40 protein-coding genes and 1 pseudogene (1 of these 41 only partly in view) are annotated in these 44093 nt (G+C 62.9%); 14 read left to right on the forward strand and 27 right to left on the reverse strand.

All coding sequences use genetic code 11. The features are described 5' to 3' along the window. A protein-coding gene (locus A39O_RS0106960) for an alpha/beta fold hydrolase (RefSeq protein WP_020503971.1) crosses the window boundary here: on the forward strand, nucleotides 1-383 show its final stretch. 658 nt of this gene lie to the left of the window's left edge; the window shows 383 of its 1041 coding nt (coding positions 659-1041); its start codon lies off the left edge, out of view; the stop codon is at nucleotides 381-383. A gap of 33 nt (nucleotides 384-416) precedes the next feature. Here the strand turns inward: A39O_RS0106960 and A39O_RS40500 are convergent, their stop codons facing one another. Continuing rightward, entirely contained in the window at nucleotides 417-587 is a 171-nt protein-coding gene (locus A39O_RS40500; protein WP_020503972.1) for a hypothetical protein, read from the reverse strand. 215 nt (nucleotides 588-802) lie between these two features. On the opposite strand from A39O_RS40500, the gene bchI reads away from it, so the two are divergent. The 10 genes from bchI (at nucleotide 803) to A39O_RS40505 (ending at nucleotide 13902) form a co-directional block, all read left to right on the forward strand. Further along, entirely contained in the window at nucleotides 803-1831 is a 1029-nt protein-coding gene (gene bchI / locus A39O_RS0106970) for a magnesium chelatase ATPase subunit I (RefSeq protein WP_020503973.1), read from the forward strand. Next, entirely contained in the window at nucleotides 1831-3738 is a 1908-nt protein-coding gene (locus A39O_RS0106975) for a magnesium chelatase subunit D (RefSeq protein WP_020503974.1), read from the forward strand. The genes bchI and A39O_RS0106975 overlap by 1 nt, the downstream gene beginning before the upstream one ends. A 112-nt stretch (nucleotides 3739-3850) precedes the next feature. Continuing rightward, the gene (gene bchO / locus A39O_RS0106980) at nucleotides 3851-4729 is read left to right on the forward strand and encodes an alpha/beta fold hydrolase BchO (RefSeq protein WP_020503975.1); all 879 of its coding nucleotides are present in this window, start codon (nucleotides 3851-3853) and stop codon (nucleotides 4727-4729) included. Nucleotides 4730-5807: 1078 nt separating this feature from the next. Continuing rightward, nucleotides 5808-6872: a hydrogenase small subunit gene (locus A39O_RS0106990; RefSeq protein ID WP_020503977.1), complete on the forward strand. Its 1065-nt coding sequence runs from the start codon at nucleotides 5808-5810 to the stop codon at nucleotides 6870-6872. 40 nt (nucleotides 6873-6912) lie between these two features. Beyond that, the gene (locus tag A39O_RS0106995) at nucleotides 6913-7563 is read left to right on the forward strand and encodes a respiratory nitrate reductase subunit gamma (protein WP_020503978.1); all 651 of its coding nucleotides are present in this window, start codon (nucleotides 6913-6915) and stop codon (nucleotides 7561-7563) included. Beyond that, nucleotides 7560-8969, forward strand: coding sequence for a (Fe-S)-binding protein (locus A39O_RS32375; RefSeq protein WP_020503979.1), 1410 nt, complete (start codon nucleotides 7560-7562; stop codon nucleotides 8967-8969). Before A39O_RS0106995 ends, A39O_RS32375 begins: the two co-directional genes overlap by 4 nt. Continuing rightward, nucleotides 8966-10696, forward strand: a complete 1731-nt coding sequence (locus tag A39O_RS0107005) for a nickel-dependent hydrogenase large subunit (protein WP_020503980.1) — start codon at nucleotides 8966-8968, stop codon at nucleotides 10694-10696. Before A39O_RS32375 ends, A39O_RS0107005 begins: the two co-directional genes overlap by 4 nt. Before the next feature lie 364 nt (nucleotides 10697-11060). Continuing rightward, a complete protein-coding gene (locus A39O_RS0107010) occupies nucleotides 11061-12590 on the forward strand; it encodes a phytoene desaturase (RefSeq protein ID WP_026199217.1) in 1530 nt (509 codons plus the stop codon). Beyond that, nucleotides 12571-13704 carry a phytoene/squalene synthase family protein gene (locus A39O_RS0107015; RefSeq protein ID WP_020503982.1) on the forward strand — a complete coding sequence of 378 codons (1134 nt, stop codon included), beginning with the start codon at nucleotides 12571-12573 and terminating at the stop codon, nucleotides 13702-13704. Before A39O_RS0107010 ends, A39O_RS0107015 begins: the two co-directional genes overlap by 20 nt. A gap of 30 nt (nucleotides 13705-13734) precedes the next feature. Next, nucleotides 13735-13902, forward strand: a complete 168-nt coding sequence (locus A39O_RS40505; RefSeq protein WP_020503983.1) for a hypothetical protein — start codon at nucleotides 13735-13737, stop codon at nucleotides 13900-13902. A 127-nt stretch (nucleotides 13903-14029) separates the two neighbouring features. Here the strand turns inward: A39O_RS40505 and A39O_RS0107025 are convergent, their stop codons facing one another. The 24 genes from A39O_RS0107025 to A39O_RS0107140 form a co-directional block, all read right to left on the reverse strand. Beyond that, nucleotides 14030-14356, reverse strand: a complete 327-nt coding sequence (locus tag A39O_RS0107025) for a DUF3240 family protein (protein WP_020503984.1) — start codon at nucleotides 14354-14356, stop codon at nucleotides 14030-14032. Beyond that, the gene (locus A39O_RS0107030) at nucleotides 14353-14754 is read right to left on the reverse strand and encodes a hypothetical protein (protein ID WP_020503985.1); all 402 of its coding nucleotides are present in this window, start codon (nucleotides 14752-14754) and stop codon (nucleotides 14353-14355) included. Before A39O_RS0107030 ends, A39O_RS0107025 begins: the two co-directional genes overlap by 4 nt. Nucleotides 14755-14761: 7 nt before the next feature. Then, on the reverse strand, nucleotides 14762-17860 hold the full coding sequence (locus A39O_RS0107035) for an efflux RND transporter permease subunit (protein WP_020503986.1): 3099 nt from the start codon (nucleotides 17858-17860) through the stop codon (nucleotides 14762-14764). Between the two features lie 10 nt (nucleotides 17861-17870). After that, entirely contained in the window at nucleotides 17871-19199 is a 1329-nt protein-coding gene (locus A39O_RS0107040; protein ID WP_245561806.1) for an efflux RND transporter periplasmic adaptor subunit, read from the reverse strand. After that, complete coding sequence (locus A39O_RS0107045) at nucleotides 19196-20416, reverse strand: TolC family protein (RefSeq protein ID WP_020503988.1); 1221 nt, start codon at nucleotides 20414-20416, stop codon at nucleotides 19196-19198. Before A39O_RS0107045 ends, A39O_RS0107040 begins: the two co-directional genes overlap by 4 nt. A gap of 116 nt (nucleotides 20417-20532) precedes the next feature. After that, nucleotides 20533-21855, reverse strand: coding sequence for a sensor histidine kinase (locus A39O_RS0107050; RefSeq protein ID WP_020503989.1), 1323 nt, complete (start codon nucleotides 21853-21855; stop codon nucleotides 20533-20535). A gap of 49 nt (nucleotides 21856-21904) precedes the next feature. Then, nucleotides 21905-22570, reverse strand: a complete 666-nt coding sequence (locus tag A39O_RS0107055; protein ID WP_020503990.1) for a response regulator transcription factor — start codon at nucleotides 22568-22570, stop codon at nucleotides 21905-21907. A gap of 401 nt (nucleotides 22571-22971) precedes the next feature. Continuing rightward, nucleotides 22972-24288, reverse strand: a complete 1317-nt coding sequence (locus A39O_RS0107060) for a RuBisCO large subunit C-terminal-like domain-containing protein (protein WP_020503991.1) — start codon at nucleotides 24286-24288, stop codon at nucleotides 22972-22974. Nucleotides 24289-24320: 32 nt separating this feature from the next. Then, the gene (locus A39O_RS0107065) at nucleotides 24321-24746 is read right to left on the reverse strand and encodes a secondary thiamine-phosphate synthase enzyme YjbQ (RefSeq protein ID WP_020503992.1); all 426 of its coding nucleotides are present in this window, start codon (nucleotides 24744-24746) and stop codon (nucleotides 24321-24323) included. 60 nt (nucleotides 24747-24806) lie between these two features. Then, the gene (gene idi, locus A39O_RS0107070) at nucleotides 24807-25436 is read right to left on the reverse strand and encodes an isopentenyl-diphosphate Delta-isomerase (RefSeq protein WP_245561809.1); all 630 of its coding nucleotides are present in this window, start codon (nucleotides 25434-25436) and stop codon (nucleotides 24807-24809) included. Between the two features lie 42 nt (nucleotides 25437-25478). After that, entirely contained in the window at nucleotides 25479-25658 is a 180-nt protein-coding gene (gene pufA / locus A39O_RS0107075) for a light-harvesting antenna LH1, alpha subunit (protein WP_020503994.1), read from the reverse strand. 46 nt (nucleotides 25659-25704) lie between these two features. Next, entirely contained in the window at nucleotides 25705-25854 is a 150-nt protein-coding gene (gene pufB, locus A39O_RS0107080; protein ID WP_026199219.1) for a light-harvesting antenna LH1, beta subunit, read from the reverse strand. Between the two features lie 240 nt (nucleotides 25855-26094). Further along, on the reverse strand, nucleotides 26095-27267 hold the full coding sequence (pufC, locus tag A39O_RS32380; protein WP_083924557.1) for a photosynthetic reaction center cytochrome PufC: 1173 nt from the start codon (nucleotides 27265-27267) through the stop codon (nucleotides 26095-26097). Continuing rightward, on the reverse strand, nucleotides 27267-28241 hold the full coding sequence (pufM, locus tag A39O_RS0107090; protein ID WP_020503997.1) for a photosynthetic reaction center subunit M: 975 nt from the start codon (nucleotides 28239-28241) through the stop codon (nucleotides 27267-27269). Before pufM ends, pufC begins: the two co-directional genes overlap by 1 nt. Nucleotides 28242-28255: 14 nt before the next feature. Continuing rightward, nucleotides 28256-29080 (reverse strand): photosynthetic reaction center subunit L, encoded by an 825-nt coding sequence (pufL, locus tag A39O_RS0107095; protein ID WP_020503998.1) that lies wholly within the window; start codon nucleotides 29078-29080, stop codon nucleotides 28256-28258. 110 nt (nucleotides 29081-29190) lie between these two features. Continuing rightward, complete coding sequence (gene pufA, locus A39O_RS43365) at nucleotides 29191-29568, reverse strand: light-harvesting antenna LH1, alpha subunit (RefSeq protein ID WP_020503999.1); 378 nt, start codon at nucleotides 29566-29568, stop codon at nucleotides 29191-29193. Nucleotides 29569-29613: 45 nt separating this feature from the next. Further along, nucleotides 29614-29757: a light-harvesting antenna LH1, beta subunit gene (pufB, locus tag A39O_RS0107105; RefSeq protein ID WP_026199220.1), complete on the reverse strand. Its 144-nt coding sequence runs from the start codon at nucleotides 29755-29757 to the stop codon at nucleotides 29614-29616. 142 nt (nucleotides 29758-29899) lie between these two features. Beyond that, nucleotides 29900-30121: a hypothetical protein gene (locus tag A39O_RS32390; RefSeq protein ID WP_020504001.1), complete on the reverse strand. Its 222-nt coding sequence runs from the start codon at nucleotides 30119-30121 to the stop codon at nucleotides 29900-29902. A gap of 116 nt (nucleotides 30122-30237) precedes the next feature. Then, nucleotides 30238-31695 carry a chlorophyllide a reductase subunit Z gene (bchZ, locus tag A39O_RS0107115; protein ID WP_040527373.1) on the reverse strand — a complete coding sequence of 486 codons (1458 nt, stop codon included), beginning with the start codon at nucleotides 31693-31695 and terminating at the stop codon, nucleotides 30238-30240. Nucleotides 31696-31699: 4 nt separating this feature from the next. Continuing rightward, on the reverse strand, nucleotides 31700-33184 hold the full coding sequence (bchY, locus tag A39O_RS0107120; protein WP_020504003.1) for a chlorophyllide a reductase subunit Y: 1485 nt from the start codon (nucleotides 33182-33184) through the stop codon (nucleotides 31700-31702). 32 nt (nucleotides 33185-33216) lie between these two features. Next, nucleotides 33217-34242: a chlorophyllide a reductase iron protein subunit X gene (locus tag A39O_RS0107125; RefSeq protein WP_020504004.1), complete on the reverse strand. Its 1026-nt coding sequence runs from the start codon at nucleotides 34240-34242 to the stop codon at nucleotides 33217-33219. After that, a complete protein-coding gene (gene bchC, locus A39O_RS0107130) occupies nucleotides 34239-35186 on the reverse strand; it encodes a chlorophyll synthesis pathway protein BchC (protein ID WP_020504005.1) in 948 nt (315 codons plus the stop codon). The genes A39O_RS0107125 and bchC overlap by 4 nt, the downstream gene beginning before the upstream one ends. A gap of 112 nt (nucleotides 35187-35298) precedes the next feature. Continuing rightward, entirely contained in the window at nucleotides 35299-35703 is a 405-nt protein-coding gene (locus A39O_RS0107135; RefSeq protein ID WP_157639764.1) for a methyltransferase, read from the reverse strand. Nucleotides 35704-35862: 159 nt separating this feature from the next. Next, nucleotides 35863-36732 (reverse strand): polyprenyl synthetase family protein, encoded by an 870-nt coding sequence (locus A39O_RS0107140; RefSeq protein WP_020504007.1) that lies wholly within the window; start codon nucleotides 36730-36732, stop codon nucleotides 35863-35865. Nucleotides 36733-37054: 322 nt separating this feature from the next. On the opposite strand from A39O_RS0107140, the gene A39O_RS0107145 reads away from it, so the two are divergent. Next, entirely contained in the window at nucleotides 37055-38446 is a 1392-nt protein-coding gene (locus tag A39O_RS0107145) for a BCD family MFS transporter (protein ID WP_020504008.1), read from the forward strand. Nucleotides 38447-38547: 101 nt separating this feature from the next. On the opposite strand, the gene A39O_RS0107150 is transcribed toward A39O_RS0107145, so the two are convergent. Continuing rightward, entirely contained in the window at nucleotides 38548-39459 is a 912-nt protein-coding gene (locus A39O_RS0107150; protein WP_020504009.1) for a carotenoid 1,2-hydratase, read from the reverse strand. 510 nt (nucleotides 39460-39969) lie between these two features. Between A39O_RS0107150 and lacI the strand changes: the two genes are divergently transcribed. Both lacI and aadA1 read left to right on the forward strand, forming a co-directional pair. Beyond that, nucleotides 39970-41052: a DNA-binding transcriptional repressor LacI gene (gene lacI / locus A39O_RS0107160; RefSeq protein WP_000805902.1), complete on the forward strand. Its 1083-nt coding sequence runs from the start codon at nucleotides 39970-39972 to the stop codon at nucleotides 41050-41052. A gap of 1152 nt (nucleotides 41053-42204) precedes the next feature. After that, complete coding sequence (aadA1, locus tag A39O_RS0107165) at nucleotides 42205-42996, forward strand: ANT(3'')-Ia family aminoglycoside nucleotidyltransferase AadA1 (RefSeq protein WP_001206316.1); 792 nt, start codon at nucleotides 42205-42207, stop codon at nucleotides 42994-42996. Between the two features lie 548 nt (nucleotides 42997-43544). Here the strand turns inward: aadA1 and A39O_RS0107170 are convergent. Further along, nucleotides 43545-44093 (reverse strand): annotated as a pseudogene (locus A39O_RS0107170) (carotenoid 1,2-hydratase); the annotation flags it as partial.

Raw genomic sequence — 44093 nt, forward strand, 5'->3', positions numbered from 1 at the left:
TCGAATATTCCTATCACGACCCGGCCCGCATCACTGCGGCGCGGCGCGAACAAGCCGAGATCCATACCCGCATGGCCCACTGGGATCTGGCCTGGGGCGCACTGCTGCACCGCTCACTCTCGACCCCGGTGGACATCAGCGCCCGCCTGGAACAGGTTCGACAACCGGTCCTGGTGATCACCGGGGACCAGGACAAACTGGTGAAGGAGGCGGATACCCGCCGGGTCGCGACGACGCTCCCCAACGCGACCCTGGCGGTATTGCCTGACTGTGGTCATGTGCCTCAAGAGGAATGTCCAGCCGCCTTCATGGGTGCGGTGAGCGCATGGCTGAACGGGTTGGACCAGGCTCCAGCCCCGACTGACGCTGCCGTGATGCGCTGACCCGGACACCGTCATGGTCGCGCGGGGGCCTGCCTAGACCACCGGCCCCCAGAAAGACAGCAAGGCATGGGCCAGGCCGGCGAGGACGCCGAACCCGAGGACTGAACAGATCGCGCAAGCGACGAGAAAAGGCCGGATCGCAATCGCCGTGGAGGTGTTAGCCGCGTCGGTGCCGATCGAATCCGCCCGCTGGGTCTGAGTCATGGTGTGCTCCGGTCGCTGGTGTTGGGAAAGCAACGGGGCGGGCGATCGTGACACCTCGCCCCAACTGTCGTGCTGGACTTACAGTATAGTTGTCAGGACAAACTGACACACGCCCTTTTTTTTAGCACTTTCATGTGTCCCATCCACGGGCGCTTGAGGTTACCATGGGCGGCTATTTCAACCAGCGCACCTGACACATAAGATCGAGACCTCCTATGCCCGTCCCATTCCCGTTTTCCGCCATCGTCGGCCAGGAAGAGATGAAGCTTGCGCTCCTGATCGGGGCGGTTGACTCCCGCATTGGCGGAGTCCTGGTGTTCGGCGACCGCGGTACCGGCAAGTCCACGGCCATCCGCGCGCTGGCCGCCCTGCTGCCGAAAATGCGGGTGGTGGCCGATTGCCGCTATGGCTGCGATCCCGAGGCCGAGGTCGGTGTGCTCTGCGCGGAGTGCCGCGTGCGTCATAACGGCACCCCGTTCAAGACCAAGCAAGTCCCGGTGCCGGTGGTGGATCTGCCGCTGGGTGCCACCGAGGACCGGGTGATCGGCGCGCTCGATCTGGAGATGGCGCTGACACGGGGCGAGAAGGCCTTCGAGCCCGGATTGCTGGCCCGCGCCCATCGCGGCTTTCTCTATATCGACGAGGTGAACCTGCTGGAGGACCATCTGGTGGACGCGCTGCTGGATGTCGCCGCCTCCGGTGAGAATCTGGTAGAGCGCGAGGGTCTCTCGGTCCGTCACCCGGCGCGCTTCGTACTGATCGGCTCCGGTAATCCGGAAGAAGGCGAGCTGCGGCCGCAACTCCTGGACCGCTTCGGCCTCTCGGTCGAGGTACGGACCCCGCAGGACCTGGCGACGCGGGTGCAGGTGGTGCGTCTGCGTGATGAGTTCGAACGCAACCCGGAAGCCTTCACCGAGAAGTGGAAGCGTAAGGACGCCAAGGTGCGCAAACGCATCACCGACGCGCAGGCCCTGCTGCCGGCGATCGAGGTCCCGGACCATACACTGGAGCAGGCCTCGCGCCTGTGCATGGCGCTCGGCACCGACGGTCTGCGCGGCGAATTGACGCTGATCCGTGCCGCGCGTGCCCTGGCGGCGCTGGACGGCGACACCTCCGTAGGCGTTCCCCATCTGCGCAAGCTCGCGGCCCCCGCCCTGCGCCATCGGCTGCGCCGCGATCCCCTGGATGAGTCCGGCTCGACCGCCCGCGTCGATCGGGTGGTTCAGGAGCTGTTCCCGGCATGATGACGCCGGCGTCCGATCGCTCCCCGCAGCCCCCCCGGCCGGGTCCGGTCAGCGGCGGCCCGCCGCCGCCGGCTCGTCCGGACCCCTGGGAAGACGCGGCCCTGATCGCCGCGCTCTTCGCTGTCGATCCGGCCGGTTTGGGCGGTGTCTGCCTGCGCGCCCTCCCCGGTCCGGTGCGCGATCAATGGCTCGCCGACACCCGCGAACTGCTGCCGCCGGAGACGCCGCGCCGCAAGATCCCGCTGCACGTCTCGGATGGCCGCTTGCTGGGGGGCCTGGATCTCACCGCGACCCTGCGCGCCGGCCGACCGGTCGCGGAGCACGGACTGTTCGCCGAGGCCCATGGCGGCGTGCTGGAACTGGCGATGGCCGAGCGGGTGCGCGGCTCACCGGTCTCCTATCTCTGCTCCGCCCTGGACACCGGCGAGGTGGTTTTGGAGCGCGACGGGATTGCCTTGCGCTCCCCGGCGCGAGTCGGCGTGATCGCCCTGGATGAGGGCAGCAACGAGGACGAGCAGGTGGCCGATGCCTTGCTCGATCGACTCGCCTTTCTGATCGACCTCAGCCCGATCGCCGTGCGGGAGATGGGCGACGTGCCTTATTCAGTCGCGGACGTCACCGCGGCGCGGGGACGTTTGGCCGAGGTCAGCATCAGCGCCGACCAGGTGAACGCCATCTGTGAAACGGCCCTGGCGCTGGGCATCCCCTCGTTGCGCACCTCGCTGCACACGATGCGGGCGGCGCGCGTCGCCGCCGCCCTGGATGGGAACCTGGTGGTCACCGATGCGCAGGTGAGCCTCGCCGCCCGGTTGGTGATGGCGCCGCGTGCGACCATGCTGCCGTATACGCAACCGCCCGAATCCGAGCCCGAGCCGCCGCCGCCGGAGCCGCCCCCGCCCGACCAGGAGGGCGAGTCCGAGGCCAATCAGGAACAGCGCCAAGACCCCCTGGCGGATCAGGTCCTGGATGCCACCAAGGCGGCCATCCCCACCGATCTGCTCGACCGGCTGCGGCTGGGCCAACTGCGGCGCGCTAAGGTGCGCAGCACCGGCAAATCCGGGCAGGTCCAGCAGGCCAATATGCGCGGCCGACCGGCCGGGGTGCGCCGCGGCGACCTGCGTCCAGGGGATCGGCTGAACCTGATCGAAACGCTGCGCGCCGCCGCCCCCTGGCAGCGGGTGCGCCGGGCGGAACGGGAGCGCGGTCAGACGCAGACCCAGATGACGGCGACCGGGACACCGGGCGGCGCGACCAGAGCCAGGCCACGGACACTGCCGGTGCCCAACCTGGCCCCGCGCGTCGAGGTGCGTAAGGACGACTTCCGCATCCAGCGCTACAAACATCGTTCCGAAACCACGGCGATCTTCATCGTGGACGCCTCGGGCTCCTCGGCCTTGCATCGCCTGGGTGAGGCCAAGGGCGCGGTGGAACTGCTGCTCGCGGACTGCTATGTGCGCCGCGACCGGGTGGCGCTGGTCGCCTTCCGCGGCAAGACGGCGGAGCTGCTGCTCCCGCCGACGCGTTCGCTGGTGCGGACCAAGCGCTGCCTGGCGGATCTGCCCGGCGGCGGCGGAACCCCGCTGGCGTCCGGGATCGAGGCCGGGCTGGCCCTGGCCGATGCGGTCAAGCGCCGCGGCGGAACGCCGCTGCTGGTGCTGCTCACCGACGGGCGCGGCAACGTCGCCCGCAATGGTCAGGGCGGGCGCGCCCAAGCCGGCGAGGAGGCCCTGACCTGCGCGCGTCTGGTGCGGGCCGCGGGCGTGGCCGCCATGGTGGTCGACACCTCCCCGCACCCACATCCCCAGGCCAAGGCTCTGGCGGAGGCCATGGACGCCACCTATATGCCGCTGCCCCATGCGGATGCCGGGCGCCTGAACGCGGCGGTCAAAGCGAAGGCCGGGTTGTGAGGACCGCCGGCAGATCCAGCGGGTTCGCCGCGGCCGGCAGTCGGCACGAGCACCTGCCGCATTCATGTCCGTTGGCCGTACACTGACATCCGCTTCAGGTTCCTGACTGATCATGCACCGACGACTCGACTGGGACCATGAGGGACGCGACTGGCCGAATCGGGACGCCAGCCGCTTCGTCAGCGCCGGCGGGCTGCGCTGGCACGTGCAGCAACTGGGCCAGGGACCGGTGTTGGTCCTGGTCCACGGCACCGGCGCGGCCACTCACTCCTGGCGCACCCTCGCCCCGCTGCTCGCGCAGGACTTCCAGGTGGTGGCCGCGGATCTGCCGGGTCACGGGTTCACCCAAACGCCGGGCGACGGGGGGTTGTCGCTTCCCGGCATGGCAACCAGCCTCGCGGCCCTGCTCGATACCCTTGGCGTGACGCCCGATCTGGTGCTGGGTCACTCCGCCGGGGCCGCCGTACTCGTCCGACTCTGTCTCGACCAACGCATCGCCCCCGACGCTCTGATCAGTCTCAATGGCGCGCTGCTGCCCCTGCGCGGTCTGGCGGGACAGTGGTTCGCCCCCGCCGCGCGGTTCTTCGCCACCCATCCACTGGCGTCCCGGTACTTCGCCTGGCGCGCCCGGGCACCGGGCGCGGTCAAGCGACTGGTGGCCAGTACCGGTTCCCGTCTGGACGCCCAGGGGATGGAGTTCTACCGGCGGCTGGTGATCAACCCCGGACATGTGGCCGCCGCCATCGGGATGATGGCCAATTGGGATTTGCAGCCGCTGGCGCGGGACCTGCCACGCCTCGCGACGCCCTTGGTGATGCTGGTGGCCGAAGGCGACAGCACGGTCAGTCCGGCCGAAGCCCGCCGCGTCCGCACGCTGCTCCCGACGGTCGAAGTCCAGAGCATTCCCCGACTCGGGCACCTGGCTCATGAGGAAGCGCCGCAGACCGTGGCCTCGTTGATCCGCTCCATCGCTCAGCACTATCGCAAGTAACGGACGTCGGCAGCCGCACCGGTTGACCCTGATGACACTTGATCGGCGAATGAGTGCTGATAAGTCTCATTATCAATCATCAGATTTCGCCATACGACAGGGTGATAGGTAATTATTCGGCAACTGATGCGATTTTTGTTGCAACGCACAAAAAGGCTGTTGACAGCTATATAGCCAACTACTAATATTATGATGCTACTACCGCTCCGAAACCGCTGCTGCGCTGGGGCGGGCGCCTTGGCCGTTGCGGATCGCCGCAGCTACACCCGTTTATCAACTAAAGGCATGCTGTAATGAAGTACTTGGCCAACCTGAAGGAACTGACTCTCTCGGAAATGCTGTCCATCGCCATCGTGTTTACCGTACCGCTGCTGATCGGCTACAGCATCCTGACCTGAGGGCCGCCCCCGTGGGCAACCCGACCGTCGCCTGACGGTCGGTCCGCACTCTCCCCTTTCCTTCCCTACCGGCCCCGACCCGCTCCTTACCGTCTCCCTAGACCCTGCACCCCCGCCGCTTGCGGATCCTGTCCTTTGCCGGCACATCAGCCCGCAGTTCCAGTCAACGCTTACCTGCCGCTTCCGTTCCTTCGTGAATGGTACCGTCCTTTGGTTGTCGCTCTGACACCGCTTGCGCATAGCGTCATCAAGTAATTAAGCGTTTTCCTATTTAATAAAGTGACTATTCGCTTTATTACTTACGTTTAGCTGTTTCCGATCCCTTTTCATTTGCCTCGACTGTATTGGTGAACGCTATTTCGCGCGCTCACTGCGCTTCTGTTGATCCAGGTCAATACGACAATTGATCAGTGGATCTAGGATCCAGACGCAAGAAAAAGAAAAGCATCAGCTTTTGAGGTGAAGATCACTGATCATAAAGGGCTTTCTCATTACTCTACGATAAATAGATCCGCGTAATTGATAATTATCAAGCGACCTGAACAGGTCGATTGCGAATTATCAATCAATGAGCCGGAGCCGCTCATTGATTCGCTGATGGAGCGTATCGGAACCTGCCGCAGGCAGGTCGACGTTCAGGCTCACAATAAACATAACCGAATTATTTCGGAGGACATTCGATGACCAGACAGTCGACCCTGGGCGCTTTACTGCGCAGCCAGGGGGTAAGCCGTCGCGCCTTTCTCAAGTTCTGCACCACCACCGCCTCGGTGATGGCCTTGCCGGCATCGCTGATACCGGTCATGGCCGATGCCTTGGAGCAGGCTCAGCGCCAATCGGTGATCTGGTTGTCCTTTCAAGAGTGCACTGGTTGCACCGAGGCCCTGACCCGTTCGCATGCCCCGACCCTGGAAGGGCTGATCTTCGACTTCATCTCGCTGGACTATCACCACACCCTTCAGGCCGCGTCCGGGCGCGCCGCCGAAGCGGCGCGGGAAGAGGCCATGCGGGAGCACGCGGGCAAGTATCTGCTGTTGGTGGACGGATCCATCCCCACGGTGAAGGCCTATTCGACCATTGCCGGCATCAGCAACCTGGACATGCTCAAGGACTCGGCAGTCAACGCGGCGGCGATTATCGCCGTCGGCACCTGCGCGGCCTACGGCGGTCTGCCCATGGCGGCCCCTAACCCCACCAGCGCCGTGCCGGTTTCCGACCTGATCACGGATAAGCCGATCATTAACATCCCAGGCTGCCCGCCGCTGCCGCTGGCGATCACCGGGGTCATCGCCCACTACCTGACGCTGGGCACCTTGCCCGCACTCGACGCCCTGGACCGGCCGCTCGCCTTCTTCGGCGAAAACATCCACGACCGCTGTTACCGCCGCCCCTTCTACGACCGCGGACTCTTCGCCGAGACCTTCGACGATGCCGGCGCACGCAAGGGCTGGTGTCTCTACAAGCTGGGTTGCAAGGGGCCGGTGGCCTACAACGCCTGCGCCCATGTGAAATGGAATCAGGGGGTGAGCTTCCCGATTCAATCCGGCCACGGCTGCATCGGTTGCTCCGAGCCCGGTTTTTGGGACAGCGCCGGGATCTATGAATCCATCGCCGACGGCCAGTTCGGAACCGGACCGAAGCTCGCCTCGGCCGCCGTGGTGGGTGCCGTGGCCGGTGCCGGTGCCGCCCTGCTCGCCCGCGGCAAGAAGGAAAAGAAGGCGGCTGCCCACGCGGCCAACGAATAACGAAACGGTCCAATCAAAGGATCAAACGGAGGACATCCCTATGACACTGTTAGAGTTTGCACGTGGCCCAGCGATTCATTGGGCGCTGATCATCCTGGTCGCCGGCACCATCTGGCGCCTGCTTGGCGTCTTGGCACTGACGCGCGGGGGGGACCTGTCCCGGCCGCGGGACGCGTTCGGCAACTACAAGGGCTATCGCACCGTGTTCAGTCGCGCCTGGCCCAGCAGCGAGTTCAACGTCGCCACCCGCTACCAGACAATCGTGGCCTACCTCTTCCATTTTGCCACGCTGATCGTCGTCGTCGGCATCACGGCACACATCGAGTTCATCCAGAGCCTCACCGGGGCCTCCTGGCCGGCGCTCCCCAACGCGGTCGGGGTGGCGATCGGCATCGTCGCCCTGGTCTCACTGCTCGCCCTGATCCTGCGGCGCCTCACCAATCCATCCATCTATTGTTCCAATCTGGGTGACTACATCACCTGGATCCTGGTTGCCGCCCCGCTGATCACCGGACTCATGGCCTTTGCGCATCTGGGTCCGCGCTACGAGACCATGCTGGCGATCCACATCCTGAGTGTTGCCCTGATGTTCATCTGGTTCCCCTTCAGCAAGCTGATGCATTCGATCTGGTTTGTGTTCTCCCGCGCCCAGAGCGGTCTCACCTACGCCCACAAGGGAGTCCAGATATGAGCACCTCAGCCGCCGTCGCACCGATTTTTCCGACCTTTGAACAGGTCTGCCAGGGTTTCGCGGGGCAGATCGGGATGCTGCGCCAGATGGCGCCCGAGCCGACGCTGACGGATGCCGTCCGGGTCGAGCGCGCCATCGATACCCTGATCGCGGAGACCAACGCGGGCGAAGCCGTGTGGCTGGAGAGCTGCATCCATTGCGGCCAGTGCACCACCGCCTGCCATTTCTTCCAGGCGACGGGCGAGACCAAATACGCCCCCATGCGCAAGATGGATCTGTATCGGCGCATCTACCAGCGCGAGGTCGGCCCGTTCCGCTGGTGGTACAAGTTGATCACCCGTCCGGTCAAGCTCAAGGAGCTGGAGGACTTGCAGGAGTTGGTCTACGACTCCTGTTCCGAGTGCGGACGCTGCACCATGGTCTGCCCGATGGGCATCGATACTGCCTCGCTGGTCCATCATCTGCGCAGTGCGCTGGTGGCCGCGGAACTGGTGCCCGCGGAACTGGCGGCGCTGACCGCGGAGCAGAAGCATCGGGGGACCATCTTCGGCGCCTCCGCCGACACCCTGATGAACATGATCAACACCATCCGCGACCATTACGGGGTCACTATCCCGCTGGACAAACCCAGCGCCGAGGTCATGGTGCTGAGTTCCGCGGTCGATCTGGTGGCCAACGGCAACGGCCTGCTGGCGACGGCCAGGATCATGAACCACCTGGGGGTGGACTGGACCATGTGCAGCGACGGCTTTGAAAGCGCCAATTTTGGTCTGCTCTCCGGCGACATGGCGCTCTGGCGGCAGCAGTCGGAATCCATCACGACCGCCGCCCAGCGGATCGGCGCCAAGACGCTGGTGATCGCCGAGTGCGGTCACGCCTACCCGGCCCTGCGCTGGAACCCGATGATCAAGGGCGGCAGTCTGCCCTTCGATATGGTCTACATGTCCGAGTTCCTGGGCCGCATGGCCAAGGCGGGTCGACTCAACCTCACGCCGATTGACGGGAAGATCACCTACCACGACCCCTGCAAGACCGGTCGGCGCGGCGGTGCCTTCGATCAACCGCGAGCGGTGCTCCAGGCCATGAACGCCGATTACGTCGAGTTGCCCTCGGGCCGGGAGTACAACTGGTGCTGCGGCGGCGGGGCGGGCATCTTCCTGCTGGAGCGGGCCACCCGCCTGCGGGACGAGTCATTCAAGATCAAGATCAAACAAGTCAATGCCACCGGGGCCGCGACCGTGGTCGTGAGCTGCGCGAGCTGTCGGCTGAATTTCGAGGCCGGCCGCGTCAAGAACCACTGGGACAAGGAGGTCGCGAGTCTGGTTGAACTGGTCGCTGATCATCTGATCGACACCCCGGCCCAGGCCCCGGCCGCCAAGTCATCCCAGCCCGGAGTAACGGCATGAGCGAACGTATCGTCGTCGACCCGATCACCCGCATCGAGGGCCATCTGCGCATCGAGGCACAGATGGAAGGCGGGGTGATCCAGCAGGCGTATTCCTCGGGCACCATGGTGCGCGGCATCGAAACCATCGTGCGCGGCCGCGATCCGCGCGATGCCTGGGCCTTCGTGCAGCGCATTTGCGGCGTCTGCACCCTGGTCCACGGCCTGGCCGGAGTGCGGGCGGCGGAGGACGCGCTCAATTACGAGATTCCGCCCAATGCGCAGCTCATCCGTAATCTGATGATCGGGGCTCAGTATGTCCACGACCATGTCATGCACTTCTACCACCTGCATGCACTGGACTGGGTGGACCTGGTCTCCTCGTTGAGCGCGGACCCCAAGGCGACCTCGGAACTCGCCCAGTCGATCAGCAGCTATCCCAGATCCTCTCCGGGCTATTTCGCGGATGTGCAGAAGCGGCTCAAGGGGTTTGTCGAGGCGGGTCAGCTCGGCATTTTTGCCAACGGCTACTGGGGCCATCCGGCCTACAAGCTGCCGCCCGAAGCGAATCTGATGGCTGTTGCCCATTATCTGGACGCCCTGGCCTGGCAGCGTGATGTGGTCACCCTCCACGCCATTTTCGGCGGTAAGAACCCGCATCCGAACATGGTCGTCGGCGGCATGCCCTGCGCCATCAGCCTGGAGTCCGGCGCCCAGGCCGGTACCGCCCTGGACGTGATCGGACTGGAAATCGTCCGTAACGTCATCACCAAGATGCGTGATTTCGTGGACCAGGTCTATGTGCCGGATACCCTGGCTATCGCCGGCTACTACAAGGACTGGTTCAAAATCGGTGAAGGCGTCGGCAATTTCATGTGCTACGGCGATTTCCCGGCCAAGGGGTTCGGCGATCCAGCCACCTATCTGGTGCCGGGCGGGGTGATCCTGAACCGCGACCTCTCGCACATCGAGCCCGTAGACTTGCATAACGAGGACGAGATCCAGGAGTTCGTCTCCCGCGCCTGGTACGACTATAAGGATGGCAAAGATGTCGGCCTGCATCCCTACAAGGGCGAGACAAGTTTCGCCTTCACGGGGCCGGAGCCGCCATACGATCTTCTCAACGTGGACCAGGAATACTCCTGGCTCAAATCGCCGCGCTGGCGCGGCAAGCCGGTTGAGGTCGGTCCGTTGGCGCGGGTGCTGATGCTCTATACCACCGGGCATGAACAGACCAAGGCGCTGGTGGATTCGACACTGCAGACGCTCGACCTGCCGATCGATGCCCTGTACTCCACCATGGGGCGCACTGCCGCCCGCACCCTGGAGACCAAGGTCATGGTCGACGCCATGGATGGCTGGTACGCGCAACTGCTAGCCAACATCCGGGGCGGCGATACCCGAACCTTCAACGATGCCCTCTGGGATCCCAAGACCTGGCCCCGGAAGGCGCAGGGTGTGGGACACATGGAAGCGCCGCGGGGTGCGCTCGCCCATTGGATGGTGATCGAGGACGGCAAGATCGCCAACTATCAGGCGGTGGTACCCAGCACCTGGAACGCCGGTCCCCGCGACGCGCAGAACCAGCGCGGACCTTACGAGGCGGCCTTGGAAGGCCAGACCCTGCACGATCCCGAGCAACCCATCGAGATCCTGCGTACCATCCACAGCTTCGACCCTTGCATCGCCTGCGCGGTGCATCTGACCGATCCGCAAGGAGAGGAGATCTTGCGCGTCAAGGTGCAGTAGTCCCTGCGGCTGCGGGCGAGTGGTCGGGCCGCAGCGCGGTCACTGCACCGACCACCGTCCGAAGACCAGCCTCCGACCTTCCTGCACACGCGCAACCGCAACGGGATACCAGGTAATCAGGTGCTGACCGACAGCCTGTTCACCTGATGTCATATCTTGCTTACGCAGACCGTCGTCCGATGGCCGGAGCGTCACAGGCGCTGATGTCGCTCTGATCCGTGCTATTTTCCTTTCCGATTCTGACTATTGCGTCGGGCGCACCGCAGTGAGACCAACGACCTATTCCGCTTAAAAAACCTGCGACACGACGTCCTCAACTGCTATACTGTCAAGCATTGTTGACACCACTAAGAGTCCGCCTAAGTTGACAGTCTCACCTCCCCCTGCCGCACCGGGTGCCGGCCACGGGCGCAAGCCCCATGCGGTGATCATCGGCAGCGGTTTCGGCGGGCTGGCCGCGGCCGTTCGATTAGGAGCGCGCGGCTATCGGGTCACCGTCCTGGAGCGCCTGGACGCACCGGGCGGTCGCGCTTATGTCCACCGGCAGGACGGCTTCACCTTCGATGCGGGCCCGACCATCATCACCGCACCCTTCCTGCTCGACGAGCTCTGGGGTCTCTGCGGTAAACGCTTCGCCGACGATGTCGAGCTGCGGCTGATGGAACCCTTCTACCGTATCCGTTTCGACAACGGCGAGCACTTCGACTACAGCGGCGATCCCGAGCGAATCCGCGCTGAGATCGCCCGTTTCGCCCCTGAGGATCTCGCCGGATACGAAGGCTTCCTGAAGAAGAGTGAGGCTATTTTCCGGGTTGGCTTCGAACAACTCGCCCACGTCCCCTTCAGTTCTTTCATGGACATGGTGCGGATCATTCCGCCCATGATGAAACTCCAGAGCTACCGCAGCGTCTACAGCCTGGTGTCCTCCTACATCAAGGACCCACGGATGCGCACCATCCTGTCCTTCCACCCCCTGCTGATCGGCGGCAACCCGTTCACCGTGACCTCGATTTATGCCCTGATCTCCTTCCTGGAGCGGCAGTGGGGCGTTCATTGGGCGATGGGAGGAACCGGCCGTCTGGTGAGCGGGCTGGTGGGCCTGATCGAGGGTCAGGGTAATCGGGTGCGCTGCGGCGCCGAAGTGGCGGAGATTCTGGTCGACCAGGGGACAGCCCGCGGGGTCCGCCTGACGGATGGCGAGAAGATCCAGGCCGACATTGTCGTTTCCAACGCCGATGCGGCCTGGACCTATGCGAACTTACTGCCGGGGATCAAACGCCGTCGCTGGCCCGACTGGCGGCTCAAGCGTACGCAGTACTCCAATGGGCTCTTCGTCTGGTATTTCGGTACCCGCCGTCAATACCCGGACGTTCTCCACCACACCATCCTGATGGGCCCGCGCTACAAGGAACTGGTGCAGGACATTTTCAAGCGCAAGGTACTGGCGAAAGACTTCAGCCTCTATCTGCACCGGCCAACCGCGACTGATCCGGCGCTGGCCCCGGCGGGCTGCGACACCTTCTATGCGCTGGCCCCGGTCCCGCACCTGGATAGCGGAACGGACTGGACGACCCAGGCCGAACCCTACCGGCAGGCGGTCTGCGCCTATCTGGAACAGAGCCTGCTGCCGGGTCTGTCGGAGCATCTGGCGACCTCCCTGGTGACCACTCCGCTCGATTTTCAGCACCGGCTCCTGGCTTACAAGGGCGCCGGTTTCAGCCTCGAACCAGTGCTCTGGCAGAGCGCCTGGTTCCGCCCGCACAATGCCAGCGAGGAGGTCCGCCACCTCTACCTGGTTGGGGCGGGAACCCATCCCGGCGCCGGTGTACCCGGCGTCATATCTTCCGCCCGTGTACTCGATACGGTGGTGCCCGATGCGACAACCTTCGCTTAATCTGCGATTCTCGACCCAAGACGACCTGGTCACATGCCGTGATCTGCTCTGCGGGGGCTCACGCTCCTTCTACGCCGCGTCACTGTTGCTGCCGCGGAGCGTCTATGAACCGGCGACGGCGCTCTACGCCTTCTGCCGCATCGCCGACGATGAAATTGACTTGGCCGACCGCCCGCATGACGCGGTGATTGCGCTCAAGCAACGGCTCGACGCCGTCTATGCCGGCCGCCCCATGCAGATTTCCGCCGACCGCGCCTTGGCCGATGTCGTTGTGCAGTTCGCCATACCCCGTACTCTATTGGATGCTTTAATCGAAGGCTTTGCGTGGGACGCGGAGGGCCGCCGCTACGAGGATATCTCGTCGGTCTACGCCTATTCCGCGCGAGTCGCCGCCACGGTCGGGGCCATGATGACCCTGCTGATGGGCGTGCGCGATCCGAACCTGCTCGCCCGAGCCTGTGACCTCGGCGTCGCCATGCAACTGTCCAATATCGCCCGCGACGTGGGTGAGGATGCGGCCAACGGCAGGCTCTATCTGCCGCGCGAATGGCTGCGCGAGGAAGGCCTGGACCCGGATGCCTGGTTGGCAGCACCCGGCTGGAGCCCCGCCTTGGGACGAGTCGTCGCCCGGCTTCTAGCGGCAGCGGAAACACTCTACGCACGCGCCGATCAAGGCATTTCGGGCCTGCCCTTGCTTTGCCGCGCCGGCATCGGGGCCGCGCGTCACCTCTACGCGGAGATTGGTCACGAGGTCGAGCGGCGCGGGTGGGACTCGGTTTGCCAGCGCGCCGTCGTCTCACCCGGCCGCAAGGCCCGGCTGCTCCCGCGCGTCCTGGCCGCCGCCCTGCCCCGTGCGGTGGTCTCGTTACCGCCACTTGCCGAGACCCAGTTCCTCGTCGAGGCCGTTAAGGCTCAGCCGCTGCCGCAGGCCATCAACGGGACGATGACGCACACCCAGCCCGCCAAGATCGAAAATCGCGTCGTCTGGGTACTGGATCTGTTCGAGCGGATGGAAAAGCGTGATCGTTTACGCAGCATGGAGCGAGCTGCGGGCTACATGAATCGGGTACCACCATTGACTGAGATACCCCGCGGTGCCGTGTCCATCAACTGACAAGATTCAGTCTTGAAAGGGGGTGATTGAATGGAGGAGCGCAATCTGTCCGGATTGATCGAACTGCTGTTCGTTGTCGGGCTGGTTGGCTGGTTCAGTTACTCCCAACTCAGAAGCGTCCGCAAAGACAAGCGGCTCACGGACGGCGAGGACCGCGCGGCCGAGTCGAAAGAGAGGCCGCCGCGGGACGCCGGCTGAGTCATCCTGCGGGGCACAGCGAACGGGGCATGGCCCTTCGGAACGGCTGGCCCTGATCCGGACATCATCGGTGAGCGGTACCGTGCAATTCTTTGTGATTGAGCGATTCAGAAGCGATAGGTCCGCGCTAAGCGAGATGCCCAGCGGCGGCGACCGGAGTTAGCCAGTAATTGAGACCGCTCCCGCGGAAGGATTCTCCGACTTCAGCAAGCACCGCTTCGGCGACGACGGTCGGCAGGTAGGTGAAGAAGATGACCCGGCGACTGCGTCCTGCTACCTGCTCGGCCAAGGTCATGGAATGTTCCGACGACCCGTGGCCCGCGACCAGCGCACTGGTGAAACCGGGCACGTCATCCCGCTCCAGGAGCCACTCGGCGACCGCATCGGCAACCTCTGGCGGCACGATCAAATTGAGTAGCAGCGTCCCACCGGACGCGCTGGCATCCCAGTTCATGGTGGGTCTCCTGCATCCCCGGTGCGCCCGCTAGCGTCGTAACGCACCCTGATGATTTGCGCACCCACAGGCAGCGGGTCGATGCGCGTTGCGAAATCTGCCCGTTGCGGGCTCTTCGCGCTGGGTTGGAAGTTGGTGAGAGGGACCTCAATGGCGGTGAGGATCTGGCCGTCGATGGTCAGGACTTGGACGTGCGCATGCCCGAGGATCCGGCCGCGGCCCTGTACCGGCTTCACCATCTCACCAGAGATCAGGACGCTGTTCCCAAGTCGTTCGTAGCGCACGTTGCTGGGGATCAGACGCTGCGTCTGGTCCAGCTCAAGAACCAGGTCGGAGGCACCCCCGGCGAGGGCCGGCATCAGCCCAAGCAACAGGACAAGAAAGGGTTTCGCATGCATGGAAAAATCACCGACGGTCGGTTCTGGCCGGCCTGCGCCTGCCAAAACGTTGATACAGAATGGGCAGCAGGATCAGCGTTAGTGAGGTCGATGAAACCAGGCCGCCGATGACCACGATGGCCAGGGGGCGCTGGATCTCCGACCCCGGACCGGTCGCGAACAGCAAGGGGAGCAGCCCGAAGGCGGCGATATTCGCGGTCATCAACACCGGGCGCAGACGCCGTCTTGCACCTTCGGTCACTACCTCCATCAGGGGCCGCCCCAGGGACTGGAGCTGATTGAAGTAAGTCACCATCACGACCCCGTTGAGCACTGCAATACCCAAGAGCGCGATGAAGCCCACCGAGGCCGGTACGGACAGGTACTCCCCGGTGAGCGCCAGCGCGACGACACCGCCGATGAGCGCAAAGGGCACGTTCGAGAGTACCAGCAGGGCCTGTTTGACGGAGCGAAAGGTGGAGAAGAGCACCAGGAAGATCAGGACTAGGGCCACGGGGACCACCAGTGCAAGGCGCTTGGCGGCTCGCTGCTGGTTCTCGAACTGGCCACCCCATTGGAGCCAATAGCCGGCAGGCAGTATGACTTTAGCGGTAACCGCGGCTTTCGCCTCCTCTACAAATCCCACCAGGTCGCGCCCGTCCACGTTGGCGATGACCACCGCCATCCGGTTGCCGCGCTCCCGTGACAGGGCCACCGGACCTTCGATGCGCTGGATGTTCACCAGATTGGCCAGCGGCACCGCGCCCCCCTCCGGCAAGGCCAGCTGCAGGCCACTGAAGCGCGCCGGGGACGTGCGCATGGCGTCCGGCCCGCGGATCACAAGCGGGCTACGCTTGCCCTCCCGGTAGACGGTCCCTATCGGTAATCCCTCGATCTGGCCACGCAGAAAGCCGGCCAGGGCGTCCCCGTCGATCCCCAGGCGACCGGCCTCCAATCGGTCTACCACCAGATTCAGGTACTGAGCGCCCGCATTGCGGGGGGTATAGACGTCCTGGGCACCCTTGATTCCGGTGAGCACCCCGACGATCGCCTCGGCGGCCTGGTCCAGTTGGCCCTGATCAGCGCCGAAGATCTTGATCGCCAGGTCCCCGCGCACGCCGGTCAGCATCTCCGAGACGCGCATCTCGATGGGCTGGGTGAAGGCGAAGTCCACCCCCGGAAAGCCCTCGATCACGGCGCGGATGCGTTCGGTGAGGGCGTCCTTGGTGGGGACGGACCACTCGGTCATGGGCTTGAGGACCAGGAAACTGTCGGTCTGGTTGAGCCCCATAGGGTCAAGTCCCAACTCGTCCGAGCCCACCCGGGCGACGATGGCCTTGACCTCCGGGACCTCCCGCAGGATGGCCTGCTGGACCCGCTGATCGATCGCGATAGACTCCGCTAGGTTGATGGACGGCAGCTTTTCCAACTGGACGATCAGGTCACCCTCATCCAGGGTCGGCATGAAGGTCTTGCCGATACGGGTGTACAGTGCCCCGGCTCCGACCAACAGGGCCATGGCTACCACGATGACCGGCCAGGGGTTGCGCAGGCTCCAGCCCAGGAGCGGCATATAGAGCCGGGCCGCCCAGCGCACCAGCCAGGGCTCCCCGTGAGAAACTTTCCCGAGCAGGAAAGAGGCCAGCACCGGGATCACCGTGAGTGACAGGAGCAGGGAGGAGAGCAGCGCGAAAACAATCGTGAGGGCCACCGGCACGAACAGCTTGCCCTCCAACCCCTCAAGGGTCAGCAGGGGCAGGAAGACGATGACGATGATGAGGATGCCGGAGGACACCGGTACTGCGACCTCCCGGGTGGCCCGATAGATCAGATGTAGCCGCGGAAGGCGCCCGCCACCGCCCCCGCCGTGCTCCCGGGGCGCCAACTGGGTGACCACGTTCTCCACCACCACCACCGCCGCGTCCACCAGCATACCGATGGCGATCGCCAGCCCCCCCAGAGACATGAGGTTGGCGGAGAGGCCGAATTGCTGCATCAGGATAAAGGTCGCAAGAGCCGCCAGGGGCAGAATCAGGGCCACGGTCAGGGCTGCCCGCAAGTCACCCAGGAACAGTACCAGGAGCAACAGCACGAGGATGATGGCCTCCGCCAAGGCCCGCGCAACCGTCTCCACGGCCCGGTCAACCAGGACTCCGCGGTTGTAGAAGACTTCGACGCTGACGCCCTCTGGCAAAGCCGGTTTGAGCTCCGCGAGCTTGGCCTGGACCCCTTCGACCACCGCCCGGGCATTGGCCCCGCGCAGGCCCAGGACCAGGCCTTCGACCGTCTCACCACTGCCGTTGCGGGTCACGGCCCCATAGCGGGTGAGGGCTGACAACTGAACGGTGCCGATATCCGCCACCCGCACCGGTTGTTGGGACGTACCGCCCACGACGATGGCGGCCAGGTCATCCAGGGTGCGGATGGCTCCTTCGCTGCGCACCAGCAGGACCTCCTCCCCCTCGTCCAGCCGACCCGCCCCGTCATTGCGGTTGTTAGCGACGATGGCTTCCTGTAAGTCGGCGAGCCGAATGCCATGAGTGGCCATACGGGCGTTGTCCGGCACCACCTCGAAAGTGGTGACGTGACCACCGAGGGCATTGACGTCCGCCACCCCCGGCACCGAGCGCAGGGCCGGCCGAATGGTCCAGTCCAGCAGATCGCGGCGGGCGGCGAGCGACAGCCCCCCGCCCTCGATGCTGAACATGAACATCTCCCCCAGGGGTGTGGTCATGGGGGCGATGCCGCCCGTGATCCCGGCGGGCAGGTCCCCCCAGATGGCATTCAGACGCTCCGCCACCTGCTGGCGCGCCCAGTAGATGTCCGTCCCCTCCGCAAAGTCCACGGTGATATCGGTGAGTGCGTACTTGGCGATGGAGCGCAGCATGGTCTGGCGGGGGATGCCGAGCATCTCCACCTCGATCAGGGCGGTGATGCGTGACTCCACCTCCTCCGGGGTCATGCCCGCCGCCTTTACAATGATCTTCACCTGGGTAGTGGAAACGTCCGGGAAGGCGTCGATAGGGGTGTTCCGGAAGGCGGACCAACCGGCCCCGATGAGGAGCAGTACGGCGAGCAGCATCAGGAGCCGCTGGGTGAGGGCGAACTGGATCAGACGGGCGAGCATAGGGTGATCGTCACTGCGCAGCGCCGAGCCAGGCGGCCTTGAGGGCGATGACGCCGCTCACTGCCACCTGATCCTGCAGACCAAGCGAACCGGCCACGACCGCGTTTTGCTCCTCCTCCGCGAGCACCTGGATCGGCATAGCCACGAAGCCGCCCGGACGTGCCACGAACAGGTAGGCCGCTCCAGCATTGCGCACCACCGCCGCGGCGGGGACCCGCCAACCGGTCTCGGGGGCCACACTGGCCAACTGAACCTCCACAAACTGGCCCGGGCGTAGTTGCTCTGCACCCTCAGTGACCGCGGCCCGCACCAGAACACCCTGATCCTCTGCGTGAACCATGCGCCCGACGGCGATGATGGCGCCTTCGGTACCGAGCCCAGGAAGTAGGACCCGACCACCTTCGGCGAGACCGCCCACCCGGTCCACCGGGACATGGATCTCCAGCCATAGGGGCTTGAGCTGGGCCACCCGGTAGAGCGGGGTGGCGGCGGCCACCGACTGACCGGTGCTCACCAGTTGCTCCAGCACCACCCCGGCGATGGGCGCCAGGATCGGCAGCGTGCTGCTGAGCTTGCGGGTCCGGGCCAGTTGGTCGATGGCCGTCGGCGACAGTCCGGCGAGGCCCAGGAGCTGGCGCCCCTGATCCACCTGAGTGAGGAGTTCCCGCTGTTTGGCTTGGGTCTCCAGCAGGCGGCGCTCGGCGATCACGCCCTCCCTGTGGAGCATTTCATCGCGCTTGAGTTCTGTCTCGACCAGGGCCAGGCGGGTTACACCTTCCAGGAAGCGGCTTTGGGCCTCCACCAATTCCGGGCTGCGCATCTCCGCCAGGATCTGATTGGCGGCGACCTGCTCGCCCTCGGCTACCAGCAGGGCCGAGAGGATCCCCGCCTGGGGGGCAGAGACCACCCGCTGTTGGCGATTGGGCACCGTCACCCGGGCGGGATAGCGCCGGGTCAGGCTCTCGCCCGCCGACGTCGGCGCTGTCAGTACGATGCCGAAGGCCTGCTGCTGGGCTGGTTCCAGGGCGATCAGATTGGTGCCGGTTGCAGCACTGGCTCCGACATCGGGTTCCGCCGCAGCGGCCAGTACGGGGATACCCAGCAGGAGCAACAGGGACAACGAGAGACCGAGCGACCGCTTCTTGTCGGATGGATAAGCGGAGCGAATCCTCAACCCCACTGATCGCCATGCAAGCGCTTGGTGGATGCGGCGCGACTGTTCGCCGTATGCGCCACCCGGCACCTTGGCAAGCGCCTTATCCACTCTACGGACTTCCTCTGCATTCATCTGCGTACTCAACTCCTCGACCCCCAACGATGCCTGGCAGGGGTGGTTCATTCAGGCACCAGCCCCAAGGCCTGATTCAGTCGGGCGGCGGCGCGCCCCTGTTCCAACCGCCGTAACTCCAGGTCCAGGCTCGCCTGGCGGGCACGCTCCTGGGCCTGGAGCAGGGTCGTGAGTTCGGATTCACCCAGGTTGAAAGCGCGCCGCACCAGCTGTACAGCATCCTGGGTCACCGTCTGACGTCGCGTGGCCAGTGCCAGGGCCTCAGTGGCACCCGCGACCTCGATCCGCGCGGTTTCAAGTGCGTGCTCGGCCTCGATCAGGGTGCGGCGCCGGGTTGTCACTTCTTCGGTATAGGCCCGCTCCGCAAGCGCGATGGCCGGGGCCGAGTAGCTGGTCAGACCGAAGGGGACGCTGATCTCCAGCTGCAGAGCGTCCGCGGCCTCGCTCCCGCGTCCGTCACGCACCCGCTTGGCGCCCAGGCTCAACAGCGGATTGCCGCGGCGCTGGCTGTGGACACGCTCGCGCTCGGCCCGAGCCTTGGCCACGGCGCCATCGCTGCTGGCCAGTAACGGATGATCGGCAGGCAAGTCGGCGTGGGCCTCGGTCGGGGTACCGGAGGGTGGCGGCGCCGTTTCGACCAGGGGCTCCGGGACGGTACGTAAGCCGGTCAAGTGAATGTAGCTTTGGATCGCTTGGTTGTAGTCGAGCTGCGCAGCCTGTAAGTCCACTTCCCGGGTCAAGGTGTCCTGCTGGGCCACCAGGAGGTCCATCCGCGCCAACTCGCCGGCCATGGTGCGTTTACCGATGTCCTGTTCCAGACTGCGCGCCGCTGCCAGGGCGGCGGCGGCCTGGCGCAGTCGACCTTGGGCCAAGGCCGTCGTCCAGGCCGCCTCCCGCACCCGCCCGGCCATCTCCCAGCGCAGTAACCGGACCAGGGCATCGGCCTGGTTGCCCATGGCGGTGGCAATCCCTTGACTTGCGCTCCGCTGGCCCGGCATCCACAGGGGCAGATCGACCATGGCCTCCAGTTCATAGGCCCCGTCGTTCCCCGTTAAGGCGTCGGAGACCGACTTGGCCCGCAGCGCCGGGTCCGCTGCCAACAGGCCTCCCGCCTGGCGGCGGATGGCGGCACTTTCCCCGCGCAGGGCAGCGACCCGGGACTCCTGCTGCTCGACCTGCAGGGCGCCAGTCACGGCCTCCGCTAGGGTGACAGCACGGGTGGGCGTTGCCGTCAGGGCGGCAAGCAGGGTCAGGGTGAGCGCAATCATCCGGGTATTGCTCGGGGGCGATGAACGGAGGGCGCGCGACATCAGGGTCACAGAGTCCATTTACGGGACTCTACCCGTGCAAGCTGAAACGAAGCTGAATAGCGGCCTGCGCCCGCTCAGGACGTTGGTTCGAGACAGCGGACGGGCAAGCTGACGGCGGCCCGCAATCCGCCGAGGGTCGTGGAACGGCCAAGTTCAAGACGGCCGCCGTAAAGGTCCACGATCTCGCGCACGATGGAGAGTCCGAGCCCATGACCCGCGACCGACTCGTCCAGCCGCACACCGCGCTGGGCGATCGCGTCGAGTTCGGCCTCTGGGCAGCCGGGGCCGTCGTCCTCAATGCAGAGGCGTACGCCGTCGGGGGTTTGCATGAGGAAGCAGCTCACCCGGGTCTGGGCCCACTTGCAGGCATTGTCCAAGAGGGTGCCGATAAGCTCCAGCATGTCCTCCCGGTCTGCTGCCAGGACCCCGGACAGGTCCAGCCGACATTCCAGGGACAGGTCCTGATCCGGGTACATCCGTTCCAGCAATCGTTTGAGGACCGGCAATTCCGCCTGGGGGTCAAAGTGCAGACCAGGGCTGCCCGCCCCGGCCAGGCGGGCGCGCTTGAGTTCCCGCTCCAAGAGCGCCCCGACCCGCGCCAGTTGTTCGCGTAACACGGCCTGGGTGGCCGGATCCGAACCCGTTGGCTGCGTGTCCAGAGTCTGGGTCATCAGGGTCAAGGGCCCCTTGAGGGCGTGGGCCAGGTTGCCGGCGACGTTGCGAGAACGCTCCAGCCGCTTGGCATAGAGCGTAAGCAGGCCGTTGATCTTCGACACCAGCGGCAAGATTTCCGCTGGCACGACCTCGGTCAGGGTGCTGGCTTCACCCCGTTCCAGGGCGACGATGTCCCGGTAGACCGGCCTCAAACAGGCAAAGGCGCGCCGCACGATCCGGCGTTGCACCCAGAGCATGGCAGTCAGTCCGCCCACCGCCATCAGGGCGAAGAGTTGTTCAAAGGATCGCAGGGGGCGGCGCACGGGGCTGAAGTCCTCGGCGACCACCAGGGTCAGGTCATGGCCCTGGTGCCGGAAACCGCCACCCAGGGTCAGGAGGTCTTGTCCGCGGGGACCCGCAGTGTGCCAATGGGCCGTCACCCCAGGGCTCAGGTTCGGCGCCTTCAGTTCAAAGTCACCCAAGGACCGGGAGCGGGCGGTTGCCCCGTCGACGATCCGCAGGGTGAAGTAATGCCCTGAGTCGGGCTCGTCATAGATTGGGCTCAGGTGCGGCGGGCGCACCTGGACCAGACCTTGGGGGGAGACCTCCAGGGACGTGAGGAGGGCCTCCGCGTCATGCATCAGGCGCGAGACCACATAGGCGTCGGCGGTGCGGTGCAGGGCCTCGTGACCCAGCCACCAGGCCGCGCTGATCAGTAGCGCCAGACTCAGGCTCAGCCCCAAGCGCAGGCGACCCTCGATGGACGCGGTGGTGGACCGGCACTCCCGGCCGCTAGGGGTCCCCTTGGAAGCGGTAGCCCTGACCGCGCTGGGTGAGAATCCAGTGCTTGCCAAGCTTGTCGCGCAATCGCCGGACGTAGACCTCGATGGTGTTCCCGTCATGGTCGGCGGAGTCGTCATAGCAGTGATCCAGCAGGCGGGTCTTCGACAAGAGCTTGTTCGGGTTGAGCATGAAATAGCGCAGCAGCCGGAACTCGGTGGCGGTCAACTCCACTAGCTGACCATCCGGAAGCAGCGCCCGCTGGCGATCCTCGTCCAGGTGCAAGCCAGCGACCACCAGCCCCCCGCCCGCATGCCCGGCGGCGCGCCGGATCAGGGCGTTGAGTCGGGCGATCAACTCCTCCGTGTGAAAGGGCTTACCCAGATAATCATCGGCACCGGCCTTGAGCCCGTCCACACGCTCGTGCCAGGCATCGCGGGCGGTGAGTACCAGCACCGGAGTGATGACACCGATCTGCCGCCACGCGCTCAACACCGCAAGCCCTGACTGCCCGGGCAAGCCAAGATCCAGCACCACCACATCAAAGCTCGACTCCGCCCCCAGGACCTGGGCATCCAGTCCGTCGGCCACCCAATCAACCGCGAAACCAGCCGCCGTGAGGTCCCGCCGCAGGGCGGCCGCCAGGCTTTGTTCGTCTTCCACGAGTAACAGACGCATGGTTAACCCTAGTTTGACAGGCTAGGCTATTCTTCTCTTAAGATCATCCACTTGAGGGTTCCATTAAGGGTCTCAAAGGGAGTGCGCTGGGTGAGGATGGCATCGAAACGGACCTCCAGGACCGGCACCCGCGTCGGCTCGGGGTTGCGCTGGTAGGCCTTCAGGATGCCACCGGCTGGCCACTGGGCCTGCAGGCGGTGCAGTGGCTCCTGGGGTAGACCTGCTCACGCAGGTCATCGAGCGCGCGCCGTAGTGGAGATCCCCCCGTGGAGCACTCCAGAAAGTTGATCCGGCGCTTGCTGGATATGCTGGAAAACCTGGCGTTGCCGATCTGCGTCACGTAACCATTGTGGTCCTGATGACGTGCCTCGGAGTCATCCACCGTGACAAACCGACTGATCTCAATCGGCTTTAACCTCAAAGGTGTCAATCGCTGCGCGCAACGCCGGATGATCCAAAGCGTGTTGCTCAATACTGATGCCTTGAACAATGCCATCCCACGCCTGGCGCAGACTTGCCGCTCCAGCGGTCGGGCCCTGTGGATGACCGAAGACGCCCCGTCCGGGGATGAACCCGAAATCCACATGGCCCACTCGGCGATAAACGCCATCCAAGGTGCCGGCCCAATCACTTCCCCCCGGAATCGGCAGGCTTGGCGCGATGCCGCCCATGGGGGCGAGGCAAGCCGCAACGCCGTCCAGAACTTCGCTTTCATCCATCCCCATACGGGCGCCGAATCCAGGCATCACGATCGCATCCAATCCTGCCAGACGTTGGAGCTTATAGATGACCTTGGAGTGAATGCCATAGACTGGCGACCGGCTGCAGGGCGCGATCATCGGGAAGTGCCCGACCAGCGGCACCCTAGTATGCCGGCTGAGCATCCGCACCGCGCTGAGCCCCACCGGCATCGCATTCACCATCAGGAGGTTGGCGCCATTGGCAACCGCCAGGTCATGCAGATCGCATAGCCGATCCACTTCATCGGTGATGTTTGCAAGATAGCCTTTCGTGACACCGGTCGCCTCCTCCGCCCGACGTCGCGCCTGCCCTAACAAGGCGGAGCGCTCGGCCAACGGGCACCAGGGGGCATCGGCCAGCATCTCATCGTCCTTGGCGACGTCAAGCCCCCCCAGCCAGCCCTGATATCCCAGTTCGGCGAAGGGCTCAGGAGGCAAGCCGATGTTAGGCTTGATGACCCCGAAGAAGATCGGACGTCCATGAACGCCGAGCAAGTCCCGAATACCTGCAACACCAAACCGCGGCCCGGTGAATTCCGCCAAAAAAGACGGCGGCAAGCGGATATCCATCAGCTTGATCACGGGTATCCCGGGGACGAAAAATACGCCCTCACCGACCACCGCCGACAGCAAGTTGGGGATGCGCGGACCAAAGTTGCCATGGGGGTGAGCGATGGTGACGGTACAGACGCAGACCTCCCCCCGGCCTTGCGGCTGCGCACTCGCCCCGAGCGTCAGACTCGGAGCGGACTGTCGACGCTCCACCCGCAGTTCCAACACTTTGGCGGCAAAGCGCGCCCGAAAATCCTCGTCGATCCCGACCCGGTGCCATTGCGCGGTCGACTGTTCGCTGCACAGGTGGGCCGCGGCGATGCGCGGATCCCCATAACACTCGAAACGATAATCCAGTTCAATCGCGGACGCTGGATCGTAATCGGCGCGGTTCAGAAAGAACCCTTCGCTGTCTGTCGGGGTCATATCAGGAGATGCCCGATTGCCTGTGCGTTGACTTAGCTGCCAAGAAACTGGGCCAGAATCCTGCGCTCGGAGCGCGGACCATCCAGTTCGATAAAGAACACGGACTGCCATCCACCCAGCATCAGTTTCCCACCAGAGATCGGGATGGTCTCAGTGGCATTCATGAACAGCCCCATCAGATGCGCGTGCGCATTGTCCCTACCGTCTACAGGCGCTCTATTGTGAAGATAGTCGCCACGCTGGGGCACCAGATCGCTCAGGTACTTGACCATATCCCGTTGCAGCATCTCCTCGCGTTCATTGAGATTGACGTGCGCGGTCGTATGCGGGGAAATCAAGGTGACCAGGCCGTCCCGAATTCCTGCTTTCTCGAGGGCATGCTCTACATCAGCGGTGATATCGATCACCTGGATCGGATCAAGCGTGGCCACGGAAATCTGTTGGAGGATGATCTTCATCGTGTTTTCGCCACGCGGTTTCGCCGACGCTCACGCGCTCCTGCACGAGACCAGATCGCGTTAATCTTCCAGAGGGTCGTCGAACACACGCTCAGCGATAAGCCGAAACCAGGGCGTGAAGAGATCCGGCGATACTCTGACAGCGCGCCTGACCGCACCGACCGAAATCCAGCGCCAGGCTCCAACCTCCGCCGGATCGGGTCGGGGTTCGCCGACGAAACGCCCGCGAAACACATGCAGATACTCGTGCTCAATTAATCCGGAAAGCGGGTCCGCAGCCCGGTAGGTCAACTGCATCTGCTCGGTCAAGGGTGCATGAAAACCCAGTTCCTCACCGAGTCGACGCAACGCGGCACGTGCCGTCGGCTCGTCTGGGCGTGGATGTCCACAGCAACTATTCGACCATTGCCCCGCAAAATGATATTTCGTATCGGCCCTGCGCTGTAACAGCAGATCGCCGCCCGCATTGAAGATAAAAATAGAAAAGGCGCGGTGCAGCAGACCCCGCTGATGAACATCCAATTTGTCGCCGTCCCCGAGTGCGTGGTCTTGGTCATCCACGACGATGACCCGCTCAAGCGCATCTTGCCGGCCGACGCGTGCTGAACCTTCGCTCGAATGCGAGACGATCGCTGACTTCAACTTGTCATCTCCACTCGAATCAACCGCGCTCGCAGAAGGGCCGGCCAAGTCGTCTCCGAGCTTGGCCGGCCCAAACCGCAAGCGAAACCCCTAACGACGGATAACCGCGGGCGGATTCGAAATGATCGGTGTCGCGTAAGCGGTATCGAACCAGTTGAAGTTGGCGGTACTGAGCAGGATGAAATGAATCAACAGGCCCAGCACGGCCAAAAAGCCGAAGAGCGCCACCAAGGCACGACGGGGATCGAAAATCTGCCAGATTTTATGCATGTCAAGTCTCCAATGTGTGGACAGTGTTCAGCAGAAAGCGCGGCTTCTACAGCCAGGGGCGCCACGCCCACACCAAAATATGTGCGACTACGGCAATGCCGACAAAGGCAGTCATGCTCTGGACGAAGAAGCCATGGAACTCTTTTGCTTCGTCATCGGTGAGCCCGGTAAGGCTCATGCTCTTGTTCTCAGCCATTGGAATTACCCTCACGATGTCAAAATGGCCACTGAGGCCGTTTTTGCGCACCAAGCGCGACCACCGGGTCGTGGCCGTCACGGCCACGACCCAAAAAATCCGATCTCCGCGGCGGCGAACCCCGCGGTGTCATCACGCGTGCCGGATCGGTCGACGCGCGTTCCAAAAACGCTTGCCTCAATGCCTGCGAGGCACCGCCGGAGATGGGGCTCCGGCAACCAAACGTCTCAGTAGACAATACTACATCAAACCTTCCTGAACTGCTGCCTCTCCAGTGACCTTTCCGCCAGGCGCGTTAAGAACCTCGGCGTCGGTCTGAACCGCCGCGGGGACTACCGCAGGCTCAGGGACGACATCAGGAGTCGGAACGACCGCTGGACTTGGCTGGCCCAAGACCGGATAGTCCTTCAACATCGGCTCACCGAAGAGCGGTTTGTTGATGCCCTGATGGCAGGTTTCGCAACCAACCCGCATCGGATCACCCAAGGGGCCCTTGCGCGTTGCCGGCAAGATATCGCTCAACGGCATGACGAATGCGTGGTTTATCTCACGCACCATCCGGATCGCGTACCAGGCTTTGGTCCGCGTCAGTTGACTCTGACTCCAGTCCGCGAACTGACGGCTGTTATGACAATGATTGCAGCCAACACCCAGGGAGCGTGACATGTACATCATCAGCGCGTAGGTCCACTCCGTCTTCTTCGTGTTGATCGTATCGTTCCAGCCCGGCGACAAGGCGGTCGCCGGTGTGATTGCGATCGTCGTGTCCTTATCGAAGAAGGTCGTCATTGGATCATAGGGCAGCGACGCGAAGGCTGGCACAGCAGACAGCCGGTTCTGACCGGATGCACCCTGTCCACTGGCCGCCCGACCCGGATTGGTTGTCCAGACGTACTTCGGAATCGCGTTGCCACGGTGACAGGTGTAGCAGGTCACCCCGGTGGGTGCGACATGATCACCCCAGGCGGCGTTAGCCCGCTGGGTCATCGTGATCATCGAACGCGAGACCACCTTCTGGTACTTGGTATCCGCCGCCATATCCGCCAGATCATGGCAATAGACACACCCTTGCCCAGCGACCCACTGATCCTTCGGCACCACCCACTCGGTGAGCGCCAGCATCAGCCTGGTGAACTCGGTGAGCGGGACATCACCCAAGACCTGCAGGTTCTTATACACAGTCCCGGCAGCGATCGGCACCGGCACCGCAGGAGGCTGAACTGCCGGCGGAACATTCGCTCTATGCTGAGCCGCAAGAATACGCGGATTCACATAGGCAACCATCCCGACGCCACGATAGCCGCGCTGCTCAGACTCTGGTGGTGGCCGTTCGCAACCCGCGACGATCATCGCCGCCAGTCCGACAGCAGCCAACGGTAAAATCTTTGGTGCTGAAAAGAGGCTCACTTTCATCACAATGCTCCCGGAAGTGAGGCTGGATCAGGAACCGGCACACCCTCGAATGGGTACGCGGGAACCAGACCGTGCTTGATGCCCCACAGATACCAGTTGTCGACCACGGTGCCGGTCAACAGGATGCCGATACCACCGGTGATGACCACCAGTACCGCAAACCAGTAGGCCCAGCGATGGATCGACTCCATGGTCGCATTGAAGCCCATGGTCCATCTCCACAGCAACTGCGCGCGCTCGGCCGCCGTACCGCGATCGGTGATCTGATCGATTTCCCGATCGCCGCCGTAGCGACTCACGGCCAGGATGGTCCCGCCATGCATCGCGAACAGAACCGCCGAGCCGTAGAGGAAGGCGATCGAGAGCATGTGGAACGGGTTGTAGTAAAGATTGCCGTAGGCGATCGAGAAGGCGGCAGTCCAGTCGAGATGCGGGAAGATACCGAACGGCGGCGCCTCGGACCAGGAACCCATCATCACCGGGCGAATGAAACCAATCACCAGATACAGCCAGATCGCGGCGGCAAAGGCCCAGGCCATATGCGTACCAACGCCAAGCGTGATCGCGCGTCGATAGGTACGCACCCACCACAGAAGGATCGACACGGTCAGGAAGAACCCGGCCATGAGCCACCAGCCGCCTTTTGCCAACGGCGGGACATGGAGCCCGTATTCCGGAGCTGGCGGCTCCAGTGCCAGCCAGAAGAACTCCTGGGCGAACTTGATGGGGCTCCAGTCGACCGACGCGGCCATGTTGAGCCCGATGATCTCAAAGGCGATGAAGCCGAAGATCAGCGCGAACACGCCGCTCGTTCCCAGGTAGATGGGTCCGATCTGCGCATCGCCGATTTTGCCCAACCAATAACTGAAGATTGGTTTTCCGATGCGGTCACGCTGACCATCGGTATGGGGTACACCCGGATAAGCCGGCGCGCGTACTTGCACCGTAGTAAAAATATTTTGGTATTCAGCCATTAGGGTACTCCTGATCAGCCGAAGATCGGCAGGTTAGGCCACCAGGTCCACCATTCCGGCCAGCCGCGGGTCCAGAAGGGGCCGCTGAGGATGATACAGATCGCGCTCCAGAAAGAGGCATTGATGGCGAGGAACACGCCCAGCCGATGGATGCCCAGTGCGCCGATCGAATACCCAACCTCGTCCCGGAAGAAGGTGTTCTCATGCTCGGAGGTCTTCACCGTCTCACCTTTCCCCGGATTGGTTACCGAGAGAATCAGCGACCCATGCATGGAGAGCGCAAGCGCGTTGGTGAAGAAGAAGGTGATGGCGAGCATGTGCGCCGGGTTGTAGTGGAAGTGCAGGAACTGATATCCCACATTCGACACCCAGTCCAGGTGACTGAGAATGCCGTAGGGGAAACCGTGGCCCCAAGCCCCCAACAGAACCGGCCGAATCACGACAAGCGCGACATAAGCAAAGATCGCGAAGCTGAATGCAAACGGGACATGCAGCCCGATGCCGAGCTTGCGCGCGATCTCAACCTGGCGTAGTGCCCAAGAGACAAATGCGCCGATAGCGCACAATGTGATGATCTGCCACAGACCTCCTTTCGCCATCGGCGCCATCCCCAGCCCGTAGCTCAGGTCCGGGGGCGCGATGCTGATCTGCCACAGATTCCAGGTCGGCCCCATGGCCGCACCCCAAACTATCAATAGTGTACCAAGGACGGCGAAGAAGACTGCGGTGACTCCAAAGAAGCCGACATAAAACGGCCCGACCCAGAAATCAAAGAGATCTCCGCCGATCAGCGTTCCCCCACGAACGCGATATTTTCGCTCAAAACTCAGCATGGCCATGATTCAACCCTCTGGTCGGGGGTTGCCGTCGCGGCAACCACCCCACGGTGCCAAGCAACGAACGGGAGATCGGAAACCGATCTCCCGTCCGCTGCCAGTGGCGATTGACGCTACTTCGCGGGCGCCGCCGGGACTACGACCACTGGCGCGGGCGCAGCGGCCGCTGGCGCAGCGGCCGCGGGGGCTGCGGCCGCGGGCTTCGCAGCAGCTGGCGCAGGCGCGGCGGCTGGCTTGGCAGCCACGACCGGCGCAGGCTTGGCGGCAACCGGCGCAGCCTTCACGACCGGCGCAGCCTTCACGACCGGCGGGTTCGAGATGATCGGCGTCGCATAAGCCGTGTCGAGCCAGTTGAAATTAGCGGTGCTGAGCAGTATGAAATGAATGAGCAGTGCGAGAACCGCCAAGCCACCGAAGAGTGCGATCAGCGTGCGGCGCGGATCGAAGATCTTCCAAATCTTGTACAGGTCTGCTTGCATGGAACCGAACATTGTTGATCTCCTATTGATTTACGTTGGGGGTTAGTGACGATCAGGCTACAGCCAGGGACGCCATGCCCAGACCAGGATGTGAGCGACTACTGCGATACCAACGAAAGCGGTCATGCTCTGTACGAAGAAACCGTGGAACTCTTTCGCCTCGTCATCGCTGAGTCCGGTGAGACTTTTGTTTTCGGCCATGGTAATTACCTCAAGCTCGTGGAGATGGCCTTGCGGCCGTTAGCGCGCATCCCAGCGCGAACCATATGAGACACGACGCAATACGCCGCATCCCGCTTCTTGCCCGCTGCCAGTCGGGCATTGACATGACTGTCACAGTATGTCAAAGAAAGGCGAAAGGCAAGACCCGATGAGTCACTGCTCGCGCCTCGGCGAAACACGATCGATGCACATCCGTGACCGAGGGCCAGGGACGCATACGGGACGGCAACAACCGGGCGAACAGACTCATCACCCAGAAAATCACGAAAGCCACCCCGAAGATCAGCCGGTACTGCCGACGTTCACGCGCCCAGAGTTTGGACAGTTCGTTAGGGTCGTTCATAGTTGCTACTCGGATTTCGCTTGATGGCGTGGCGCAATGGTATGGCCGCAGGCTGCTCACGGTACGATGGCCTGGGAGCAGTGCTGCGTCGCGCATTGTGTCATCTGAAAATAGGCTCATGACGCAACCGCCGCGGGACGCCGTCCCTGAATACGCTGCAGCCGCTCCAGAGTCACCGTTGGTTCGCCGGCCTTACGCGCGGCTTGCTCGGCCGCATCGCGCAGACGCTTGGCGGCGGAGATGCGTATCAGCACCGGTTGGCTTTCGAGCGCGGCGTCGAGCGCGGCCTTGGCCTCATCGGTCCAAGGCAATTCCTGATAGACCCGTGCCGGCGTCGGATCGGTCTGGTCCAGATCGGTTCCGAGCGGCAGGATATGGAACAAGGCGTCAAACAGCGCGTTACAGACCTCTTGCACCAGATAGGTCGCCCCGGAATATCCCATGAAGGGGGTTCCGGTATGGCGACGAATAATAGTCCCAGGAAAAGACGCGGGGATATAGGTCGCACGCGCATTGACTTCCGCCAGATACATGCGCTCATTATAGCTGCCAAACAGGATCAAGGGGGGTTGTCCCTGAACCTGCTGACGCACGGCCTGATTGTCTGGTTTGACGCCCGGACGCCGCGCCACCGCGAAGTTGCAGGGCAGGCCCAGTTCATCAGCAAGGTAATGTCGCAGACCGCGGCTATAGGTCTCGGTCGCCACCACACCAAAGCTGGCGGTCGCAAAAAAATCCTGAGTCACGGAGCGCCACAGGTCCCAAATCGGTGCGAGGGTCGTGCGCTTTTCTTCGGCGATGAATGGTTCCGGGTCCAGTCCCAGGCACTCGCCCAAACTCCGCAGGAAGCGGGTCGTGCTGTGCAGTCCGATCGGAGCTTGGAAATAGGGCTTATCCAGCGCTTCGCACAGCAGGCGGCCAAACTCCCGGTATAAACAGACGGTCGCGTCCGCATCCCGCAACCGTGGGATCTGCGACAGCGCACAACCCAGGGGAAAGACCAGATTCACTTCGGCGCCGATGCCCTCGATCAGGCGGCGCATCTCGGCCAGATCGGACCACATGTTGAAGGTGCCGTACATGGCCCCGACGATATTGACCCGCGGCTTACTGCCGGGCTTGCGCGCTTTGCCGGTCCCCTTGGATTTACCGTGAACTCCGAATTGATTCCATAACCAGAACAAGGCACGGTCCGCGCTCTGCCACTGATCCTCGTCGATGGTACGCGGGAGAAAACGCTGAATATTTTTTCCGTTGGGCGTCACTCCGCCGCCGATCATCTCGGCAATGGACCCGGTCACGACCACCGATGGCTTGTCTGGATCTAAGGTCGCATGGGCGCGGCTGAGCGCGGCTTCAGTGCCTTTCTGACCAAGCTCCTCTTCTCCAAGCCCAGTGACAACCACCGGCAAGGCGTGAGGCGGCAACCCGTCGGTGTAGTGGAGAACCGCGGTGACGGGCAGGTTTTCACAACCGACCGGACCATCAATGATCACTTGCAGTCCGTCGATCGCGGCAAACGCATACACCGCTCCCCAGTAACCACCCGCCCGATCGAGATCCTGAATCAACATGCGCTCAGCCTCCCGTACCGGTGGCGACAGCGGCGGCGGCACGCGCTCCCCGATCCGATGGGAAGCAACCATCGGAGTGACGGAAGAAGGCATCCATCGCATCAAAGCGCGAACGGCTCGCCAACGCGGCATTGATGACTTGGGCCAGCGAACCGGCACCCGCCGGCCCCATCAGGGGACGCGCGGAGATCAGGTTCGTGAAGTACAAGGCGGGGATCGCCCGCTCTTTGGCCTGCTGTACGACCGGCGTGGTGCCGATGACGACATCGGGAGAGAACTCACGCATTGCCGCAAGGTCTTGCTCCAAAGTGGCACGGTATTGAACGCGCACACCCTTGGACTCGAGCCAGTCGCAATCGGTTCTGGACCACTCGGTCCGACCGCAAGCCGTCCCCACATACCGCAGGTCGGCGCCGCTCTCGATCAACAGGCGCCCGACGATGAGTTCTGAACCTTCATAACCGGACAGGGTAATGCGGCCCTTGATCGGCGCCCCCTTGATGGCCTCTCGCGTGGCAGGCAGCCAACGGTTTTTCGCCGCGGTCAGTACTGTAGACGGCACCCCACAGGCTGCGGCAATAGCTTCCAACCAAGCGGCGGTCCCCTCGTAACCAACGGGTGCAGAACCGACGACCGGCCGGCCGGCCACTGCAAATTCGTTGCATACGCCGCTGTACTGGGGGTGGATCGCGGCGGCGGCGACACCGGCCAGGGCGCCATAGAGTTCGCGCCATTCGCGGGTCGGCACCACCGGTCCGGCAGCCAGTTCCAGGGATTCGAGCAACCTACCGATGGTCATCGGATCGACCGGGAACATTTCGCCGATGAGGGCGACCGCGGGCCGTTGTGAGCGCCCGCCACGGGGGGCCTGGACCGGGCCCTGTTCCGCTTCCTGACGGGCACGACGCAACATGGCCGCGGAGAGTACGTCTTTGGCTTCGGCGTGCGTCGGCACCCCGAATCCAGGAACATCGATCCCGATGATGCGCACACCGTTGATCGACTGCGGCAACAGCCGTAGCGGCACCCCGGACGCGCTGGGAACGCATAAATTGATGATGACCACCGCATCGTAATGCGTTGGATCGGCAAGCGCATAGGCGGCCTCACGCACGTCTTCGAAGAGCTTGCCGGTGACCAGTGTCTCTGAATCGAACGGGACATAGCCGACGCTGCGGCGCGCCCCATAGAAATGTGCGGTGAACGTCAAACCGTAGACGCAGCAGGCGGAACCGACCAGCACAGTCGCCGTGCGCCGCATCCGCAACCCGACACGCAGGGACCCGAAGGCCGGGCACATACTCTGGGGCTGATCGTGAGCACCGGAATCACAGGCTTTGGCCACATCCTGAGGCAGCCCAGTCGCGGAGACACGTAAACTCGCGCGGCTCACACCAAGGTCCGCAATCCGCGCGCCGAGACCCTTGGGCACGTCCAGAGAGTGCTCAGGCTCGGTCAACGCGACGGAATCGGTCAAGGTCTCGGACATGGCGCTGGCGTCTCGCGGCTCCGGTTCGGTAATCAGGCGTCGTCGTAGATGACTTCGAGCGACGGTTTGGAAACAAAGGACTTGCCGCGCATGTCCTCGATGGTCGCGGGCTCCAGGACCACATTGCGACCGACGTCCTCACTCTTGAAAAGATCGAGCAGACCATCCGCGGTCAGCGGCTTCGGCCGCTGCGGCAAGGACTCCGCGACATTCAGCGCGAGTGCCTCAAACAAAGGCCCCCAAGTGCTGCCGGGCTGCCCGACGATTTGATAGCTCGCACTCTTACGGCGAATCTCCTCGTTGGCCGGAATACAGCCAAGCACCGGAATACCGACCGCCGCGGCGAAGGCCTGCGCCTCTCCGGTCCCGTCATCCTTATTGATGACCATTCCGGCTACCCCGACGTTGCCGCCCAGGTTGCGGAAGTAATCGACCGCACTGCAAACATTGTTTGCGACATACAGTGACTGCAGATCATTGGACCCGACGACGATCACCTTCTGACAGAGGTCACGGGCAATCGGCAGACCGAAACCACCGCACACGACATCGCCGAGGAAGTCGAGCAGCACATAGTCGAAGTCCCATTCGTGGAACCCCAGGCTATCGAGGAGCTCGAAACCATGGATGATGCCGCGCCCGCCGCAACCGCGACCGACCTCAGGTCCACCCAATTCCATGGCAAAGACGCCGTCGCGCTTGAAACAGACGTCGCCGATCTGCACCGGCTCTCCGGCCGCTTTTTTCGCGGCAGAGGTTTCGATGATGGTCGGACAAGCGCGCCCGCCAAACAGCAGGGTGGTGGTATCGCTCTTGGGATCGCATCCGATCAACAGGACTTTCTTGCCTTGCTGGGCCATCATGTAAGAGAGGTTGGCGAGTGTGAAGCTCTTGCCGATTCCACCCTTGCCATAGATTGCAATGATCTGGGTCTGCCGCCCGGACAAGGGCGTCGGCAGCGCGACAGCGGCGCTCGCGGGCCGGCTGCCCCCGCTGTGGCCTTCCCCAGAGTCACGCTGGGCGAGCACGGGGTTGGTCTGGCCGTCGCGGATGGTCATGCGTTGCGCCTCCAATCGAGAATCATCTTGAGGCAATTCGGATCACCAAAGGCCGTTTGATAGGCAGCCGCTGCCTCATGCGCCGGATGACGGTGCGTGATCAGGCCGTCGAGCGACAATTCGCCGGATTCGGCGAGACGCTTAGCCGCATGCAGGTCGGGCTCGCGCCATTCGGCCGCCACGCGGATCCGCGCCTCGCGCATGAAGGCCGGCGGAAAGCTGAACGACAGCGGTTCACTATAGAAGCCCGCAAGCACGACCTCGCCTTGCGGCGCCAGCCGGGCGATCAACTGATCCAAAAGCTTCGCGTCGCCGCTCACGTCATAGATGGCGCGGTAGTCACGCCGGGGATCGGCATCCGGGTGAATCACGGTATAGCCCTCGGCACCCATGGCCCGTTGCGCGTCGGTCTCCCAGACTACCGGCGGCTCACCGCCCCGCAGCACGGTCAGGCGAGCGATGAGCCGCCCGAGTACGCCGTGCCCGACGATGAGCTGGGGCTGCAGCGCCTGGGGTGCCGACAACGCGTGATAGGCGGTCGCCGCCAAGGCCAGCAGCACACCGCGCTCGCTGATCCGCTCGGTGATCGACACCACGCGCGCTCCGCGCACGACGACGCGGGCCGAGGCGCCGCCGAACAGGCCTCGCACCGCGCCATAACAACTGGCGCCCGGCACGAACACGGACTCACCGACCGACAGCCCCGAACGGATCCCCGCCGCGGTCACCCGCCCGACCGATTCATAGCCAGGCACCAAGGGATACCCCATCCCCGGGAAACTCGGCATCCGACCGGTCCAGAGCAAGCGCTCGGTCCCGGTACTGATCCCGCTCCAGTCGATCTCGACCACCACGTCCTCCTCCCCGGGAGGCGTGAGTTCGAGCGACTCCAGGCTGAGTTGCCCGGGCTGCGCGAAGACCACGGCGGTGGTAATGAGAGTCACTTGGTTGCTCAGTCTTTTTGGGTCGGAACGCTAGCCGCTAGGGACGACCGTGAAACTGGTGTCAGTCTAGCCTTACTGCATCGAATGTCAACCGGTATTGACACATGGTTTGTCAGCAGCGCGCGACGAGGAGGCGAATCATGATCGGTCGACGCGTTGCGACCTCCTGCACCCGGCCGAAGCCGGCGCGCTTGAGCATCGCCGTCAATTCCGCGCACGTGCGTGGGCGTCCGCTACCCATGGCCAACAGGTAAAAACCGAAGTAAGCCTCACCGATTGGCTCGGCGCCGGGGGTATCGGACATGGGCTCGGCCAGAGTCAATGCCCCACCGGGCGGGAGGGCCCGTCGCGCCGCACTCAGAACCGGTTGCGCCGGCACGTCATCATGGTCAGGGATGACCCGCACCAAAGAGATCCGGTCCGCGTCGGTGGGCAGGGTATCGCGGAACAGGTCGCCGCCAACGGCCTGTGCAAGCGCGGTCAACCCCGCCTGAGCGAATCGCACGCCGTTGGGCAATCGGGCGCGTCAGGGGAAAGTTCGCGGACCAACGCTGGGAGCGCGGCGAAGCCAGGATACGATTGCGTAAGGCCAGCCAACGGCGGCGCAGGCTCGCGAGCCCCGTCGGCGAGGCCGATGACCACACGCTGTCGTCACTCACCGGGGCAGGCAATGGGTTCACGCCGCAAGTCGCGCGAGTTCCTCAGGCAAGATACGCCGGGACTCGCCGGCGATCAGGGTCTGGAGGGCGGCTGCACCTTGGCAGGGCGGAATAGCATCAGTCGCGCTGGCAACCAGATCCTTGAGTCGTCGCACGGCACCGGCGACGCCGAGTTCCTGGACCGCATTGGGCCGCCCCAGCGAGCTGTCACGCCCCAGCGGCTTGCCCATTTCACGGGTCGAAACCACGGCATCGCCCAAGTCATCCGCGACCTGGTAGGCTTCGCCCAAGCGTTCGCCAACCAGACGCCAGGCATCGGTCGGCGCACCAACGGATTCGGCCCCGGCCACGGTCGCTGCGACAAACAGCGATCCGGTCTTGGCGCGGTGGTAATCAGCCAGGTCCACCTCGGTCTCGCACTCCCAAGCCTGCCCGGCGCAGATGCCGACCGGTGCGCCGGTGCACCGCGCAACCGTTGCCATGACCCGACTCACATGCAGCGGGGCCGCTTCGATGCGTCGGCCAAGGACCTCGAAGGCGAGGACGATCAGGGCATCCCCGGCCAGCACCGCCAAGCGCTCTCCATAGGCGCAATGGACTGACGGCCGGCCACGGCGCAAGGTGGAGTCATCGAAACAAGGAAGGTCGTCATGAACCAGGGAGGCGCAGTGGAGGAGTTCGATGGCCGTGGCGGCGGCATTCGTGGTCTCCGGATCGGTATCGCCGCACGCCCAGGCGACGGCCAGGCAGAGGCGTGGGCGCACCCGTGCGCCGCCCGGAAATACCGCGTACCGCAGGGCCTGGGCGAAGCCGGGTGGACATCCCGGCCCCTGGGCGGAGACGATAGCCGCTTCCAGTGCCTGCTCGATACGCTGCGTCGGTTCCATGGTAGGCCCTCTCGTGGACTGATTCAGAGACATCTATATTTATCGGTTGACATTTGCATGTGTCAGGTAAGATAGACATTTGCTCCCACCCAGTCAATCCACTTTCCCCAACCTGCGGATGCGGCGAGTACTACTCCCCCGCCCTCACCACGGTCCTGCGTGACACCGGGCAAGGTGCGGCGGCCGCGACACTGCGGGGTCGCGCCACGCCGGTGCCGGCAGGGAAGGGACCGCGGCCAGGCCGCGTCGCCTCAGCCGCAAACGCCGTTGACGATCGCATTCGAAGCCGTTAACCTTGAATTTTGACCAAGATAATTGACTTATGAGTCGATTTGTTGACTTCCTGGTGCGTCTGCCCTTTGCAGACGTGGCCTCTGCGGAGCTTCCACTTCTGCGAATCCTGCGTCTGTCGCTGTTTCAGGTCGCCGTGGGCATGGCCATGGTCCTTCTGTACGGCACCCTGAATCGCGTCATGGTCGTCGAACTCCACGTATCCACTTGGCTCGTATCCTTGATGGTCGCGTTACCGCTGGTGTTCGCACCGCTGCGGGCGCTGATCGGGCATCGCTCCGACTATCATCACTCGGCGTTCGGGTGGCGTCGCGTTCCGTACATCGCGCTAGGCAGTATGCTGCAGTATGGTGGCTTTGCCATCATGCCCTACTCGATCCTGATCTTGTCCGATCCGACCAACAAGATGCTCATCGTTGGACAAGTTGCGGCTGCCGTGTCGTTTTTGATGGTGGGTGCCGGCATGCATACGGTTCAGACCGCGGGCTTGGCACTGGCTACGGACTTGGCGCCCGTCGACAAGCGCCCGCGCGTGGTCGCCCTCCTCTATGCGACGCTGTTACTCTCGATGGTCGGTGCAGCCCTGCTGTTCGGGCATTTGCTCGAGAATTTCTCGCACCAGAGACTGGTCGAGGTCGTCCACGGCGCTGCCCTGGCATCGATCCTTCTCTGTCTGGCCGCAGCCTGGAAACAGGAGGCCATTGATCTCAAGCGGGCAGTGGCCGACATCCCGCGTCCGCCGTTCCGCGAAACCTGGCAGACCTTCCTCAGCGGCGGCATCGCCAGTCGGCTACTGATCGCCGTCGGACTCGGCACCGCCGCATTCAGCATGCAGGAGATACTGCTCGAGCCCTATGGCGCGCAGGTTCTCGGCTTGACGGTGGCACAGACGACGTCACTGACCGCATTGTTGGCGGGTGGCGGCCTGACTGCTTTCCTGCTGTCGGCTTACCTATTGAGCCACGGCGGCGACTCGTTCCGTATTGCCGCCGCTGGCGCGCTGATCGGTATCCCCGGCTTCGGTCTCATCATCTTCGCCGCCACCGTCGATTCGCCCTTGGCATTTCGGATCGGTACTGGACTGCTCGGACTGGGTACCGGCTTGTTTAGCATGGGTACCCTGACCGCAGCCATGGGACTGGCAGAGACGGGCCACGCCGGCCTGGCGCTGGGCGCCTGGGGCGCGGTGCAAGCGACCAGCCAAGGTGTCGCGATCGCCCTGGGCGGCTCGATGCGAGACCTGTTCAGTGGCTGGATGGCCGGAGGATCGCTGATCGAACCCTCGCTCGCTTATCGGCTGGTCTACGGTATGGAGATTGTGCTGCTGTTCGCTGCACTGGTGGTGTTTGCGCCGCTGGCCCTGCGTAGGCAGCGCGATCAGCCTCGGGGGCCGTCGAAATTCGGACTCGATCAGCTACCCTAGCCTTAGCGCTCCGGGCCGAACGCGGGATTCCTGCACCTTATCACCCTCAGAATCCCGCCAGTGGCAAAGATGCGCGCCAACGACGTACTGATGCCTCGGCATCAGCGCCGGGGCATGCGGTAGGGCAGCAGATGCTGGACCCAGCGCGAGCGAAAACGGTCCAGCGACAGGCTCTCATGCACGGCGGTCACCGGCCGATCCAGCAGGTGTGACGCGATCACTGAGCGCGAGTAGAATGGTGTGTCTTCCAACGTCTTGACGATCCTCGGCGGATGGTCGGCATCGGCTTGGCTGCTGCGCGCAACTTGCCAGATCGGTGTGCGCGGCAAGCGGTGGTTCGGCGGCGACTCGAACTCGCTTAAGGTGCCGTCGGCTGCGAACCGCAAGGCCAGCGATAGCGGCCCGTCGCCGCGGCGGTCGACGTGATAGAGAATCGCACTCTCCTCCCCCATGCTCGCCCGCGACCAGTCCCAGTAAACGAAGGCATCTTCGAGTGGCTCCGTCCCCCAGTTGCGATCGAAATAGGCGTGACCGCTCCAACTCAGGTCCGGCCGGGACAGTTCGACTTCGACGCGGGCGCTCGGCGCGATCGGACGCCACTGATGGCGTCCGTTACTATCGAGGGTGAAGGCCCGCTCATTGACGAACAGTGGCGTCACGCGGATCCGGCCGCGCACCCGCTGCGGCAGTGGCGTGCCGATTTCGTCAATATCGATGGTCAACGTGCCATCGGCGCTCCAATGCAGCGCACTCGGCCCGATGGTCAGCGCGGCGGCTTCCTGGGTCACCGCCTTGGACCGCCGCTCAGTCATGGTCCAACGCCGATGTGTGCCGTAGAGGCAGACATTCAGTGAGCAATAGTCGTGGGGATTATCCAGGCCGCGACGGCGACCCCTGAAGTAATACGGCGAAAACACACTGCCGACGAATGCGATCAGCGTCAACCCGTGGCGGCCGTCATCGCTCAGCGCATCGACATACCACCAGGCATAGCCCCGGGGACCGACGCTCACGCCGAACTCAGGTCCTGCAGCACGGCCTCCGCGGCCAAGCGACCGGAAATCGCCGCCATCGGCATCCCCGGACCCGGATGCACGCTCCCCCCCACCAGATAGAGCCCCGGCACCCGGCTGCGCGCCCCCGACCGGCTGAATGGCCCCNGCCATCCGTGTGAGGCCCGCCCGTACAGGGAGCCCCCCGTCGCCGGAAACATCCAGTTGAACTGCATCGGTGTGGTGACGACCGCGCTCTCCGGCTGCCACGCCAGGTTCAGGCCGCAACGTGCCAGCAGTTTGACTGTATTCTCCTCCCATGGTATATCTCCTTATTAAAGTTAAACAAAATTATTTCTACAGGGGAATTGTTATCCGCTCACAATTCCCCTATAGTGAGTCGTATTAATTTCCTAATGCAGGAGTCGCATAAGGGAGAGCGTCGAGATCCCGGACACCATCGAATGGCGCAAAACCTTTCGCGGTATGGCATGATAGCGCCCGGAAGAGAGTCAATTCAGGGTGGTGAATGTGAAACCAGTAACGTTATACGATGTCGCAGAGTATGCCGGTGTCTCTTATCAGACCGTTTCCCGCGTGGTGAACCAGGCCAGCCACGTTTCTGCGAAAACGCGGGAAAAAGTGGAAGCGGCGATGGCGGAGCTGAATTACATTCCCAACCGCGTGGCACAACAACTGGCGGGCAAACAGTCGTTGCTGATTGGCGTTGCCACCTCCAGTCTGGCCCTGCACGCGCCGTCGCAAATTGTCGCGGCGATTAAATCTCGCGCCGATCAACTGGGTGCCAGCGTGGTGGTGTCGATGGTAGAACGAAGCGGCGTCGAAGCCTGTAAAGCGGCGGTGCACAATCTTCTCGCGCAACGCGTCAGTGGGCTGATCATTAACTATCCGCTGGATGACCAGGATGCCATTGCTGTGGAAGCTGCCTGCACTAATGTTCCGGCGTTATTTCTTGATGTCTCTGACCAGACACCCATCAACAGTATTATTTTCTCCCATGAAGACGGTACGCGACTGGGCGTGGAGCATCTGGTCGCATTGGGTCACCAGCAAATCGCGCTGTTAGCGGGCCCATTAAGTTCTGTCTCGGCGCGTCTGCGTCTGGCTGGCTGGCATAAATATCTCACTCGCAATCAAATTCAGCCGATAGCGGAACGGGAAGGCGACTGGAGTGCCATGTCCGGTTTTCAACAAACCATGCAAATGCTGAATGAGGGCATCGTTCCCACTGCGATGCTGGTTGCCAACGATCAGATGGCGCTGGGCGCAATGCGCGCCATTACCGAGTCCGGGCTGCGCGTTGGTGCGGACATCTCGGTAGTGGGATACGACGATACCGAAGACAGCTCATGTTATATCCCGCCGTTAACCACCATCAAACAGGATTTTCGCCTGCTGGGGCAAACCAGCGTGGACCGCTTGCTGCAACTCTCTCAGGGCCAGGCGGTGAAGGGCAATCAGCTGTTGCCCGTCTCACTGGTGAAAAGAAAAACCACCCTGGCGCCCAATACGCAAACCGCCTCTCCCCGCGCGTTGGCCGATTCATTAATGCAGCTGGCACGACAGGTTTCCCGACTGGAAAGCGGGCAGTGAGCGCAACGCAATTAATGTAAGTTAGCTCACTCATTAGGCACCGGGATCTCGACCGATGCCCTTGAGAGCCTTCAACCCAGTCAGCTCCTTCCGGTGGGCGCGGGGCATGACTAACATGAGAATTACAACTTATATCGTATGGGGCTGACTTCAGGTGCTACATTTGAAGAGATAAATTGCACTGAAATCTAGAGCGGTTCAGTAGAAAAGATCAAAGGATCTTCTTGAGATCCTTTTTTTCTGCGCGTAATCTTTTGCCCTGTAAACGAAAAAACCACCTGGGGAGGTGGTTTGATCGAAGGTTAAGCAGTTCCCCAACTGACTTAACCTTCGAAAAAACCACCTGGGGAGGTGGTTTGATCGAAGGTTAAGTCAGTTGGGGAACTGCTTAACCGTGGTAACTGGCTTTCGCAGAGCACAGCAACCAAATCTGTCCTTCCAGTGTAGCCGGACTTTGGCGCACACTTCAAGAGCAACCGCGTGTTTAGCTAAACAAATCCTCTGCGAACTCCCAGTTACCAATGGCTGCTGCCAGTGGCGTTTTACCGTGCTTTTCCGGGTTGGACTCAAGTGAACAGTTACCGGATAAGGCGCAGCAGTCGGGCTGAACGGGGAGTTCTTGCTTACAGCCCAGCTTGGAGCGAACGACCTACACCGAGCCGAGATACCAGTGTGTGAGCTATGAGAAAGCGCCACACTTCCCGTAAGGGAGAAAGGCGGAACAGGTATCCGGTAAACGGCAGGGTCGGAACAGGAGAGCGCAAGAGGGAGCGACCCGCCGGAAACGGTGGGGATCTTTAAGTCCTGTCGGGTTTCGCCCGTACTGTCAGATTCATGGTTGAGCCTCACGGCTCCCACAGATGCACCGGAAAAGCGTCTGTTTATGTGAACTCTGGCAGGAGGGCGGAGCCTATGGAAAAACGCCACCGGCGCGGCCCTGCTGTTTTGCCTCACATGTTAGTCCCCTGCTTATCCACGGAATCTGTGGGTAACTTTGTATGTGTCCGCAGCGCCCGCCGCAGTCTCACGCCCGGAGCGTAGCGACCGAGTGAGCTAGCTATTTGTTTATTTTTCTAAATACATTCAAATATGTATCCGCTCATGAGACAATAACCCTGATAAATGCTTCAATAATATTGAAAAAGGAAGAGTATGAGGGAAGCGGTGATCGCCGAAGTATCGACTCAACTATCAGAGGTAGTTGGCGTCATCGAGCGCCATCTCGAACCGACGTTGCTGGCCGTACATTTGTACGGCTCCGCAGTGGATGGCGGCCTGAAGCCACACAGTGATATTGATTTGCTGGTTACGGTGACCGTAAGGCTTGATGAAACAACGCGGCGAGCTTTGATCAACGACCTTTTGGAAACTTCGGCTTCCCCTGGAGAGAGCGAGATTCTCCGCGCTGTAGAAGTCACCATTGTTGTGCACGACGACATCATTCCGTGGCGTTATCCAGCTAAGCGCGAACTGCAATTTGGAGAATGGCAGCGCAATGACATTCTTGCAGGTATCTTCGAGCCAGCCACGATCGACATTGATCTGGCTATCTTGCTGACAAAAGCAAGAGAACATAGCGTTGCCTTGGTAGGTCCAGCGGCGGAGGAACTCTTTGATCCGGTTCCTGAACAGGATCTATTTGAGGCGCTAAATGAAACCTTAACGCTATGGAACTCGCCGCCCGACTGGGCTGGCGATGAGCGAAATGTAGTGCTTACGTTGTCCCGCATTTGGTACAGCGCAGTAACCGGCAAAATCGCGCCGAAGGATGTCGCTGCCGACTGGGCAATGGAGCGCCTGCCGGCCCAGTATCAGCCCGTCATACTTGAAGCTAGACAGGCTTATCTTGGACAAGAAGAAGATCGCTTGGCCTCGCGCGCAGATCAGTTGGAAGAATTTGTCCACTACGTGAAAGGCGAGATCACCAAGGTAGTCGGCAAATAATGTCTAACAATTCGTTCAAGCCGAGGGGCCGCAAGATCCGGCCACGATGACCCGGTCGTCGGTTCAGGGCAGGGTCGTTAAATAGCCGCTTATGTCTATTGCTGGTTTACCGGTTTATTGACTACCGGAAGCAGTGTGACCGTGTGCTTCTCAAATGCCTGAGGTTTCAGCAAAAAACCCCTCAAGACCCGTTTAGAGGCCCCAAGGGGTTATGCTAGTTATTGCTCAGCGGTGGCAGCAGCCTAGGTTAATTAAGCTGCGCTAGTAGACGAGTCCATGTGCTGGCGTTCAAATTTCGCAGCAGCGGTTTCTTTACCAGACTCGAGGGTACCGACGTCAGCGATCGCGTGGCCGGCCGATATCCAATTGAGATCTGCCATATGTATATCTCCTTCTTATACTTAACTAATATACTAAGATGGGGAATTGTTATCCGCTCACAATTCCCCTATAGTGAGTCGTATTAATTTCGATTATGCGGCCGTGTACAATACGATTACTTTCTGTTCGACTTAAGCATTATGCGGCCGCAAGCTTAGGCCTCGGCGTCAGCGCCGGGGCATGCGGTAAGGCAGCAGATGCTGGACCCAGCGCGAGCGAAAACGGTCCAGCGACAGGCTCTCATGCACGGCGGTAACCGGCCGGTCCAGCAGGTGTGACGCGATCACTGAGCGCGAGTAGAATGGCGTGTCTTCCAACGTCTTGACAATCTTCGGCGGATGGTCTGCATCGGCTTGGCTGCTGCGCGCAACTTGCCAGATCGGTGTGCGCGGCAAGCGGTGGTTCGGCGGCGGCTCGAATTCGCTTAAGGTGCCGTCGGCTGCGAACCGCAAGGCCAGCGATAGCGGCCCGTCGCTGCGGCGGTCGACGTGATAAAGGATCGCACTCTCCTCCCCCATACTCGCCCGCGACCAGTCCCAGTAAACGAAGGCATCTTCGAGTGGCTCGGTGCCCCAGTTGCGATCGAAATAGGCGTGACCGCTCCAACTCAGGTCTGGCCGGGACAGTTCGACCTCGACGCGGGCGCTCGGCGCGATCGGGCGCCACTGATGGCGTCCGTTACTATCGAGGGTGAAGGCCCGCTCATTGACGAACAG

The organism is Lamprocystis purpurea DSM 4197, assembly GCF_000379525.1.
Taxonomy (GTDB): Bacteria; Pseudomonadota; Gammaproteobacteria; order Chromatiales; family Chromatiaceae; genus Thiodictyon; species Thiodictyon purpureum.

Bases quoted from the DNA above. Each gene is read 5' to 3' on its own strand.
- A39O_RS40500 (WP_020503972.1), bottom strand. From the start codon at position 587: ATGACTCAGACCCAGCGGGCGGATTCGATCGGCACCGACGCGGCTAAC.
- bchI (WP_020503973.1), top strand. From the start codon at position 803: ATGCCCGTCCCATTCCCGTTTTCCGCCATCGTCGGCCAGGAAGAGATG.
- A39O_RS0106975 (WP_020503974.1), top strand. From the start codon at position 1,831: ATGACGCCGGCGTCCGATCGCTCCCCGCAGCCCCCCCGGCCGGGTCCG.
- bchO (WP_020503975.1), top strand. From the start codon at position 3,851: ATGCACCGACGACTCGACTGGGACCATGAGGGACGCGACTGGCCGAAT.
- A39O_RS0106990 (WP_020503977.1), top strand. From the start codon at position 5,808: ATGACCAGACAGTCGACCCTGGGCGCTTTACTGCGCAGCCAGGGGGTA.
- A39O_RS0106995 (WP_020503978.1), top strand. From the start codon at position 6,913: ATGACACTGTTAGAGTTTGCACGTGGCCCAGCGATTCATTGGGCGCTG.
- A39O_RS32375 (WP_020503979.1), top strand. From the start codon at position 7,560: ATGAGCACCTCAGCCGCCGTCGCACCGATTTTTCCGACCTTTGAACAG.
- A39O_RS0107005 (WP_020503980.1), top strand. From the start codon at position 8,966: ATGAGCGAACGTATCGTCGTCGACCCGATCACCCGCATCGAGGGCCAT.
- A39O_RS0107015 (WP_020503982.1), top strand. From the start codon at position 12,571: ATGCGACAACCTTCGCTTAATCTGCGATTCTCGACCCAAGACGACCTG.
- A39O_RS40505 (WP_020503983.1), top strand. From the start codon at position 13,735: ATGGAGGAGCGCAATCTGTCCGGATTGATCGAACTGCTGTTCGTTGTC.
- A39O_RS0107025 (WP_020503984.1), bottom strand. From the start codon at position 14,356: ATGAACTGGGATGCCAGCGCGTCCGGTGGGACGCTGCTACTCAATTTG.
- A39O_RS0107030 (WP_020503985.1), bottom strand. From the start codon at position 14,754: ATGCATGCGAAACCCTTTCTTGTCCTGTTGCTTGGGCTGATGCCGGCC.
- A39O_RS0107035 (WP_020503986.1), bottom strand. From the start codon at position 17,860: ATGCTCGCCCGTCTGATCCAGTTCGCCCTCACCCAGCGGCTCCTGATG.
- A39O_RS0107040 (WP_245561806.1), bottom strand. From the start codon at position 19,199: ATGAACCACCCCTGCCAGGCATCGTTGGGGGTCGAGGAGTTGAGTACG.
- A39O_RS0107045 (WP_020503988.1), bottom strand. From the start codon at position 20,416: ATGATTGCGCTCACCCTGACCCTGCTTGCCGCCCTGACGGCAACGCCC.
- A39O_RS0107055 (WP_020503990.1), bottom strand. From the start codon at position 22,570: ATGCGTCTGTTACTCGTGGAAGACGAACAAAGCCTGGCGGCCGCCCTG.
- A39O_RS0107060 (WP_020503991.1), bottom strand. From the start codon at position 24,288: ATGACCCCGACAGACAGCGAAGGGTTCTTTCTGAACCGCGCCGATTAC.
- A39O_RS0107065 (WP_020503992.1), bottom strand. From the start codon at position 24,746: ATGAAGATCATCCTCCAACAGATTTCCGTGGCCACGCTTGATCCGATC.
- pufA (WP_020503994.1), bottom strand. From the start codon at position 25,658: ATGCATAAAATCTGGCAGATTTTCGATCCCCGTCGTGCCTTGGTGGCG.
- pufB (WP_026199219.1), bottom strand. From the start codon at position 25,854: ATGGCTGAGAACAAGAGCATGAGCCTTACCGGGCTCACCGATGACGAA.
- pufC (WP_083924557.1), bottom strand. From the start codon at position 27,267: ATGAAAGTGAGCCTCTTTTCAGCACCAAAGATTTTACCGTTGGCTGCT.
- pufM (WP_020503997.1), bottom strand. From the start codon at position 28,241: ATGGCTGAATACCAAAATATTTTTACTACGGTGCAAGTACGCGCGCCG.
- pufL (WP_020503998.1), bottom strand. From the start codon at position 29,080: ATGGCCATGCTGAGTTTTGAGCGAAAATATCGCGTTCGTGGGGGAACG.
- pufA (WP_020503999.1), bottom strand. From the start codon at position 29,568: ATGTTCGGTTCCATGCAAGCAGACCTGTACAAGATTTGGAAGATCTTC.
- pufB (WP_026199220.1), bottom strand. From the start codon at position 29,757: ATGGCCGAAAACAAAAGTCTCACCGGACTCAGCGATGACGAGGCGAAA.
- A39O_RS32390 (WP_020504001.1), bottom strand. From the start codon at position 30,121: ATGAACGACCCTAACGAACTGTCCAAACTCTGGGCGCGTGAACGTCGG.
- bchZ (WP_040527373.1), bottom strand. From the start codon at position 31,695: ATGTTGATTCAGGATCTCGATCGGGCGGGTGGTTACTGGGGAGCGGTG.
- bchY (WP_020504003.1), bottom strand. From the start codon at position 33,184: ATGTCCGAGACCTTGACCGATTCCGTCGCGTTGACCGAGCCTGAGCAC.
- A39O_RS0107125 (WP_020504004.1), bottom strand. From the start codon at position 34,242: ATGACCATCCGCGACGGCCAGACCAACCCCGTGCTCGCCCAGCGTGAC.
- A39O_RS0107140 (WP_020504007.1), bottom strand. From the start codon at position 36,732: ATGGAACCGACGCAGCGTATCGAGCAGGCACTGGAAGCGGCTATCGTC.
- A39O_RS0107145 (WP_020504008.1), top strand. From the start codon at position 37,055: ATGAGTCGATTTGTTGACTTCCTGGTGCGTCTGCCCTTTGCAGACGTG.
- aadA1 (WP_001206316.1), top strand. From the start codon at position 42,205: ATGAGGGAAGCGGTGATCGCCGAAGTATCGACTCAACTATCAGAGGTA.